Origin of the sequence: Shinella sp., from assembly GCF_035998705.1 — a bacterium.
Classification (GTDB): domain Bacteria; phylum Pseudomonadota; class Alphaproteobacteria; order Rhizobiales; family Rhizobiaceae; genus Shinella.
On sequence record NZ_DASYHH010000019.1, the window covers coordinates 1 to 55,411 of the forward strand.

At 61.3% G+C, this 55,411-nt stretch carries 56 protein-coding genes, 1 tRNA gene and 1 riboswitch; of the genes, 33 read left to right on the plus strand and 24 right to left on the minus strand.

Annotated elements, in window-relative coordinates; genetic code table 11:
* The first annotated feature begins 278 nt into the window (after positions 1–278).
* From VGN93_RS14400 to VGN93_RS14425, 6 genes are all read left to right on the plus strand, one after another.
* Positions 279–938 (plus strand): thiamine diphosphokinase, encoded by a 660-nt coding sequence (locus VGN93_RS14400; protein ID WP_327508133.1) that lies wholly within the window; start codon positions 279–281, stop codon positions 936–938.
* Positions 939–941: 3 nt separating this feature from the next.
* Positions 942–2,762 (plus strand): ABC-F family ATP-binding cassette domain-containing protein, encoded by a 1,821-nt coding sequence (locus VGN93_RS14405; protein WP_327507989.1) that lies wholly within the window; start codon positions 942–944, stop codon positions 2,760–2,762.
* A gap of 108 nt (positions 2,763–2,870) precedes the next feature.
* Positions 2,871–3,119, plus strand: a complete 249-nt coding sequence (locus VGN93_RS14410) for a hypothetical protein (protein WP_327507990.1) — start codon at positions 2,871–2,873, stop codon at positions 3,117–3,119.
* Between the two features lie 99 nt (positions 3,120–3,218).
* Positions 3,219–3,296: riboswitch (SAM riboswitch) on the plus strand.
* 59 nt (positions 3,297–3,355) lie between these two features.
* Entirely contained in the window at positions 3,356–4,279 is a 924-nt protein-coding gene (gene metA, locus VGN93_RS14415) for a homoserine O-acetyltransferase MetA (RefSeq protein ID WP_327507991.1), read from the plus strand.
* A 2-nt stretch (positions 4,280–4,281) separates the two neighbouring features.
* Positions 4,282–4,734, plus strand: a complete 453-nt coding sequence (locus tag VGN93_RS14420) for a GNAT family N-acetyltransferase (protein ID WP_327507992.1) — start codon at positions 4,282–4,284, stop codon at positions 4,732–4,734.
* 94 nt (positions 4,735–4,828) lie between these two features.
* Positions 4,829–5,845 (plus strand): aldose epimerase family protein, encoded by a 1,017-nt coding sequence (locus VGN93_RS14425; protein ID WP_327507993.1) that lies wholly within the window; start codon positions 4,829–4,831, stop codon positions 5,843–5,845.
* Between the two features lie 14 nt (positions 5,846–5,859).
* Here the strand turns inward: VGN93_RS14425 and VGN93_RS14430 are convergent, their stop codons facing one another.
* The 8 genes from VGN93_RS14430 to VGN93_RS14465 all read right to left on the minus strand — a co-directional run bounded on the left by VGN93_RS14430 (position 5,860) and on the right by VGN93_RS14465 (position 14,538).
* Entirely contained in the window at positions 5,860–7,164 is a 1,305-nt protein-coding gene (locus VGN93_RS14430) for an MFS transporter (RefSeq protein ID WP_327507994.1), read from the minus strand.
* Between the two features lie 57 nt (positions 7,165–7,221).
* On the minus strand, positions 7,222–7,623 hold the full coding sequence (locus VGN93_RS14435; RefSeq protein ID WP_327508134.1) for a MarR family winged helix-turn-helix transcriptional regulator: 402 nt from the start codon (positions 7,621–7,623) through the stop codon (positions 7,222–7,224).
* A 434-nt stretch (positions 7,624–8,057) separates the two neighbouring features.
* The gene (locus VGN93_RS14440) at positions 8,058–9,236 is read right to left on the minus strand and encodes a hypothetical protein (protein WP_327507995.1); all 1,179 of its coding nucleotides are present in this window, start codon (positions 9,234–9,236) and stop codon (positions 8,058–8,060) included.
* Between the two features lie 3 nt (positions 9,237–9,239).
* Positions 9,240–10,418: a hypothetical protein gene (locus VGN93_RS14445; protein ID WP_327507996.1), complete on the minus strand. Its 1,179-nt coding sequence runs from the start codon at positions 10,416–10,418 to the stop codon at positions 9,240–9,242.
* Positions 10,419–10,603: 185 nt separating this feature from the next.
* Positions 10,604–11,047 (minus strand): very short patch repair endonuclease, encoded by a 444-nt coding sequence (locus VGN93_RS14450; protein WP_327507997.1) that lies wholly within the window; start codon positions 11,045–11,047, stop codon positions 10,604–10,606.
* Between the two features lie 29 nt (positions 11,048–11,076).
* A complete protein-coding gene (locus tag VGN93_RS14455) occupies positions 11,077–12,189 on the minus strand; it encodes a hypothetical protein (protein WP_327507998.1) in 1,113 nt (370 codons plus the stop codon).
* A 4-nt stretch (positions 12,190–12,193) separates the two neighbouring features.
* On the minus strand, positions 12,194–13,567 hold the full coding sequence (locus tag VGN93_RS14460; protein WP_327507999.1) for a DNA cytosine methyltransferase: 1,374 nt from the start codon (positions 13,565–13,567) through the stop codon (positions 12,194–12,196).
* 305 nt (positions 13,568–13,872) lie between these two features.
* Positions 13,873–14,538 (minus strand): hypothetical protein, encoded by a 666-nt coding sequence (locus VGN93_RS14465; RefSeq protein ID WP_327508000.1) that lies wholly within the window; start codon positions 14,536–14,538, stop codon positions 13,873–13,875.
* A 413-nt stretch (positions 14,539–14,951) separates the two neighbouring features.
* Between VGN93_RS14465 and VGN93_RS14470 the strand changes: the two genes are divergently transcribed.
* The gene (locus VGN93_RS14470; RefSeq protein WP_327508001.1) at positions 14,952–16,670 is read left to right on the plus strand and encodes a DUF6119 family protein; all 1,719 of its coding nucleotides are present in this window, start codon (positions 14,952–14,954) and stop codon (positions 16,668–16,670) included.
* A 251-nt stretch (positions 16,671–16,921) separates the two neighbouring features.
* Here VGN93_RS14470 and VGN93_RS14475 read toward each other — a convergent pair whose 3' ends face one another.
* Positions 16,922–17,494: a hypothetical protein gene (locus VGN93_RS14475; RefSeq protein WP_327508002.1), complete on the minus strand. Its 573-nt coding sequence runs from the start codon at positions 17,492–17,494 to the stop codon at positions 16,922–16,924.
* A gap of 45 nt (positions 17,495–17,539) precedes the next feature.
* Here VGN93_RS14475 and VGN93_RS14480 point away from each other — a divergent pair, with 45 nt between their 5' ends.
* From VGN93_RS14480 to VGN93_RS14500, 5 genes are all read left to right on the plus strand, one after another.
* The gene (locus tag VGN93_RS14480; RefSeq protein WP_327508003.1) at positions 17,540–17,749 is read left to right on the plus strand and encodes an excisionase family DNA-binding protein; all 210 of its coding nucleotides are present in this window, start codon (positions 17,540–17,542) and stop codon (positions 17,747–17,749) included.
* A 192-nt stretch (positions 17,750–17,941) separates the two neighbouring features.
* Entirely contained in the window at positions 17,942–18,469 is a 528-nt protein-coding gene (locus VGN93_RS14485; RefSeq protein ID WP_327508004.1) for a bifunctional DNA primase/polymerase, read from the plus strand.
* 1 nt (position 18,470) lies between these two features.
* On the plus strand, positions 18,471–20,210 hold the full coding sequence (locus VGN93_RS14490; protein ID WP_327508005.1) for a hypothetical protein: 1,740 nt from the start codon (positions 18,471–18,473) through the stop codon (positions 20,208–20,210).
* Between the two features lie 452 nt (positions 20,211–20,662).
* Entirely contained in the window at positions 20,663–21,928 is a 1,266-nt protein-coding gene (locus tag VGN93_RS14495) for a site-specific integrase (RefSeq protein WP_327508006.1), read from the plus strand.
* A gap of 149 nt (positions 21,929–22,077) precedes the next feature.
* Positions 22,078–22,266, plus strand: a complete 189-nt coding sequence (locus VGN93_RS14500) for a hypothetical protein (protein WP_327508007.1) — start codon at positions 22,078–22,080, stop codon at positions 22,264–22,266.
* 179 nt (positions 22,267–22,445) lie between these two features.
* Here VGN93_RS14500 and VGN93_RS14505 read toward each other — a convergent pair whose 3' ends face one another.
* Together VGN93_RS14505 and VGN93_RS14510 are read right to left on the minus strand one after the other, a co-directional pair.
* Positions 22,446–23,000 (minus strand): hypothetical protein, encoded by a 555-nt coding sequence (locus VGN93_RS14505; RefSeq protein WP_327508008.1) that lies wholly within the window; start codon positions 22,998–23,000, stop codon positions 22,446–22,448.
* 60 nt (positions 23,001–23,060) lie between these two features.
* Positions 23,061–23,789, minus strand: coding sequence for a hypothetical protein (locus VGN93_RS14510; RefSeq protein WP_327508009.1), 729 nt, complete (start codon positions 23,787–23,789; stop codon positions 23,061–23,063).
* An 80-nt stretch (positions 23,790–23,869) separates the two neighbouring features.
* Here VGN93_RS14510 and VGN93_RS14515 point away from each other — a divergent pair, with 80 nt between their 5' ends.
* A complete protein-coding gene (locus tag VGN93_RS14515; RefSeq protein ID WP_327508010.1) occupies positions 23,870–24,136 on the plus strand; it encodes a helix-turn-helix transcriptional regulator in 267 nt (88 codons plus the stop codon).
* Between the two features lie 44 nt (positions 24,137–24,180).
* On the opposite strand, the gene VGN93_RS14520 is transcribed toward VGN93_RS14515, so the two are convergent.
* The 4 genes from VGN93_RS14520 to VGN93_RS14530 all read right to left on the minus strand — a co-directional run bounded on the left by VGN93_RS14520 (position 24,181) and on the right by VGN93_RS14530 (position 26,961).
* Positions 24,181–25,101 (minus strand): Kiwa anti-phage protein KwaB-like domain-containing protein, encoded by a 921-nt coding sequence (locus VGN93_RS14520; protein ID WP_327508011.1) that lies wholly within the window; start codon positions 25,099–25,101, stop codon positions 24,181–24,183.
* Positions 25,088–25,426, minus strand: coding sequence for a hypothetical protein (locus VGN93_RS14525; protein WP_327508012.1), 339 nt, complete (start codon positions 25,424–25,426; stop codon positions 25,088–25,090). The genes VGN93_RS14520 and VGN93_RS14525 overlap by 14 nt, the downstream gene beginning before the upstream one ends.
* Before the next feature lie 561 nt (positions 25,427–25,987).
* Positions 25,988–26,743, minus strand: a complete 756-nt coding sequence (locus tag VGN93_RS31320) for an endonuclease/exonuclease/phosphatase family protein (protein WP_414714094.1) — start codon at positions 26,741–26,743, stop codon at positions 25,988–25,990.
* A gap of 143 nt (positions 26,744–26,886) precedes the next feature.
* Positions 26,887–26,961: transfer RNA gene (locus VGN93_RS14530), tRNA-Gly, on the minus strand.
* A gap of 217 nt (positions 26,962–27,178) precedes the next feature.
* Here VGN93_RS14530 and VGN93_RS14535 point away from each other — a divergent pair.
* The 4 genes from VGN93_RS14535 to VGN93_RS14550 all read left to right on the plus strand — a co-directional run bounded on the left by VGN93_RS14535 (position 27,179) and on the right by VGN93_RS14550 (position 29,768).
* Positions 27,179–27,688, plus strand: a complete 510-nt coding sequence (locus VGN93_RS14535; RefSeq protein WP_327508013.1) for a prolyl-tRNA synthetase associated domain-containing protein — start codon at positions 27,179–27,181, stop codon at positions 27,686–27,688.
* Positions 27,689–27,782: 94 nt separating this feature from the next.
* A complete protein-coding gene (trxA, locus tag VGN93_RS14540; RefSeq protein WP_327508014.1) occupies positions 27,783–28,751 on the plus strand; it encodes a thioredoxin in 969 nt (322 codons plus the stop codon).
* A gap of 137 nt (positions 28,752–28,888) precedes the next feature.
* The gene (locus tag VGN93_RS14545) at positions 28,889–29,569 is read left to right on the plus strand and encodes an LON peptidase substrate-binding domain-containing protein (RefSeq protein ID WP_319324780.1); all 681 of its coding nucleotides are present in this window, start codon (positions 28,889–28,891) and stop codon (positions 29,567–29,569) included.
* Between the two features lie 10 nt (positions 29,570–29,579).
* Entirely contained in the window at positions 29,580–29,768 is a 189-nt protein-coding gene (locus VGN93_RS14550; protein WP_319324742.1) for a Trm112 family protein, read from the plus strand.
* 143 nt (positions 29,769–29,911) lie between these two features.
* Here VGN93_RS14550 and VGN93_RS14555 read toward each other — a convergent pair whose 3' ends face one another.
* Positions 29,912–31,132, minus strand: coding sequence for a ubiquinone biosynthesis hydroxylase (locus VGN93_RS14555; RefSeq protein WP_414714095.1), 1,221 nt, complete (start codon positions 31,130–31,132; stop codon positions 29,912–29,914).
* A gap of 100 nt (positions 31,133–31,232) precedes the next feature.
* Here VGN93_RS14555 and tesB point away from each other — a divergent pair, with 100 nt between their 5' ends.
* The 3 genes from tesB to VGN93_RS14570 all read left to right on the plus strand — a co-directional run bounded on the left by tesB (position 31,233) and on the right by VGN93_RS14570 (position 34,081).
* Positions 31,233–32,120 carry an acyl-CoA thioesterase II gene (gene tesB, locus VGN93_RS14560; RefSeq protein WP_327508015.1) on the plus strand — a complete coding sequence of 296 codons (888 nt, stop codon included), beginning with the start codon at positions 31,233–31,235 and terminating at the stop codon, positions 32,118–32,120.
* 217 nt (positions 32,121–32,337) lie between these two features.
* Positions 32,338–32,688, plus strand: coding sequence for a P-II family nitrogen regulator (locus VGN93_RS14565; protein ID WP_327508016.1), 351 nt, complete (start codon positions 32,338–32,340; stop codon positions 32,686–32,688).
* Between the two features lie 31 nt (positions 32,689–32,719).
* The gene (locus tag VGN93_RS14570) at positions 32,720–34,081 is read left to right on the plus strand and encodes an ammonium transporter (protein ID WP_319324746.1); all 1,362 of its coding nucleotides are present in this window, start codon (positions 32,720–32,722) and stop codon (positions 34,079–34,081) included.
* Positions 34,082–34,194: 113 nt separating this feature from the next.
* On the opposite strand, the gene VGN93_RS14575 is transcribed toward VGN93_RS14570, so the two are convergent.
* A complete protein-coding gene (locus tag VGN93_RS14575) occupies positions 34,195–35,595 on the minus strand; it encodes an MFS transporter (protein ID WP_327508017.1) in 1,401 nt (466 codons plus the stop codon).
* A gap of 129 nt (positions 35,596–35,724) precedes the next feature.
* Here VGN93_RS14575 and VGN93_RS14580 point away from each other — a divergent pair, with 129 nt between their 5' ends.
* The 6 genes from VGN93_RS14580 to VGN93_RS14605 all read left to right on the plus strand — a co-directional run bounded on the left by VGN93_RS14580 (position 35,725) and on the right by VGN93_RS14605 (position 41,552).
* On the plus strand, positions 35,725–36,627 hold the full coding sequence (locus VGN93_RS14580) for a LysR family transcriptional regulator (RefSeq protein WP_327508018.1): 903 nt from the start codon (positions 35,725–35,727) through the stop codon (positions 36,625–36,627).
* A 151-nt stretch (positions 36,628–36,778) separates the two neighbouring features.
* Entirely contained in the window at positions 36,779–38,017 is a 1,239-nt protein-coding gene (gene rlmN / locus VGN93_RS14585) for a 23S rRNA (adenine(2503)-C(2))-methyltransferase RlmN (protein WP_327508019.1), read from the plus strand.
* Between the two features lie 117 nt (positions 38,018–38,134).
* A complete protein-coding gene (locus VGN93_RS14590; RefSeq protein ID WP_327508020.1) occupies positions 38,135–39,088 on the plus strand; it encodes an ABC transporter substrate-binding protein in 954 nt (317 codons plus the stop codon).
* Positions 39,089–39,214: 126 nt separating this feature from the next.
* A complete protein-coding gene (locus VGN93_RS14595; protein ID WP_319324753.1) occupies positions 39,215–40,093 on the plus strand; it encodes an ABC transporter permease in 879 nt (292 codons plus the stop codon).
* Positions 40,093–40,887, plus strand: coding sequence for an ABC transporter ATP-binding protein (locus VGN93_RS14600; RefSeq protein WP_327508021.1), 795 nt, complete (start codon positions 40,093–40,095; stop codon positions 40,885–40,887). The genes VGN93_RS14595 and VGN93_RS14600 overlap by 1 nt, the downstream gene beginning before the upstream one ends.
* 59 nt (positions 40,888–40,946) lie before the next feature.
* A complete protein-coding gene (locus VGN93_RS14605; protein ID WP_327508022.1) occupies positions 40,947–41,552 on the plus strand; it encodes a DUF1287 domain-containing protein in 606 nt (201 codons plus the stop codon).
* Positions 41,553–41,558: 6 nt separating this feature from the next.
* Here VGN93_RS14605 and VGN93_RS14610 read toward each other — a convergent pair whose 3' ends face one another.
* Together VGN93_RS14610 and VGN93_RS14615 are read right to left on the minus strand one after the other, a co-directional pair.
* Positions 41,559–42,200: a LysE family translocator gene (locus VGN93_RS14610; RefSeq protein ID WP_327508023.1), complete on the minus strand. Its 642-nt coding sequence runs from the start codon at positions 42,198–42,200 to the stop codon at positions 41,559–41,561.
* Between the two features lie 85 nt (positions 42,201–42,285).
* Positions 42,286–43,137, minus strand: coding sequence for an SDR family NAD(P)-dependent oxidoreductase (locus tag VGN93_RS14615; protein WP_327508024.1), 852 nt, complete (start codon positions 43,135–43,137; stop codon positions 42,286–42,288).
* Positions 43,138–43,320: 183 nt separating this feature from the next.
* On the opposite strand from VGN93_RS14615, the gene VGN93_RS14620 reads away from it, so the two are divergent.
* Entirely contained in the window at positions 43,321–44,544 is a 1,224-nt protein-coding gene (locus tag VGN93_RS14620; protein ID WP_327508025.1) for an argininosuccinate synthase, read from the plus strand.
* 196 nt (positions 44,545–44,740) lie between these two features.
* Here the strand turns inward: VGN93_RS14620 and VGN93_RS14625 are convergent, their stop codons facing one another.
* Both VGN93_RS14625 and VGN93_RS14630 read right to left on the minus strand, forming a co-directional pair.
* Complete coding sequence (locus VGN93_RS14625) at positions 44,741–45,943, minus strand: multidrug effflux MFS transporter (protein ID WP_327508135.1); 1,203 nt, start codon at positions 45,941–45,943, stop codon at positions 44,741–44,743.
* A gap of 11 nt (positions 45,944–45,954) precedes the next feature.
* Positions 45,955–46,440 carry a MarR family winged helix-turn-helix transcriptional regulator gene (locus VGN93_RS14630; RefSeq protein ID WP_319324762.1) on the minus strand — a complete coding sequence of 162 codons (486 nt, stop codon included), beginning with the start codon at positions 46,438–46,440 and terminating at the stop codon, positions 45,955–45,957.
* A gap of 174 nt (positions 46,441–46,614) precedes the next feature.
* Between VGN93_RS14630 and VGN93_RS14635 the strand changes: the two genes are divergently transcribed.
* Positions 46,615–47,256 (plus strand): LysE family translocator, encoded by a 642-nt coding sequence (locus tag VGN93_RS14635; protein ID WP_327508026.1) that lies wholly within the window; start codon positions 46,615–46,617, stop codon positions 47,254–47,256.
* Here the strand turns inward: VGN93_RS14635 and VGN93_RS14640 are convergent.
* Positions 47,253–48,644, minus strand: a complete 1,392-nt coding sequence (locus VGN93_RS14640) for a sensor histidine kinase (protein ID WP_327508027.1) — start codon at positions 48,642–48,644, stop codon at positions 47,253–47,255. The genes VGN93_RS14635 and VGN93_RS14640 overlap by 4 nt on opposite strands.
* Positions 48,641–49,315: a response regulator transcription factor gene (locus tag VGN93_RS14645; RefSeq protein ID WP_319324769.1), complete on the minus strand. Its 675-nt coding sequence runs from the start codon at positions 49,313–49,315 to the stop codon at positions 48,641–48,643. The genes VGN93_RS14640 and VGN93_RS14645 overlap by 4 nt, the downstream gene beginning before the upstream one ends.
* A gap of 78 nt (positions 49,316–49,393) precedes the next feature.
* Here VGN93_RS14645 and VGN93_RS14650 point away from each other — a divergent pair, with 78 nt between their 5' ends.
* The 5 genes from VGN93_RS14650 (at position 49,394) to VGN93_RS14670 (ending at position 53,969) form a co-directional block, all read left to right on the plus strand.
* Positions 49,394–50,461: an ABC transporter substrate-binding protein gene (locus VGN93_RS14650; RefSeq protein WP_327508028.1), complete on the plus strand. Its 1,068-nt coding sequence runs from the start codon at positions 49,394–49,396 to the stop codon at positions 50,459–50,461.
* A gap of 231 nt (positions 50,462–50,692) precedes the next feature.
* Entirely contained in the window at positions 50,693–51,637 is a 945-nt protein-coding gene (locus tag VGN93_RS14655) for a tripartite tricarboxylate transporter substrate binding protein (RefSeq protein WP_319324773.1), read from the plus strand.
* Entirely contained in the window at positions 51,634–52,122 is a 489-nt protein-coding gene (locus tag VGN93_RS14660) for a tripartite tricarboxylate transporter TctB family protein (RefSeq protein WP_327508029.1), read from the plus strand. Before VGN93_RS14655 ends, VGN93_RS14660 begins: the two co-directional genes overlap by 4 nt.
* 10 nt (positions 52,123–52,132) lie before the next feature.
* Positions 52,133–53,650 (plus strand): tripartite tricarboxylate transporter permease, encoded by a 1,518-nt coding sequence (locus tag VGN93_RS14665; RefSeq protein WP_327508030.1) that lies wholly within the window; start codon positions 52,133–52,135, stop codon positions 53,648–53,650.
* A gap of 154 nt (positions 53,651–53,804) precedes the next feature.
* Positions 53,805–53,969, plus strand: a complete 165-nt coding sequence (locus VGN93_RS14670) for a hypothetical protein (protein WP_171902425.1) — start codon at positions 53,805–53,807, stop codon at positions 53,967–53,969.
* A 121-nt stretch (positions 53,970–54,090) separates the two neighbouring features.
* Here VGN93_RS14670 and VGN93_RS14675 read toward each other — a convergent pair whose 3' ends face one another.
* Positions 54,091–55,209, minus strand: coding sequence for a DUF475 domain-containing protein (locus VGN93_RS14675; protein WP_327508031.1), 1,119 nt, complete (start codon positions 55,207–55,209; stop codon positions 54,091–54,093).
* Between the last annotated feature and the right edge of the window lie 202 nt (positions 55,210–55,411).

The window sequence follows — 55,411 nt, forward strand, 5'->3', positions numbered from 1 at the left end:
CGCCGCCATCTCTTTTGCCGCCCCGTCGCAGGCCGGCTATTACAGCTACGGCTACAAGCCGCACTGCTTCATCAAGAAGGTGAAGTCCTACGACTACTACGGCAACGTCATCATCAAGAAGATCAAGGTCTGCAAGTAAGCTTTCTCACCCCACTGACCTCCCAGAAGGCCCGGATGTCCCCTGCATCCGGGTCCTTTGCCGTTTGCGGTTACGCCCGGCGTTCCGCCAAAATCTTTCCCTTTCTGGAGAACATGCGCTAAGGGCATCAGCCATGACCATGCCCGCACCGACAGACCCGTTCTTCGTCGTCCTCCTGGGAGGCGCGCTCCAGGCGACGCCGCGCCTTGCCGCGGATGTCGCGGGCGCGCGGTTCGTGGCGGCCGATGGCGGCATGCGCCATGCGGCGGCGCTCGGCGTGAGACCCGAAATCTGGGTCGGCGATTTCGATTCCACCCCGCCGGAACTGCTCGACGCCTGGCCGGACATTGAGCGCCAGCCCTATCCCGTCGCCAAGAACGAGACGGACGGCGCCATCGCCGTCTCCGTCGCCATCGAACGCGGTGCCAGGAAGATCGTGCTGGCCGGCGCGCTCGGCGGCGAGCGCTCCGACCATGCACTTATGCATCTCATCCACGCCGTCTCGCTGGAAGAGCAGGGTTTTGCCGTCAAACTCACCTCCGGCATGGAGGAGGCCTGGCCGCTGCTGTCCGGCACGCGCGAGATCGACCTGCCGAAGGGCAGCCTGTTTTCCGTGCTCGGCCTCTCGCCGCTTGCCGGCCTCGACATCGGCAACGTGCGCTATCCGCTGAAGGACTTTTCCTTGCCCTTCGGCTCGTCGCGCACCATTTCCAACGTCGCGGAAGGCCCGGTTCGCCTTTCGCTCGCCTCCGGCCGCGCGATCTTCATCGCCCGGCCCTATGACCTTTCAGGAGCCTGACCCTTGGCACCGCCCATCCTCAAACTCGACGATATCTTCCTGAGCTTCGGCGGCACGCCGCTGCTTGCCGGCGCCAGCCTGCAAGTGGAACCCGGCGACCGCATCTCCCTTGTCGGCCGCAACGGCTCGGGCAAGTCGACGCTGATGAAGATCGCCGCCGGCCTGGCGGAAGCGCAGTCCGGCGAAGTGTTCCGCCACCCGTCCGCCACCATCCGCTACCTGCACCAGGCGCCGGATTTCGACGGTTACGAGACGGTCGCCGCCTATGCCGAAGCCGGCCTCGGCCCGAGCGACGATCCCTACCGCGTCACCTACCTGCTCGAACATCTGGGCCTGACCGGCGCCGAGCACCCGTCTTCGCTTTCGGGCGGCGAGGCACGCCGCGCCGCACTCGCCCGCGTCATGGCGCCGGAGCCGGATATCCTGCTGCTCGACGAGCCGACCAACCATCTGGATCTGCCGACCATCGAATGGCTGGAAGGCGAGCTGCAAACGACCCGCTCGGCCCTCGTCGTCATCTCGCACGACCGCCGTTTCCTCGAAAAGGTCTCCAACGCCACCGTCTGGCTCGACCGCGGCCAGTCGCGGCGGCTGAACCGCGGTTTCGGCCATTTCGAAGCCTGGCGTGACGAGGTGCTGGAGGCCGAGGAACTCGAACAGCACAAGCTCGGCAAGGCCATCGAGCGCGAGGAACACTGGCTGCGCTACGGCGTGACGGCGCGCCGCAAGCGCAACATGCGCCGCCTCGGCGCGCTGCACGATCTGCGCTCGCGCTACCGCGGCCACAAAGGCCCGCAGGGCAGCGTGCAGGCGAGCGCCTCCGACGCGCAGGAATCCGGCAAGCTGGTGATCGAGGCGGAGAAGATCACCAAGGCCTACGGCGAGCGCACCATCGTCGCGCCCTTCTCGATCCGCGTGCATCGTGGCGATTGCATCGGCCTCGTCGGCCCGAACGGCGCTGGAAAGACGACGCTGCTGAAGATGCTGACCGGCCAGCTTTCGCCCGACAGCGGCACCGTCAAGCTCGGCACCAACCTGGAAATCGCCACCCTCGACCAGCGCCGCGAGGACCTGAACCTCGACGATACGCTGGCGCACTACCTCACCGACGGCCGCGGCGAGACGCTTCTCGTCAATGGCGAGCAGCGCCATGTCACCGGCTACATGAAGGAATTCCTGTTCCAGCCCGAACAGTCCCGCACGCCGATCCGCAACCTGTCCGGCGGCGAGCGCGCGCGCCTCATGCTGGCGCGCATCCTGTCGCGCCCGACCAACCTGTTGATCCTCGACGAACCCACCAACGACCTCGACATCGAGACGCTCGACCTGTTGCAGGAGATCGTCGCGGGTTTCGCCGGCACCGTGCTGCTCGTCAGCCACGACCGTGATTTCCTCGACCGCACCGTGACCTCGACAATCGCCCCCGCCGATCCGGAAAACCCGGATGGCCGCTGGATCGAATATGCCGGCGGTTATTCCGACATGATGGCGCAGCGCCGCGGCGCGATCGAGGAGAAGCGCCGGGCGGACAAGGCCGAGAAGGCGAAGACGGTCGACACCGCGGCGCCTGCGGAAGCCAAGGGCAAGGCGAAGCTCTCCTACAAGCAGAAATTCGCGCTCGAAAACCTGCCGAAAGAGATGGAGAAGGCGGAAAAGGAGATCGCCGCCCGCGAGGCGAAGATGGCCGATCCCGCGCTCTTCACCAAGGATCCCGCCACCTTCAACAAGCTTGCCGCCGAGATGGAAAAGCTGCGCGCATCCCTCACCAAGATGGAAGAGGAATGGCTGGAACTGGAGATGCTGCGCGAGGAGCTGGAGGGCTGAAATAGGCCTGTTCCATGCGAAACAGCGCAGATAAGGGCGATGTGGGAAAGTCTGATCACTGGACGAGAGGAGCTCATCCGGTAACCCGAAAGAGATCAGGAGAGTCCCATGCGCAAGTTCATCATGTCTGCAGTCGTCGCCGTCGTCGCCGCTGTTTCCTTCGCCGCCCCGTCCGAGGCCGGCTACTACGGTTACGGTCACAAGAGCTACGGCTGGAAGAGCCACGGCTACGGCCACCATGGCTACAACCGGCACTACCGCGTCAAGCGTCATTACGGCGGCTACTACGGCCACCGTTGGGGCGGCCACTGGGGCGGCAAGGTCTACTACAAGAAGCGCCACTACGATTACTACTAAGCGCTCGACGCTTTGAAGGAGCAAGGTCCGGATGCTTCCCGCATCCGGGCCTTGCCCGTTTCCGGGGATGGATTGATTCGCACGGAAACTAGCGCTATCTAAAGCGCTCGTGGTGATTTGGCCGGCCGGCTTGCAGCCACGTTAAACAAGTTGCTAAAGGGCCGCGCGAGGAAGACCTTACGTGGACCGGTTGCAACACTGTTGCGGCCGGTTTTTGTTTTTCGATCGAGTGACCCATGCCCATCAAGATTCCCGATACGCTTCCCGCCTTCGAAACCCTCGTCAACGAGGGCGTGCGGGTGATGACCGAGACGGTGGCGATCCGCCAGGATATCCGCCCCTTGCAGATCGGGCTGCTTAACCTCATGCCGAACAAGATCAAGACCGAGGTGCAGATGGCGCGCCTCGTCGGCGCCTCGCCGCTCCAGGTCGAGCTGTCGCTGGTGCGCGTCGGCGGCCACCGCGCCAAGAACACTTCGGAAGACCACCTGCTCGCCTTCTACGATACGTGGGAAGAGGTGCGGCACCGCAAGTTCGACGGCTTCATCATCACCGGCGCGCCGGTGGAGACGCTCGACTACGAGGACGTCACCTATTGGGACGAGATGAAGCGCATCCTCGACTGGACCGAGACCAACGTGCATTCGACCCTCAACGTCTGCTGGGGCGCCATGGCGGCAATCTACCATTTCCACGGCGTGCCCAAGCACACGCTGGAGGAAAAGGCCTTTGGCGTGTACCGCCATCACAATCGCAAGCCGTCGTCGGTCTATCTCAACGGCTTCTCCGACAATTTCGAGGTGCCGGTCTCGCGCTGGACGGAGGTCCGCATCGAGGACATCCATGCGGTGCCGGGGCTCAACATCCTGCTCGATTCCGACGAGACGGGCGTGTGTTTCGTGCAGGAGAAGGCCGGAAACCGGCTCTACATCTTCAACCACGTGGAATATGATTCGACCTCGCTTGCCGACGAATATTTCCGCGACGTCTCGGCCGGCGTGCCGATCAAGCTGCCGAAGAACTATTTTCCGCACAACGACCCGTCGCTGCCGCCGCAGAACCGCTGGCGCGGCCATGCGCACCTGCTCTTCGGCAACTGGATCAATGAAATCTACCAGACCACGCCCTATGATCTGGAAAACATCGGAACAGGAGCCTGACCATGAGCCGTGTCGTCATTCGCCCCCTGCACACCGACGATGAAGGCGAATGGCGGCGCCTGTGGACCGCCTATCTCGCCTTCTACGAGACGGTGCTGCCGGAAGAGATTTTCGCCACCACCTTCGCCCGGCTGACGGGCGAGACGGGCGACGGCGAGTTCCGCGGCCTCATCGCCACGCTCGACGGCAAGCCGGTCGGCCTGGCCCATTACCTCTTCCACCGCTCCTGCTGGACGCTCAGCAATGTCTGCTATCTCCAGGATCTCTATGCCGACCCGGAGGTGCGCGGCTCCGGCATCGGCCGGGCGCTGATCGAAGGCGTCTATGCCAAGGCGAAGGAGGCGGGTTCGCCGGAAGTCTACTGGATGACGCAGGAATTCAACGCAACGGCGCGTCAACTCTACGACCGCATCGCCGACAAGACGCCCTTCATCATCTACCAGAAGTCCTTCTGAAGGCGCTCGCCGAAAAGTATGATTTTTCGGTTGCGGGCGACGGAGAATTGCAGCAGGTTGCCGCGCGTTGAAAGCCGGCGGAGGAGAGGCAAGCGTGGGTTCAGGCAATGAAATCTTCGGCCGCCTGGAAAATGGCGAGGCGGTCGAGCGCATCACGATCAAAGGCGGCGGGCTCACCGCCCATGTTCTCACCTGGGGCGCGGTCATCCAGGACCTCCGGCTCGAAGGCCACGACGCGCCGCTCGTCCTCGGCTTCGAAGACCTCGCCGCCTACCGCGAGCACTCCCCATATTTCGGCGCGACGCCCGGGCGCTGCGTCAACCGCATCGCCGGCGGCCGGTTCTCGCTCGACGGCCAGGATTTCCAGCTCGAACGCAACGAGCGCGGCGTCACGCACCTGCATGGCGGCAGCGACGGCACCGGCCGGCAGAACTGGCACGTCGAACACCAGGGCGCCGAATTCGTCACGCTAACACTGACCGATCCCGCCGGCCGCGCGGGTTATCCCGGCACCTGCGCCCTCATCTGCACCTACCGGCTCGCGGGCGATGGCATGCTCTCCGTCACCTACGAAGCGACGACGGATGCGCCGACCCCGGTCAACCTCTGCCAGCACAGCTATTTCATCCTCGACGCCAGCACCGACGCGCTGGGCCACGAGATCCGCCTCCAGGCCGAACACTACCTGCCCGTCGACGAAAACCTGATCCCGACCGGCGAGATCCATGCTGTCGCCGGCACACCCTTTGACCTGCGCGACTGGACGCCGCTCCGCCGGCAGAGCGAAGAAGGCGGCGTGGCCTTCGACCACAATTTCTGCCTCTCGACCGCGCGGCAGGCAAAACGCCCGGTAGCCGAGGTCCGCAGCCCCCTCTCCGGCATCACGCTTTCAGTGCTGACCACCGAGCCCGGCGTGCAGCTCTATACCGGCGCGAAGGTCGCGCCGCCCGTACCCGGCCTCGACGGCCGCCGCTACGGCCCCTTCGCCGGCTTCTGCCTGGAAACCCAGACCTGGCCCGACGCCATTAACCACGCCGGTTTCCCCAACGCCGTGCTCAGGCCCGGCGAGACGCTGTGGCAGGAGACGGACTACGTGTTCCGCAAGGGCTGAAGCGCGCTTTCTGCTCAAGCAGGCTGCGGCTGCGCTTTCGGCACTTTCGGCTCGCGGATCGTCACCACGGCGAGCGCGCCGACGAGGCAGAGCAGGCCGGCGATGAAGAAGGCCGGCAGGTAGGTCTCGTAGGCCGTCCGGGTGAAGCCCGCGCCCCAGGCGGCGAAGGCGGCGCCGAGTTGGTGGCCTGCAAAAACCCAGCCGAAGACGATGGGCGCCCGCGACCCGAAGCGGTCGATGGTGAGCTTGATGGTGGGCGGCACGGTCGCCACCCAATCCAGCCCGTAGAACACCGCGAAGATCGACAGTTCAAAGAAGCTGAAATCGGTGAACGGCAGGTAGACCAGCGACAGTCCGCGCAGGCCATAATACCAGAACAGCAGGGTTCGGCTGTCGTAGCGGTCGGAAAGCCAGCCGGAGCCGATCGTGCCGGCGATGTCGAAAATGCCGATGATCGCCAGCATGCCGGCCGCCGCCACCGCCGCGATGCCGAAATCGCTGCACAGCGAGATGAAATGCGTCTGCACCAGGCCGTTCGTGCTGGCGCCGCAGATGAAGAACGTGCCGAACAGCACCCAGAAGGTGCGCGTCTGCGCCGCCTCCATTAGCGCGGTGACGGGAGAGGCCAGCATCGCCGAAAACGTCTGGCGCGGCGGCGGCGCTGTCGGCAGCCCGCCCGTCGCGCCATAGGGCGCAAGGCCGACATCGGCCGGATAGTCGCGCATGAACACGAGCACCGCGACCATCGCCACGACCAGCATCGCCAGAATGACCGTCAGCGCCTCCCGCCAGCCGATGCTTTCCGTCAGCGACGCCATCAGCGGCAGGAACACCAGCTGTCCCGTCGCCGTGCTCGCCGTCAAAAGGCCGACGACAAGGCCGCGACGGGTGGCAAACCAGCGCGTCGCGATCGTCGCGCCGAGAACCAGCGCCGTCAGTCCCGTGCCGAACCCGACGACGATCCCCCACAGAAGCATGAGCTGCCAAAGCTCCGTCATGACGAAGGATCCGAGAATGCCCGCGCCGATCAGAAGAAGTGCTGCGCTCGCCACCTGCCGAACCCCGAACCGGTTGATGAAGGCCGCCGCAAACGGTCCCATCAGGCCGAACAGCACGAGCCGGACGGCAAGCGCGGAGGAAATCTCCGACGTGCTCCAGCCGAATTCCCGCTGCAGCGGACCGATCAGCACGCCCGGCGTGCCGACCGCGCCTGCCGTCACCAGCATCGTCAGGAAGGTGACCGCCGCAACCACCCAGCCATAGTGGATGCCGCGCCGGGCACAGAAGCGCGAGAGCGCCGTCGTCCCGGCGAAAGACATGTCGTTTTGCATGAAACACCCAATCTGCGGGTAGATACCCGCTTCACACCGAAAAAATCACAGCAAGCTATTCAATTCCGTCAGAAGCGCCAGCTTCTCCGGCCCGAGACGCGCCGCCACATCGTCCTGGCAGCCCTGCCATAGCGGCACCGCGGCCCGAAGCGTCTCCACCCCATGCTCGCTCATCAGCACGAGCGCCTCGCGATGATCGTCTCCCTGCCCGAACCGGACCAGCCCCATCCGCTCCAAAACCCGGACATTACGCCCCAGTGTCGAGCGATCCAGCTCCAGATGCCGCCCCAACTCCGTCAAACTCACCGGCTGCCGCCGCGCGACATTCCGCAGCAGCGAAAACTGCGCAATATTGATCCCCATCGGCTCAAGCGCATCATCATAGAGCGCACTCAACTTCCGATTGGCCATCCTCAAACGATTGCAATAACACGGTGCCGACATGATGCGGGTATATGCCCGAAATAACTTGGAAGTCAAGTGAGTTGCCCCAACGGCAGCGGCGCCGAGGCCAAAAACAAAAAGCCCCGGCGAACCGAGGCTTGCGACGTCTTGGAAGAATGGAGCGGGTGAGGCGATTCGAACGCCCGACCCCAACCTTGGCAAGCAAAGAATTGCGATGTTCGCGCACTGCGTGTCTCTATCGCATAGTTCACTGGAGTGCGCAAGAGTGCGCGTTTCGACGGGCGCTGTAGGCGCGGGGAAATTTGAAGAGGACGATAATCCCGGGAAATGATGAAGAATACGGTGTAATGGCGAGACGGTGACCACGCGGTAACCCACATTGAAATAGGGAAACAACGATGAAAAAGCCCTTCGGTTTGGACTGTTTGCTTATCTAAGAAGCAGCTTCCATTCCTCCACCAATATTAAACATCACGTCATTTTTCGGACGTAACCCTCTTTTGTGCTATTTCGCTGATTAACACGCCCATTGGCAGGAGCATCTCTTCACCGAACACTCTCTCGAGCCTTCGAGAGACCGAGACTTCCTTTGAATTAATGCTCCAGGAGGCTGTGCACACGGCTGAATACATCTCATCATATTCAGCGAATGCGCTTGTTTGAGTAAAAACGACATTATTGGAAAACACCTGTGAACCTCTTTCGGCCTTTAGCACATAAAGGTCTTTGATATTGGTATTATTTCTGAAATCCGCGAGTTCTTGGTCGTCTTCTGGCGCGAGTGAAATCCAATGACCTCGCGCAAGTCCTTCTACAGGTGCGCGGATCTGGTAGCGTTCCTTAAACGTATCTTCATTGAAATCAAAATTTACATAAGACATCTTATTTATAGGAAGTTCTTCATTCTTGGCAATAATCTTTCCGACACCCACATCAGAAAGGACTGTAACACCCTCATTTAGCATAATGTCATTAACGCATGCGTTATATAAAGCCTCCCGAACCGGTATTCCCTCGAACTGATAGCGATCGAGAGTAATATTCCATCGGATTAAATCACCAACATATTTGATATCAAAAGTATCGTCTGGGCCTGTTTTCAATACGTTTTGTAACAGGTCACCCGGAAGAGCAGTACCTAGCGCAGTAGTAAGTTGCTGTATTGCAGCCACGCCCTCAGCAAAACGTCCCTTATCAAGGTCATTGTATGGCGAGTGAAAACCGAGACGCGCACCGGGCTCGATAGCTCTCGATATCATTCGGTCGCCCATATACTGGGTATAGTTTCCCGCCAGAAAAATGAATGCGCACGCAGATATGCAGTCGCCGCTCCCCTCTACCAAGGTTGAGAAGCCGCGATGCCATACCATTTCCGCAATCTTCACCCCCTCAAAAAAATCGCCGCCGCCGCTATTGAGAATCAACAGGACAGGAGAGTCCGTAGAAGGCGCTGGATCTGGTCTATACGGATCAGTCAATGCTTTCAGTTTGTCGTAGTCGCCCGGCAAAATAGTTCCAGATAAATACACTATGGTGGTGCCGTCCGCGCCGTTATCGCCACTAAGTGTCACCTCAATAGTCGCTGCAGTCGCGGGCGCGATATGCGCAACCGCCCAGCATACTAACGCAATAACGGGGCGTAGATAGTAAGGCATGGGCTAGCGCAGCAGTGAGTTAGTGAGCGCAAAAACGCGCGCGCGCAGTCGCTGTCCATACCCTCTCCCGCCTAAACTATTGCCAAAATGAATAATCGACCCGCGACCTGTGCCGTTTACAACATCAGGGTCCGACGAAAGCCAATAGTTGCTCTGCTCAGCATGCTTCCAAACTGCATAAGTCAATAACTCTCGAGAATCGTCCTTAAAAACTGCGTCCCAATCGTCGTTGCTACTCGCAGTTAACGAATCGTCAATACTCATCGACACGTATTTATCGCGCATATTTTGGATTGCAGGAGAATCTCCCTCATATCCTACTATGTACTCCATCAGAGCTGCATAGTTTGCTCGCCATGTCGTCTGAATGATACCCCGACCGCGAAACTTAAAGAAGTCACACTCTAGGATGGCCCCACTATCTTGAGCGCTCGGCGAGACAGGATATTGATTCTTGGGATAGGCTGCACTCGACCAAACAGTATCTTTCGTGCCGAATAGCTCCTTTCCGAACTTTAAGTGGCTAAAAGCCTTCGTGAAGACTGGGTCATTGAAGCAATCAAGACAGGTTTTATTCGGCTTCTTGTTATATGACTGCTTAGTCCATGTCCCTAAAGTGGATTTTATAGTTAGTGCGTCGAATAAATATGAGATACCAGGCGAAGTCTTATGCCTCACACTATTAATTACTTCGGATCGATGCTCAAGATTACCCTCTACCTCATTGAGAAAAATGGCCATGTGGGTGAAAACATCGAGAAGGTTCATGTTCCTTCTGAGGAGGAAAGCCTTCCAAAAGGCCTCAAAGTTGGCGTGTGCCCTGTCAGCACTAATGCGCTTCGTTTCCCAGTACTTTCGTCCAGAAACGACCGAATTGAACCAATCGATGAAGTTCGAATTTCGAACACGGGCTCTAGCGCTTATATATTGGTGGACGGCAGAAGGATCTGGAACTGCAATAGAGGATAACTCGGCTATGTATTTATCCGGAATCTTCGGTGAGACGAAGCTTGCGAGCACCATCCCATCATCTTCTCGTTGCCAAGCACCCGCAAAATCTGCTCTCTCAGAAACGAAAGGAACATCAACCGTGTCATCCTCTTGTGCTAAAACTAACCGAGTTCCAGCAAGAGATAGTACTTGTGTGGTTGTAAGACCCAAAATGAATGATCGTCTATTCATTGCTATCCTCCCCTGATCTAACAGCAGGCGGTCAAGGAAATCACACGGTGAACAAATTTGCTATAGTTGATTTATGTTTTACGGGGCCTTTAGCATCACTTCTCAGCGGGCGACTTGATGAACGTGGCCTCCGATCCCCATACCCAGTACGAAAATTCTTGGGGTACTAGAGGTGCATATAGGGCTCAATTCTCTGAAGAGGAGTGCGTTTCATGGCCAAGACGGCTGTTCATAAAACTGATTAATTTTGACACCAGATCGCTCGAACGCGTTTCGCAATCCCATACGATCAGAACATCCCATCCCCTACTTGCCAGTTCTTGTTGGTGCCTCGCATCTCTCGCCTGATTGCCACTTATCTTTGGTAGCCAGTAGCCCTGCCGTGATTTAGGTCGCCGATTACCTTCACGGCAATCATGCCCGTGCCAGAAACACCCATGGACAAAGATTGCCTTTTTGCGGCCAATAAAGGTAATATCGGGCCGTCCGGGTAAATCTTTGCGGTGCAGGCGATAGCCGCTTAAACCAACCGCTCTAAGCGTCTTACGCACGATTAGCTCTGGCTTCGTATCTTTGGAACGAATCGCACGCATGTTCGCGCTACGCCGGCTCGGTGTTATTTTATCCATCAAAACCTAATCAAGTGATCGAAGCTGATTCACTGGCCGGATAACGCGGTGAGCCATTGCTCCAAGCTAATAAGGCGGCCACGCTCGATATGTTCGATTACGCGGCGGCGAGAATTACCTGAGTTGTCACGCGCTCGCGAGAGGTCGCCATAGGTGGCGCGTACTGCATCTGTATTGATATGAACGACGTAATCGAACATCAAGCTGTTGCGGTGGAGATTCTCGCAGGCGCGCATTAACCTTGCAGGATCAAACTCGTTTGTCACGAAAACATACTGAAACTTTCGGTTTTCCGATTCCGCGTTGATGTATTCATCATACTCAGTCGGGAATTGCTTTTCACGGTCGGCCCGTACACTCCATTTCGCGGTGACCAGTGTACGCATTGAAGGCCGGATGATTGCAAGATCGACCTTGTTTTCCTTTCCGCCTTGCCGCGCACGATTGAAGCCAGGAATCTCATAAAGCAGGCTTCGCGTACGGACGGAAGCTTCTGCCAAGCCACAGGCTCGCCGAACCACTTGCGCAAGAACATCCTCAAACCCCTCGCCGACCAAATTCTTGCGCTTGTTCTGCACGGCGAGAAATTGGCGCGCCTTCTGAGTAACCGCCCGCCAAATGTCTTCCTCAGGTTCCCTCGCGAAGTAAGGTCCAAGTGTATCGTAAATAATCGCTGCAAGTTCTGGATCCGCCCCTGGCTCCGGAAATCCGCGGTTCCGATAGGGAAGACGCTGTTGGGCTGCGACCTCCGCTAGCCGGGCTTCGCGGCGAAGCATAGCTTCGGCGAGATCAGCACAAGCTTTGATGAATAACCAGTCAATTTCATGGCCCAAGGCGCCGGGTTCGGCACCAAGCTTTGCACAGATCCATTCGTGAAAAGCTAGCGAGCGCGAATACCATGGCTTGCCTGGCTGCGACTTGTCGCTTTCGTAACAATGCGCGAGACCAGTCGTTGGATCGGACCACAACAGCAAACGGTACACGTGCTGCCACGCATTTTTTGTCGTTACCCCTTCGCTTGTGGATGTTCCGAAGTAGCGGTCGATGAGCCTATTCCGGTTTTCCGCTCCAAACGCTCTTTCGACTGCCTCCTTTTCCGCTGTAGCGACCTGTTCCGACAGGAGGATTTCCTCCTCTTCCATTCACTCACCCTGCCTTCGCGCGAATCTTTTCCTGTTTGAGAGAGGCATTAAGCGCAATTATCAGGCTTCGCGCTACACTTTTTGCAAGCAACGGCGGCACTGCGTTACCTACTTGTCGGTAACGCGAATGAGCCGGCCCCCCATCGTGGCGTCCCTCCAGCATTCCCCGTCGTGGATCAGTTACGAAGATGAATCGGTCTGGGAAGGATTGTAAGCGCGCCATTTCACGCACGGAAAGCGCTCGCGGAATATCATAGTGATAGACGCAATCTGCCTTAGTGTTCAATGTCCATGCCCACAATACAGGATGAAGACGCCGGTAGGCGTAGAAGTGCTTCCTCGAAAGTTTGCCACTGCCGTTGTCTTGTCCCCAACGCTGCCCCGTGAGATAGCGACCGAGCAATTCTTCCTGGAGATCACGGTGATTGCCGCCTTGTGGAATGCCGCAAAGTCGCAGTTCGGTATCCTTGTTGATACGGGGAACCTGCAAATTGAATGCACTTTCACGCGGGTCAGCACGCATCAGCCGTTGATATGCACTGCTAGGTTCTGACAAATCGCTCCATTTCAAATCGTCGTCCCTATTTCCGACAGGAAGATCAGCCAAGTCCGAAATTGCCTGCGCCGCGGTAACTGCGGTTAGGTCGTCGCTATCGGCCAAGGCTTCAGCGAGACGCATACTCAACAAATTCTGCTGAACCACTAGCTGGTAACGTGGTCTGCGATCTCCAGTAAATCTAGCCAAAACTACAGAATCGGTTGCACCTGAACCCTTAAGGAGCGGCGCTGTCATGCCAGATTCACGGCGTACACCCATGAAGAGCAGACGTTTGCGGGTTTGCGGAACGCCAAAATCTGCGGCATCCACGACTTGTGCTTGCACCTGATATTCTCCGTCAAGCGAGAGGTCGGAAAGAATCTGTTCGCGGACACCCATCTGGTCCATGCCAGTCACGTTCTCCATGACAAAGGCTGGCGGCAAGGCAGTGCGCAGCGTGCCGACGAATTCACGATATAGGGCGTTGCGCGGATCATCTATCATGCGGGTATGATTACGCATCTGCGAAAATGCTTGGCAGGGAGGCCCCCCGACGAGCACGGTCGCCTGCCGCGCTGCGTCTACGATTCGTTCCTTAATCGCATCCTGACGAATATCACCCAGCACCGTCCGAGCTTCAGGAAAATTGGTCGCGAAGGTTGCCAACGCATCTGGATCGTTGTCGCTTCCTGCAAGTACATTGAAGCCAGCTTGCCGGAAGCCTTCGGAAAAGCCACCCGCGCCGCAGAACAAATCTACCACCGACAGGTTTGCCCTGCTAATCCTCGGTTTACGCTGCCCATCGCAGATAGCAATATTGTTTCCGCTGTTCCGGCTCATGCGCCTGATCCCCCAATTGCCACGATTAACGCATGTTCTTATTATGTTCCGAATCGCGCGCCAAGTCATTTTTCATGTCGACGCGCGGATACGCAAGGGTACTGGGCGGGAAGGCATGTGAACAGTTGCGTATTTCTGCGTGATGGCAGTTGACGGATACACGCTGCAGCCAATTCCGAGCGAATAGCGCTATCGGTATGTGTAATGCTTTTGCGAAATTGAGAGACGAGAATCGTGTGGAAAAAGGCGTTATCGATGTGACTGAGAACGACGAAGGCTCTGCTTGGCTCGCAAGCCACCTACCCTCACTCACGTTTCAAGCGCTCCCATTCGCCGATCAGTGATCGATATCTTTCACGAAACACCAGCTCTTCATCACCCTGCAACGGTGTGGTTTGCGGGGAAAAGAAGGTCTTCCGCAGTGGGTCAATGATACGCATATCATTCGCATCCAGTTTTATCAGCGCATTTTGCATCACCCACAGGCCCAATCGTCCGCCTTCTTCGGAGAGGGCAGGTTTCTCGCTAAAGTACGGATATACAACACGAGTATATTCGCCCCTGACTCGCGCATGTAGGGCATCACGTATTCGGATTGTGCCCCCAAAATCATCAATTCGAAGGTTGCCGTGCACGCTTTGTGGGATGATTTCAACCGGCTCGTTTGACCAACGCAACTTTGCACTAAGCAGTTCGAGAACACCCTCTCTCAGTAGTGGATACAGTCGCTTATAGTTTCGGTTAGACTTTATGCGGTCATCGAGCCGCTGCGCTAGATCACCATCGCCCGAGATGTGCTTCTTCACATCTGACCAAAAGGGGGCATGGAAATCTCCCCCTTGGCTCCGGTTGCCGCCAACGTCTTTCTTGCGGTCAAGACGAATATCATCTTTCAAAATTGATCGCCGCAAGGGGGGCGATGCATAGAACAACTGCAGCACTTTTCGGAGAGGAGCATCCAGAACAGACATGTCGCATACATTCCTTAGATGGAGCTACAACCATCAATACAATATTTCTGGCGATGCACGAGGGTGATCCAGTTCACCAACTCATAACCTCGTGGCAAACACCGAAATTTTAGGGAGAATTAGCAGCTTATACGCAATTTGGCGATGCACTTAACCAGCTCGCCCGCACCTACTAGGCATCACCAATATTATCGCGGATAAGAATTCTCGTCCGTCGAACTATGGGCAACAAAATTAGTTGAAAAGAAATCGAAAGCACACGCCAGTCAACGTCAACGCGAAGCATCCAATAGAGCAATTTCGTCGAACTATTATTTTGTCACTGCAAAATTGACCACCATCTTGTGGGTAGGCGATTGAAATTAAATTTCTGTGTGATTTGATGTATAAGTAGTCGCTCGGGGGTGGATATTATGTCGGACATGAAGCGAATCACACTTTTCCGGATTAAGGATGATAAGAATTTCGAGGGTTTTTTGAAGGGTGGTCTGGCAACCTATACACACATCGAGCCGAACGAAGAATTCGAGGGGTACATCAAATATGACCCTGCGGGAGGCGGTCAGAAGACGGAGGATCACATCCCTTGGCTTCGTTTTCTCAATTCCGGCTTCGCAGAGAAGAAATATACCTATCAGGCTTCCAACAAATATCCGCGCGCCCTAATGGCACTTCGGGTGATCGGTAAGGATGGCGCGGATGATGTGTTCTACGCGGCCGCCTTTGGCCAGCATGGCGACAGCTTCCTTGATAAGGAACAAATCATCTATGACTTCGGTATTAAGGTTGGAATGAACATATGCGACGCCGAGAAGCTGCGGCGGATCCAGACGTCCGCGCATGAGGCGATCAGCCGGCAGACCGAGCGGCAGGCTAGCACCGGGGCAAGCCTCGGCGTGTTTGGCGTCAATACTGAGTCCGAATTCCTCCGCACGATCTCTGGCCATGTGAAAACGGAATACAAGGAGTTGGTCGACTCCTTCCGCGGTAAAGACAGCATCCTCATTAAGTTCCCGAAGGATCAGGACGTAACCTGGACTTATCTGGCGCAGCTCTGTCGAAAACTCGAAGAGCGATATGTCTCAGACGACTACACCAAAACCGACCTCAAAGTGTACGATATCCTTCGGCACGAGAGCGACCCGGGCGTAATTGCGGAGCTAAACCGCCTGCTCTGCGGGGCCATTGAAGCTAAAAATTTTAATGCAATTCATCTCGCACCGCCAGAATTTCTCGTCGGCGACAACAGTTCGTTCACCTATGTCGAGAAGGACGGTGACGAAGAGATCGAGACGTTCGACGACCTACGCATCGCCGACTTGATCGCCGTGAAGCGTCGCCGGCTGAAGGATCTCGACGAGACCCGCATCAAAGGGTGGAAGATATTTGAATACAATCCCGAGCTCGATCGCACCTTCGTGCGCTGGGATGCCTACCGATGCCTGGTAGCGGAGGTCGAATGGAAAGGGCGGACCTTTGTTCTCTCGTCGGGGCAATGGCGGGAAGTGTCCGAGGATTTGAAAGCGTCCGTCGAACGGTATTTCGACGAACATGATCTCCTGCTTGACCCGGCGTACCTCCCGCAAGGAATCAACATCTACAAGGCCGATCGCAAGGAGAATCGCGAGGAGGTTTTCAACGTTCGTGCGGCGGAAGACTGTGCAGACCTCTATCTCCTCGACAAGGCCAAGCTCGATATCGCCGGGCAGCGTCGATACGAAGTGTGCGACCTGCTGCATGCCGATCGCTCGATCATTCACGTCAAACGCTACTCCTCAGGCGCCGCGTCGATTAGCCACCTATTCACGCAGGGCAGGTTCTACGCCCACGCCTTTTCGACCGATACCGCCTGCCGCACCGGGATCGCCGCATGGATCCATGCCGACGTAAATCCCGTCAATGCTGCAAAGGAGAAGGCCGGCTTCCTTGCACTGATCCCGGAGAAGAAGGCGGACCTCAACGAAAAGGACTATTCGGTCGTGTTTTGCGTGCTCCACGATAATGACGATTTCTCGCTTAAGAAGCTACCGTTCATGTCGCGATACGAGCTTATGCAGAGCCACCGCTTTTTGACTGAGGATCGCAGCTTCAACATGGGAATCGTGTTCCGGAAAGTCATTCTAGGCCCTTGAGCCAACTACCCTGATTTCGGCCGGTGACGTCCACTGTCGCGCCGCTTTCTTCAAAAGCTGCCGATCCGACAATGGCCGCATATCTGTCACGAACCTCCGTACCTCGTGTCCGCCATGCCTCACCAACGCCCATACCCCAGTTTTTCGTGGTAGCGCAGCTACGCGGGCGCGCGACTACCCCGCAGAAGCCCTCCCCAGACGCTGTCCTACACGGTGAGCGCAGCTATAAGCACAGGCGACCAGCGGCGCCGTCACCGTCCAATGTTGCTTAGCTCCATCGACACGCCGTCTTTCAACAGAGCTTTCTGGACTGCTTCGAGAAGATTGATATCGAGCGCCTCAGGCACATCGTCATGATACATAGCTACGTCCAACCACTTTTGACGAGCAGTTCTCCACTTCTTTTTCAACCTGTCGTGGGCGTTTTCAGGCAGGTGGAAGTGTTTGATCGCCGCCTCAATAAGCTTTCGGTCTGAGCGACCTTTTGGCACCGTCTGGTTCATGATCTTCGCCATGTCATGTCGAGCGCGATCGCGATAGTGCTGGTTGCCAATCCATCTTAGGATGGCTTCGTCTGAGGCTGGCGGGCGTCCTTCCGGGTTTGATTGGCCAAGCAACGCGACGCGCGCTTCCCTCAGGCGATCACTTCGACGTCTTTGGGCAGCCACGTCTGAGGCCGCAGGCTCCGTGTTGGCGTCGATGATAGCGAGCAACAGTTTGTCGAGGACACCGCGACCGACGGTCTCTCCGCAATCAAGCGCCTCATCGTCATTCGGCACGGCATCAACAATATCTGTCGAGTTTTTCCCCATACGCGCGGCCATCTTCCGTATATCTACACAGACCTCCTCATAACCTATGGAGGTCACATGGAGAAACAAAACGGTTTGTCGGGCCCGGAAAAACCGATCACTATCCGAGAAGCTGCTGAAGAAGTAGGAGCCAAATACTGGCATATCCAGCGCCTCGTTAAGCGTGGCCGTATTCCCCACTACCTGCCCTACAATTCGCGCCGCCTCGTGAAGCTGTCTGAGGTCGTCGCCTACATCGACTCCAGTCGTCAGGAAGGGGTCGAATAATGCGTAAGCCTTACTCTTCGCCGAACTTCGATGACCCTGTCGAATATTTGGCTCGGCCGCTCTTCGGCCACGCCGCGCCGAGCGAAAATGCAGGCAATCCGGCTAAGTCGGCGCCGGCATTGACAATAACGGTGATCGTTAACCTGGGGCGAACGGGTCCAATCTCTGAGGAGAATCGCCTGGAGGATCACTATGGTTGATCCGACGACGGTCTTTGGAGTGCTTGCCCCGCTCTATCGCGCCAAAAACTATTGGCCGAGGCCGATCAATCCCGGCACGAAAGCCTGCCGCATAAAGAAGTGGGAAACTCCGGACCCCGAGCGCAAGCTCGGGGAACTGGACAATTGGCTCGAAGCTTACAGCCGTTGGGGGATCGGCCTGTTGCTCGGTTCCCCGTTCCCCGATGGCACGCGCCTTGCGGCGGTTGATATCGATCGCGATGACTATATTCGCGCTGCCCAAGCTTTGCTTCGCAATCCACCCTCTGGGCGAATCGGCGCTAAGGGCATTGCCTATTTCGTCCGGCTGAGGGGCGATGGAAAATACCGCCCCTTCAAAACAAAAGGCGAACACGGCGTCAAGGTCGGCGAATTCCTCGCCGACAAGCGACTGCTTGTCCTCCCGCCCACTGTCCATCCCGACACCGAAGAACCCTACCGCTGGGTAGGCCGGCCGCTCCTTGAGGTCGACTATCGCGAACTTCCGATCATTGAGGCATGACATGAGAGAAAATACTACAGTCGTCCCCGTCGCCATGATGGAAGCAGTGCTCAACTCCAACCACGCGGCCGAGCTCATCCCCGGCCGCGATACGCATATGCCGGCCTTTCATTTCGTCGGTGAAATCGTGCCGCACACCCAGGAAGTAGGGTGGATCAGGGATATCGTCGCCAGCTTCCTTCCGCCAGACTACAAAGGTAATACGCTCGAAGAAATCCCGAAGATGGTCGCGGATAGTATCAAGAACGGCTATGTGACGCAGAAGTCCGGTAACAAACAGCCCTCCGCTGCGGAAACAGGCCTAAGCCTCGTTCGTGGGCCGGAAATTACGCTGTTCCACACGGAGCAGAATGTCGGCTTCATGGCCGTGACGTCGCCGGAACACGGTACGATCTGCCATCCGATTCGTTCCGGGGCAACGAGAGGCCTCATCCTCCTTCGCTACTACCGCAAAACTGGCAAAACGCTCAGCAAAGAAGCCGTCTCCGAGATCATAGACCTTATGGAGGCAGAGGCCGTTTACGATTCTCCCGAAGAAAAAGTGCACGTCCGCATCGCGGGTACGGCTGATGCGGTCTATTACGACCTTGGCCAACTAGACGGCACCGTCGTGAAGATTGCGAGCACGGGCTGGACGCTTGTCCAGAATCTACCCGTTTACTTCTACCGTCCTGATGGCTTCGCTGTTCAGGCAGTACCCAAACGCAATGGAAAACTTGTCGAGCTCCGCGATCTGCTCAACCTTGATGAAAGAAACTGGGTCCTTCTTCTGGCATTCCTGATCGTATCGCTGAAGCCCACACATCCCTATATGGCGCTTTTGGTCAGTGGCGCATACGGCAGCGGGAAAAGTAAAGTCAGCGAGATCATCAAGCGTATCATCGACCCGAACGCGATCGAAAAACAGCGCCTGCCCAAGGACGAGCATACCTTGGCGATCCAGGCGGCTATGTCGAGGCTGCTCGTCTACGACAACGCCTCTTCCGTGCGCTGGGACCTTTCGGATTTCCTCTGCGCCATGTTGACGGGTGGCGGCTTCAGCACCCGCAAATACTACACCGACGACGAACAGCGTATGTTCAAGAATTCCGTGCCGATCATCATCAACGGCATTGGCGAGTTCGCCAGTCAGCATGACCTACTCGACCGCTCGATTGTTCTGAACCTCCCGGCCATCCCCGAAAGCGTGCGTCAAACCGAAAAGGCCATCAACACACGTTTTGAGGAAATCCTGCCGGGTATTCTCGGCTGCCTGTTCAACATCGTCAGCGTGGCAATGCGCCGCTTTGACGAGGTGGAACCTCCGACGACAGTCCGAATGGCGGACTCCGCGCAATGGCTTATTGCCGCAGAGCCGGAGACTGGTCTTCCGGCCGGCACGTTCCTCCGAGCGCTTGAGGCGAGCGTCAAGGAAGCAAAGATCGAGAACACGATCAACCACCCGCTCGTCCGCAAGATTATTGGCATTCTGGATCTCAGCGGACCCGAGCGCTCCTATGAAGGCACGGTGGGGGAGCTACATGACAAGCTGCGAGACGACTACAAGCGAATCGAGCAGTTTCTGCCGCAGACGCCGTCGCACCTTTCCAACGCTCTCCAGCGCCTTGCGCCGGGTATGGCGGCAATTGGCATCATGGTTGAACTTCAGCCACGAACCAACCGGGCGCGGCCGCTGCGCATCTGGATTGAGGAGACGGAATACACGCCGGAACAAGACGCCATATTGAAGAGGATGAGTTAGGCCGACGTGAGTGTAGCTGGTGGTGCCAGTGGCGCTGCCCCGCCACCCCTAGGGGGTAAGGTGTGTCCGTGGCAGCAGCGCAGCGGCGGGCATACTGGCCCCGCCCGTAGCCGCAGGGTGGCCACACCAGCGCCACCAGCCACACTTGCAGTGCTTCAAAACCAGCCTTCCGGCGGTGCCGGGTGGTGGTCGGGCGTCCGCACCGCGCGGCCACCTGGGAATATACCGCGTGTCGTTCACACTGCGATTTCAACCCGGATGACCGGGGAATCCGCACCATTTTGAGGCCCCGTCTCGTCGGGGCCTCGCCCTTCCAATCCATGGCAAGGTTACGCGGCTGGTTACAAATCCGGGCCGCAGAGGGGCCTTTCGGGCGCAACTGACGATTCATTGTGCCGGTTACCGTCGCCGTGTTTTCCTCGCCATTTTTTACGTTAAACAGCGAGAATCCCATGAACAACACCACCAACGTTTCCATCACCACAGCGACCCGCCGTCGCAAGCTGGCAAGCGGGACCGTGGCCTCATACCCGCAATATTACGCCGAGTATCGCGACCCAAAGACCGGCAAGCGCCGCCGCCGCGCCTTCAACAAGAAGAAGGATGCAGAGGCCTTCCGGAATGCGTTGCTCGTCCAAGTCGCCGGGGGCAGCTACGTAGACGAGCGGACGGCTCCGACCATCTCCAAGGCTCTAGACCACTGGCTCGCCAACAAGGAAGGGCAGGTCAAGGCCTCTACGCTGAAGGGGTACAAGGTCGTGGCGAATGGCGCAATCCGTGGCCCGTTGCTGATGGGGACCCGGCAAGAACGCGCCGACTACACCGAAAGCGGCGTCGCGCCGAAGGGCGCGCGCTTCCTCAAGCTTTTGGGCGACATCAAGCTCACCGACCTCACCACGGCGGTTATTCGCGTTTGGCATCGAACCATTGTCGACCAGTGCGGCAATTACACCGCCAACCGGGCAAAGTCGCACCTCAAGTCCATCCTGGGGTTGGCCGAAGAGGACTTCGGTGTTCGCGCGCCGTCCATGCCCACCGGCCTCACGCGGGCTCGACACAAGCCGAAGAAAGCCATCCTGACATCCGAGGACATCGCCAAGCTCATCGCCTCGGCCAAACTCGATGCTGAACACGGCATCTACTATGCCTTCGCCTTCCTTGCCGGTACACGCCCGTCCGAGCAGCTCGGTCTGCTGTGGAGTGAGGTCGACTTCGATAAAAACGTCCTTCGCATCCGCCGCATCCAGGAGCGGGACGGCTCGCTGACGGAAATGACCAAGACGGAGGCCGGGACGCGCGACATCCCCATGGGTACGACGCTACGCGAGATGCTACTGGAGTGGCGGCTTCGCTGCCCGAGGAAGGGCAAGGAGCTGCACCGCGTTTTCCCAGGCCCCGGTCGCCTTCAGGAATGGCCGAAGCTGCGCGTCGGTGGCGGGGGGCCGCTGCTCTACCAAAACTTTCGCAAGCGCTATTGGGAACCGGCATTCAAGAAGCTCCGCCTTCCCTACGTAACGCCGCACAGCGCCCGACATTCCTTCATCTCGACCCTTCAGGCGCAGGGCATTGAGGTTGGCCTCGTCGCGCAGATCGCCGGCCATGCCAATCCGACCGTGACGCTTGGACACTACACCCAGGCGGTGCGTGGTGGCGCCGCCGCCGTGGCCGCCCTGGAGCGGGCCTACGTGCCACAGGGTGCCGTACGCCAGCAGGCCTAGCGCCGCCTGCCTGCCTACGGCCTAGCCTACACCCTACGGCCTCCGGTGGCGCTGCTGCCGGAGGCCGTTCCGTATGTGGCTGTAATTATGCGATAAATTGTGCCGGGAATTTCGGCGTGTTTTACTTCCCCCAAAGCGGGAGACTTTGCATGGACTACCTTCTGGTCATCGACAACGCGACGGGTGAAGGTCGGATCATGAAACTGGCTGAAGCCGCAGCGTTCACGTGCGTTGAAGCTGCCGACATCGAGCAGTCCATCCGCGCGTTCGGCATCTGCCAGTCCATGGACTTTGCCATCGTGGACACCGAAACGGCGGACGACGTTATCACCGCTTGACCCTTATATATTGAGCCCGTTTTCCGCTTCCAACGTTCGGACCCGGTGGGCCGAACCCTCCCCCCTATCAGGCTGTTTGGGCAGTGTCGGGGGGCCCCAAGCGACACCGCAATGTTCTGACGGCCTGTACGCTCATACGCGGCGAGCCCCCTGGGCGAACCGCCGCGCAACAGAGCGGACTATTCCACTACGTATTTGAGGGCATTCGCTGACACGCTGACAACGCGCAGCGTCCGGCCTTGGATTGTGACGCTCTGGCCGTTTCCGAGCGTAATGGCGATTGGCCGCTGCGCCGTGGCGTATTGCGACGAGCCACGCGGCGGAATGTATTGGTAGGAGGTCGAGCGGGCTGTTCCATACACGTCGGTCCGGCCGACGGTGCCCTGCACCGTGGTCGTCGTGGACTGCGGAATGATCATTGGGCTCTCGCTCATCGTCGTGGCGTTGCTTTCAACGGTGACGTCCATCCGCTCGAACACAGCCCGCGAGCCTTGCGTGCCGACGAAGCGAACCGTCGTGCCTCCAGCATTCGTGGTGCGGCCGAATATGTCTGCGCCACCAACGACATTGGGCAGCGCTTTGCGGGACTGGAACGACATGACCACGTCGCCCGGACCGGCCGAACGGATTTGGGTTCCGACAGGCGTCATCAAACTGGTCTTGGTCTCCACGGGAGCACAGCTGGCAATGAACGGCAGAGCAAGCAGTGCGGCGGCGAGGGCAGTCTTCTTCATCTGAGCTATCCTATTGAAACGAAAAACTTTCCAAAAAACATGGTCGAAAAGCGCCGTCAATTATGGGGTCTGCGGTTCGATACCTAGGAACCGTCCGGATATGAACTCCGGCGCCCAGCGCATGCAGGCAGCATCGGCGGCGGAATGCACGCGGGCAGGGCTGGCCGGGTGCAGTAGCAGGAGGAAGACGACGTGGGCGGTGGTGAATGCCCATAGAGAAGCACCGGGCGCAACGGAACGCAATCGCTCAGCACAGCGGGCAAGGAACACCGATCGCTCGACTCTGGGGAAGTGCTGATAGATCAGCAGGGACTTTCCCGACGCATAGAAGGCTGCCACCTCGTCGAAATACAGATACTTGGACGAGTTCTTCCGGCCCTTCGGCAGCGACGATACCTCCAAGCCGTTGTCGGGATCAAAAAAGATCAGGTCAACGTCGCGGAAGGCGTATGCGCAGCGGCCCATGAAGGTATGGCGGGCGGCAAGCTCATCGGGCAGCAGGTCGTTTTGGTAGAGGGCGCCGGGAATGGCACCGCTATTCTCTATGGTCGCCAAGCGGCGGCGCTCCGGTGTGGCGGCGGCATGCGCCAAGATATCGAACAGCTCCGGATCGACGTCGCGATGACGGTTAGGCTGCTGAAGGTAGGCGAGCTTGCCGCCGTCCATCCCGCCGTCCGACGGCGTCAGCATCCAGCAGACGCCGATGCGATTCTCGCCGCCTGACGACAGCGCCCGTAGCAGCGCATATTTCCGATAATCGTTGATGTCCCCGACGTACTGGTCCTTCACGCGCGCCTCCGAATCGTGTCGCGCGTGCAGTATTATCGAATACCCTAATTTGGGGTACTCCAAAATCGGGTCTTATTGAAGTGCTGGTCCTCGCACTGGCGCTTCCTTTGTCTTCGATACGTTCAGATTTTTACCACCGAATAATTGATCTCCTTGTCCAAGCCCGCAAAGCTGCGAGTTTGACGCAGGCGGAGTTAGGAATGCGTATCGGGCAGCGCCAGACCTTTGTCTCGAAAGTCGAACTAAGAGAACGACGACTTGATGTGGCGGAGTTCATTTTGATTTGTCGCGCACTGGAAGCCGATCCGCAGCAAATAATTCAGGTCGCGGAAAACGAAGAGCATTGATCGTCATCATTCCGTGATTCTGTGCAAAGTACACGCAAACCAAATTATGAGACCGGAGTTGCGTCCTGAACGTCGTAAATATTACCCGAGAATCCAGAAATCAGCCTATGATCAAGCAGGGCAGAGATAATCTCCCGGCAATTCTCCGGGGTTGGCACAAAGCGGCCATCTTTATCAAACGCAATATCTAGATTAAACCTCTTGTAGTTTTTTCGAAGATTATCCATGAAAGATTTGTTCTTATAGAACTTCTTTTGTCGTATGGCTGACATTCTTCGAAGGTTTATCTTATTTGTTCCGACAAATTCGGTCATAACAGTTACGTCGGAGAAAACTTCAAGAAATTCTTTCTCTTCTATCATTTCGGCATAGTCTTTTTCATGCGCCTCCTTGTAATTCAGTATAGATTCGAAATTACTTTTTTCGCTCACTAGCACCTCTTCGTTCATCCAGAAAAAGTCCAGACTTTTATGAATTTTAAAATCTTCATCAGAGACTACATCGAGGTGCTTTTCATTGAATATAGCAGTGATAGTATTGAACGCGGACTTCGTCCTCCAAGAAGAATCTGTCTTTTTTGCGCAATATAAAACGCTTTCTCCGTTCGTTAGTTTTATTACATAAAATGAGCAGTTCCTAAGTGTCTTAACATCTTTAACTTTCCTTTTGTAAATTTCCCCGACTATTTCATCTTCGATCAAGCCCGCATGGGTTTCTTCCAGCGTGATGCGCAAAACGCTCGATTCGTTATTCTCAGCTAAGAGCCCATACTCCCTCTCTTCTAGGGTGTCCCTAAGCTGGCGGGCTACGATTCCTCGGAGTTCGGAATCCATTTCGTCCGTTGTGGCCACCCAATGACCATTGAACTGAGGCGGCTCCCCCTTCGGAGACTGTTTCTTAAAAGTCCAGAGTGCAACATCCGAGTCCGCAATACCAAACGCTCTAATATCATCAAGTGCCGTCATTCGGTCCCCTTCCTCCGCTTTTCATAAGCTTAGCGCGCACGATCATAATTTCTTGAATGTATTCGTGCTGTGCAAGGCCACCCTCATCCAGCTCACCCTGAATAAGCGCCGACGCTTTCAATATGTTTTTCCCACCAATATGGGAATAATCTATTTCATAGAGTCGCCAACCGAAGACAGGAAGTATAGGATTCAATATTATTTGACCAGACTTGTATGTTATCCAAAACATCCAAGCTAAGAATATTATTATGCCTACGAATTTACCGGTTTCGTTGTACCCTACACCCATAAAGGAAACGACATATGGTAGTGTATAGTTCATCAGCTCTGATGGTATATGGGTACGGCTAAGGATTTTAATTGGGCGCTTAACTTGCACAGCTCGCAAGACGAATACCGTAAACAGTAGGCATGTAAAGCAAACTGCAAATATAGATATTGAGAGCGCAGGATGAGCAAATGGCAATGTGCATCGACTCCCTTGCGACCAGAAATCTATACAAATCTTTGATCCTAGAGCCTGATAGTCGAAATCTTGCGCGAGCAGAATCAACGACAGAGGAAGATAGGACCCTATAAAAATGAAGACTGCGGCCCAGACGCGTAATTTCATCCCCATCCTCCATGTTTCCAATAAAGCACGTGAAGATTTGGCTTGCCAGAAAATTCGTACTTTGGGTTGTTTCCCAATTGAAGTGCGCAACGTGGCCGTTTGGCCAGCCGCGTGTTGGTTGTGACCCTGCGGTAACCACGCCTCTCCCTGCCGTTTCCGCGCATCGCGGCTTCAACCGCGCCCAAACGCACAAAAGCACGGCGACCCGAGGCTTTGAAAGCTAGAGAGGCTAAGCCGACCAAACCACTTTTCGGCTCGCCTCTTAAAACCCTACGTGAGCGACGACACACCAACCGTTACAGATACCCCATCGTGGTCGCTAAGTGGCTTGCCAGAGCTCTGCCGTGTATATCCTTTAAGTGACGTTGCTCGAAAACGATGGTTGCCTCCGATGTGGCAGACAGGCTGATGCTCAAGGCCGGGAAGAGAACCTTGTGTCCAGATATCAAATCCAGCCAAGGCGCCCTCTAGTTCCTGAAACACTGTTTCGAGCGAGCGACGACGCGGGATACGCTGATTGAGGTCTCCGACTATCAATGCGGGGTGTGGAGAGTTTTCGATTCTCTGAACTCGCCTAAGACCGCGCAGGTACGTGACGTGATCCTCCCAAGGCGCCCGATTCCTGTAACCTGTCTTAACGTGGGCTCTTTCCCAAGGTACGCACACTCCCACCACTCTGACGCGACCAAGGCTGGTGTCGGTTAGGCCTGCAACATATCTGCCTGATGGCAGTTCAGCAGATCCAAAATCATCGATCTCGTGCCAGGGATTCTTGCTCCAGAGCGCCACCTTCCGTCTGCCGAGCTTGATTGGGTAGCCGTAGTCGGCCTGGCTGAAAATGCCATGCCACCCGGTTCCCAGAAAGTCGGTGTACGACTCAGGGCAACAGATGATCTCTGGTTCGTCCGCCAGAAGCCGCTCAATAATCCGTTGACCCGCCCATGACGTGCGGCGGTGCCATTCGACATTCCAGCAGGAGATTCGCATCGATATATCCGTGGTGCCAATGAATTTGTCCGACGCCATGATTGCATATCGAGTCGAAGCCGCGAACCTGTAACCGTGCGGTAACCGTGGCCAAAGAGGGCGTTTTCAGCCCTTCCGGCATCAACCGTGCCAAAACGCACAAAAGCCCCGGCGAACCGAGGCTTTGAGCATCTTAGGAAGAATGGAGCGGGTGAAGCGATTCGAACGCTCGACCCCAACCTTGGCAAGGTTGTGCTCTACCCCTGAGCTACACCCGCTCATCGTCTACGGCCTGGGGTAGTCGGTGGCCGAAGGTCGCTGCGTTGCGGCGACGGGCGCTATATCGCTCAAGCCCTTTCCAAATGCAACAGGGAAATGTCAGTTTTTGCAGAAAAAATCGCGACGACTTTCAAAGTCGCGGATTTTCAGGCGGTTGCGCGCGGGCGGCGGACGTCCTATCAGCGGGCAGGACCAAATTACGCCGGGACGAGCCAAATGACCGACAAGCAGCCGAAGACCGACAAGGATCTTTTTCAGTTTCTCGATGGGCTCGGCATCGCCCACAGCACCAGGGAACACGCGCCGGTCTTCACCGTCGCCGAATCGGTGGCGCTGCGCGACGAGATCCCCGGCGGCCATACAAAGAACCTCTTCGTGAAGGACAAGAAGGACAACTACTTCCTGATGACCGTCGAGGAACATGCCACGGTCGACCTGAAGACGGTGCACACGATCATCGGCGCGTCGAGCCGCGTTTCCTTCGGCAGGCCGGAAAAACTGATGGAATATCTCGGCGTCATTCCGGGCGCCGTCACCGCCTTCGGCGTGATCAACGATGCGGGACGCCAGGTGAAGATCATCATCGACGCGGACCTGATGGCCTACGATACGATCAACGGCCACCCGCTGCGCAACGACGCGACGACCTCGATCGGTTCGAAGGATCTTCTGCGCTTCATCGAGGCGACGGGACACGAGCCGCTTGTCTTGAAAGTCACGTCCTGACATACGATTTGAGGGGCGGTACTTTCCGGGCCGGATACGAGGATCGCCGGACACGAGGATCGAAGGCGCGACGCGCGCGCCACAGGAGCAGACCATGAGTGCAAGCGACAACCCCTACGCATCGTCCTATGGCGGGCAGATGAACGTTTCGGCGAGCTATGGCGGCGGCGCGGCACCGGCGGCGGATGACAGCGTCAAGGACACGACGACGGCGAATTTTTCGCGTGACGTTCTGGAGGCCTCGCGCCAGCAGCCCGTGCTCGTCGATTTCTGGGCGCCCTGGTGCGGCCCGTGCAAGCAGCTCCAGCCGATCATCGAAAAGGTCGTGCGCGAGAGTGCCGGCCGGGTGAAGCTCGTCAAGCTCAACATCGACGACCATCCCTCCATTCCCGGCCAGCTCGGCATCCAGTCCATCCCCGCCGTCATCGCCTTCGTCGGCGGCCGACCGGTCGATGGCTTCATGGGCGCCGTGCCGGAAAGCCAGGTGCGCGAATTCATCGACAAGGTCGCCGGCCCCGCGGGCGCCGACGAAAAGGCAGAGATCGAGGCGCTGCTCGCCGAAGCGAAAACCCTTTTTGACGCGGGCGATCTCGCGGGTGCGGCCGATCTCTATGGCGCGCTCTTGCAGGCCGATCCGGAGAACCCGCTGGCGCTGGCCGGCATCGCCGAATGCATGATCGCCGCCGGCCAGCCGGAAAATGCCCGCCAGATCCTCGGCAACGCGCCGGAAGCGGTCACCGCCGATCCCGCCGTCGCGGCGGTCCTCAAGAAGCTCGACCAGATCGAGGAGGCCCGCAAGCTCGGCGATCCGGCGGCGCTCGAACAGGCGCTGGCGCTGAATGCGGACGACCATGCGGCACGGCTGAAGCTTGCCAAGATCCGCAATGTCGAGGGCGACCGCCAGGCGGCGGCCGATCACCTGCTCTACATCATGAAACACGACCGCGCCTTCGACGACGACGGCGGGCGCCGCGAGCTGCTGCAATTCTTCGAGGTCTGGGGCCCCAAGGATCCGGCGACGATCGCCGCCCGGCGCAAGCTGTCGTCGATCCTGTTTTCCTGAGGCTTTTTTGCCGCGGAATGGCACGGCGTCCCTTGAGAAACGCCGCGCCTACCCCACATTCCGGGGAGGCGCCATGGCGAAGGGCGGGAGATGGTTCGCCGTGCTGCGGAATGGCCGCGGAATGGGAAGGCAATGCCATGCATGTGGGAAATGCGCGTTATCTGAAGCCGGCGGACCTGCCTGAGGCCATCCCCGTCTTTCCGCTGACGGGTGCCCTGCTGCTGCCCGGCGGGCAGCTGCCGCTCAACGTCTTCGAGCCGCGCTACCTCTCGATGTTCGACGACGCGCTCGCCTCCCACCGGCTGATCGGCATGGTGCAGCCCGTCTTCGGCGCCGACAAGGTGGACGATGCCTCGAGCGACACGCCGGCGCTCTGCCAGGTCGGCTGCATCGGCCGCATCACCTCCTTTGCCGAAACGGGCGACGGGCGCTACATCGTCTCGCTCACCGGCGTGTGCCGCTACCGGCTGCTGGAAGAGCGGCGCGACGACAAATCCTATCGCAGCTTCCACATCGCCCCCTTCATCACCGATCTGACCGCAAGCGACGACGAACAGAGCGTCGACCGCGACGCGCTGCTCGCCGCCTTCAAGGCCTATCTCGACGCCAACAAGCTGGAAGCCGACTGGGAGAGCGTGGAGCGCGCCAGCAACATGACCCTCGTCAATTCCATGGCGATGATGTCGCCCTACGGCCCGGCGGAAAAGCAGGCGCTGCTGGAAGCGCCCGACCTCAAGACACGCGCGGAAACCCTGATCGCCATCACCGAGATCGTGCTGGCGCGCGAATACGGCGACGTCGACACGATGCTGCAATAGAGTGCCCGCGATGAATGCCAGCACCAGCCGGGTCGATCCCAAACTGCTCGAACTTCTCGTCTGCCCGTTGACCAAGGGCCGGCTGAGCTACGATGCCGAGACCGGCGAACTCATCTCCGAAAAAGCAAAACTTGCCTATCCGATCCGCGACGGCATTCCGATCATGCTGATTTCCGAGGCGCGTGAAATCAAGGACTGAGTGCCGGGTGCCGGCAAAAGCCTGGCTACCTCTCTTCCGTCATCCTCGGGCTTGCCCCGACCATCCATGTCGCGAGTGCCGTCTGGGTCCTCGGGTCGAGCCCGAGGATGACGGCGCGGGGCGGATTGGCAATAAGCCGCCAATCAGATCGGCTGGCCGACCAGCATGCGCGGATGTCCGCTGCCGGAGGTGCCTTCGGCCTGGCGGATGAAGAAGGATTTGAGGCCCGGCAGGCGATCCACCATGCCGAGGCCGACATCGCGCAGCACGCGCAGCGGCGTCACGTCGTTGGAGAACAGCCGGTTCAGCACATCGGTGGTGATGCCCATGCGCACAGTATCGAAGCGGCGCCAGGTCTCGTAACGCTCCAGCACCGACGTCGCGCCGATATCGAGGCCGAGGCGGTCGGCCTCGACGATGGTTTCGGCGAGCGCCGCCACATCCTTGAAGCCGAGATTGAGGCCCTGGCCGGAAATCGGGTGAATGCCATGCGCGGCGTCACCGGCAAGCGCGAAACGTGGGCCGACGAAGGCACGCGCAAGCGTCAGGCCGAGCGGGAAGGCGCGGCGGCCGCCGGCGACCTTGAGGGGGCCCAGCTTGTGGCCGAAGCGGCGCTCCAGTTCTTCCTCGAAGACCAGGTCGTCGCTCTCGACGAGGCGGCGGGCATCCTCCGTCCGTTCGGTCCAGACCAGCGAGGAGCGGTTGCCGGTGAGCGGCAGGGTGGCGAAGGGGCCGGCGGGCAGGAAATGTTCTTCCGCCGTGCCGTCATGCGGGCGCTCATGCTCGACCGTGGTGACGATGCCGGACTGGCCGTAGTCGAAATGCACGGTCTTGATGCCGGCCATGTCGCGCAGCTTCGAGCGCACGCCGTCGCAGGCGACGAGCAGGCGGGTCTGGCGTTCGGAGCCGTCGGAGAGGCGCACGGTGGTCGTGTGCAGGCCGGTCGCAAAACCCTCCGCGGAGGTCCCCCAGCGCACCGCAACGCCGAGAGTTTCGGCCTGGCGCAGCAGGCTGCCGGTGATAGTGCGGTTCGGCACCATATGGGCGAAGGGCTGGCCGTCGTCGCCGGAGCCGGTGCCTTCGAACGTGAGGAAGACGGGGCGCACGGGATCGGCCGTGCGCGAATCGGTGATGACCATGCGGCGGATCGGCTCCGCCTCCGGCGCGATCTCGGTCCACACGCCGAGCACGTCGAGCAGGTTGCGCGCGGCCGCCACGATCGCCGAGGCACGTTCGTCCTTCTGCCAGACATGGTCCGGCGCGCCGTCGACGACTTCGACGGCGAGATGCGGCGCGGCTTTCTTGATGGCGACGGCGAGCGACAGGCCGACATAACCGCCGCCGGCGACAAGCACGTCGAGCATGGTGCCTTCAGACATGGTCTTCTCCTGGCCGCTTGAGGTCTCCTGCCCCTCTATATAGAGGAGGAAGAACCGCATTCCTACCTTGGGGAGCAATGTCCAAATGTCGCGCCAGCTCGCAAAAAACCCCGCCATGGACCTCCTGCTGGAGACGCTCGACCTGGAACGGCTGGAAACCCGGCTGTTTCGCGGCAAGAGCCCGCAGGTCGGCTGGCAGCGGGTGTTCGGCGGGCAGGTGATCGGCCAGGCGCTGGTCGCGGCGACCCGCACGGTGGAGAAGGAAGGCCGCTTCGTGCATTCGCTGCACGCCTATTTCGTGCGGCCGGGCGATCCCTCCGTGCCGATCATCTACGACGTGGAAAACATCCGCGACGGCGGCTCCTTCGCCACGCGCCGGGTCGTCGCCATCCAGCACGACAAGCCGATCTACTTCATGACCGCCTCGTTCCAGGACGACGAGGACGGTTTCGAGCATCAGGCGCCGATGCCGGACGTGCCGCAGCCGGAAAACCTGCTCGGCGAGGCGGACCTCAAGGAACGCTTCATGACCGAGGCGCCGGACCATATCCGCGCCTATTGGCAGCGCCCGCGGCCGATCGAGCTGCGCCCCGTCTCGCTCGACCATTATTTTTCGCGGGAGAAGCTGGAGCCGCGCCAGAACATCTGGGTGCGCACGACAGGTCCCGTGCCCGCCGAACGCCACCTGCAAGCCGCCGTGCTCGCCTATCTCTCCGACATGACGCTGCTCGACACCTCGCTCTTCGCGCATGGCACCTCGGTGCTCGACCGCACGCTGCAAGTGGCGAGCCTCGACCACGCCATGTGGTTCCACCGCCCGCCGGTGCTGGACGACTGGCTGCTCTACAGCCAGGACAGCCCCTCGGCCTTCGGCGGGCGCGGCATGATCCGTGGCGCAATTTTCACCCGCACCGGCACCCTCATTGCCTCCGTCGCCCAGGAAGGGCTGATTCGGAAAAAGGCAACTGACTAAATTTTGCCCAATATTCCAATAACGCCTATTTTTTGATCATATGCGCTGGTGAAATTTTGCGCCGCAACATCTCCGGCATTTTTATCGATTTGATTTCAGAAGCTTAGCCGGTCCATTCGAATCTGGCACGCCCCTTGAATGTGTAGCTTCCAGTCGTGGTGATGAACGTTGCCAACGGCGAGGAGAGATGGCCCCGGCTGGGGGACAAGCACGAAGGATGGGAAACCAGATGAAAATTGTGATGGCCATTATCAAGCCGTTCAAACTCGATGAGGTGCGCGAGGCCCTCACCACCGTTGGCATCCAGGGCCTGACCGTGACGGAAGTGAAGGGTTACGGGCGCCAGAAGGGACATACGGAAATCTACCGCGGCACCGAATATGCCGTGAGCTTCCTGCCGAAACTGAAGATCGAGATCGCCGTGCCTGGCGACCTCGTCGACAAGGCGGTCGAGGCGATCGCGTCTGCCGCCAAGACCGGCCAGATCGGCGACGGCAAGATCTTTGTCTACTCCATCGACCATGCCGTGCGCATCCGCACGGGCGAAACCGATTCCGAAGCGCTGTAAGCAACCGGCATATTCAGGGAGCATTTTTAAAATGTCGTCATTCAAGCTTTCCCATACCCTCGCCCGCGTGGCCGCTGCCACGACGGCCGTTCTTGCGCCGGTTGTCGCTTTCGCGCAGGAAACCGCACCGGCCGCCACCGAGGCCGTCGCAGCCGCGCCCGTTCCGGACAAGGCGGACACCGCCTTCATGTATCTTGCCACCATCCTCGTTCTGTTCATGCTCATTCCGGGCCTCGGCCTGTTCTACGGCGGCCTGGTGCGCGCCAAGAACATGCTGTCCGTGCTGATGCAGTGCACGGTCATCGGTGCCGTCATGATGATCGTCTGGGTCGTCTACGGTTATTCGTTCGCCTTCGGCGGCTCGACGAGCGCCTATTTCGGCGGCTTCGGAAAGCTGTTTTTGTCCGGCGTGACGGCTGACAGCACGGCTGCCACCTTCACCGACGGCGTCGTGATCTACGAATATGCCTTCATCGCCTTCCAGATGACGTTTGCCGCGATCACCCCGGCGCTGATCATCGGCGCGTTTGCCGAGCGCATCAAGTTCTCGGCCGCCGTGCTCTTCACCGTGCTCTGGGCCACCTTCGTCTACTTCCCGATCGCGCACATGGTCTGGGATGCCAACGGCCTGATCTTCGGCATGGGCGCCCTCGACTTCGCCGGCGGCACCGTCGTGCACATCAATGCCGGTGTTGCGGGCCTGGTCGGCGCGATCATGGTCGGCAAGCGTACCGGCTTCGGCAAGGACATGATGGCGCCGCACTCCATGACGCTCACCCTCGTCGGTGCCGCCATGCTGTGGTTCGGCTGGTTCGGCTTCAACGCCGGCTCCAACCTGGAAGCTTCGGGCGGTGCGGTTCTCGCAACCATCAACACCTTCCTTGCAACGGCCGGCGCGATCGTCGCCTGGTCGCTGGTCGAAACCTTCACCCGCGGCAAGGCTTCCATGCTCGGCGCCGCGTCCGGCATGATCGCCGGTCTCGTCGCCGTCACCCCGGCTGCCGGCTCCATCGGCCCGATGGGCGCCATCGTACTCGGCCTCATCGCTTCGCCGGTCTGCTACTTCTTCGTCGCGACCGTGAAGAACAAGTTCGGCTACGACGACACGGCGGACGTCTTCGGCGTCCACGGCATCGGCGGCATCATCGGCGCTGTCGGCACCGGCATCCTGACCGCGCCGTCGCTCGGCGGCACCGGCGCCGCCGACTTCTCGATCGCGTCGCAGACCACGACCCAGATCATCGCGGTTCTCATCACGATCGTCTGGTGCGCCGTCGTCTCGGCGATCCTCTACAAGATCGTCGACATGGTCGTCGGCCTGCGCGTCTCCGTCGAAGCCGAGCGCGAAGGCCTCGACCTCTCCTCGCACGGCGAAGCGGCCTACCACTCCTAAGGGCTTCGCGGCGGCTCCAGCGGCCGCCGCAAAACGTCCCGTCGCGGCCATAGGAAACTATGCCGCCCTTGGCCCGGCCCCAAAAGGTCCGGGCCTTTTTGTTTGTGCGGCCGTCAGGCGGCGGCGCGCTTCAGGCCGGGTGCGGCGAGTGCCAGCGCCGCGAGCAGCAGGGCGGCGGCCACTGCGAAGGTGACGTGCATGCCCGTCTCCACGGCCGGGGCGCCGGCGCCCGCGACGTCCTTCGTGCCGACGGCCAGCGTGAAGACCGTGCCCATCAGCGAGGCGCCGGTGATCAGGCCGAGATTGCGCGACAGGTTGAGCAGGCCCGAGATGACGCCGCGCTCGTCCGCGGCAATGTCCGTCATGACGGCGGCGTTGTTGGCGGCCTGGAAGAGCTGGTAGCCGGGCGTCAGCACGACGATCGCCGCGATATAGCCGGGTAGGCCGACGAGCGCGGAAAACACCGGCATGGCCACGGCGCCCGTCGCCATCGTGGCGAGCCCGGCGGCAACCATGGGGGCGGCACCGAAACGGTCGACGAGGCGGCCGGCGAGAAAGCCGGTCAACACGGAAACCACGGGGCCGATCGCCAGCACGAAGCCGACCTCCGCCGGGCCGAGGCCGAGCGTGCGCGACAGGTAGAACGGTCCCACGACCAGCGTCACCATGATCACCGTCGCGACGAGCACGTTGGCCGCGAGGCTCGCGGGGAAACCCGGGCGTCGAAAGGCGGCCGGCCGGATCAGCGGAAAGGTGGCATGCCGCTGCCGTAGGACGAAGAGCATGGCGCCGATGGCGGAGGCTGCGATGAGGGCGGCGTTCACGCCGCCGGGCCGGCCCTGGCCCGCCGTCATCGCCAGCGCATAGGCCGAGAGGGTGGCGGCCAGCAGGCCGGTGCCGAGGAGGTCGAAACGGCCGGCTGCGGCCGCGCCGCGGTCGGCGGGCAGGAAGTGCTGGACCAGCAAGAGAGCGAGAAGGCCGAGGGGCACGGCGACGAGGAAGATGGCCGGCCAGCCGAAGCCGCTGATCAGCAGTCCGCCCAGCGAGGGGCCAAGCGCCGTGCCGACGGCGGACATGGTGCCGAGCAGGCCCATCACGCTGCCGATACGCTCCTTCGGCACCGTCTCGCTGACGAAGGCCATGGCGAGCGCCATCATGGCGGCGGCGCCAAGCCCCTGGGCGGCGCGCGCGGCGATCAGCAGCGGCAGCGAGGGCGCGAAGCCGCAGAGCGCCGAGGCGGCGGAAAACAGTGCGAGGCCCGCGAGCAGCAGCCGGCGGCGGCCGAGGAGATCGCCGAGGCGGCCGATGCTGGCGATCAGCACGGTGCTTGCCAGGAGGTAGGCGAGCACCACCCACTGGACCTGCTGGAACGAGGCGGAAAACACCTCCGCCAGCGTCGGCAGGGCGACATTGGCGATGCTGGTGCCGAGCGAGGACAAAAGGATGCAGAGCGAGAGGCCGGCGAGCGCGCCCGCCCTGTTCCGGTTTGCCGTTGGGGTTTGCGTGTCGTTCATCGTCTGCTCCTTGCGGTTTCTTGAGAAGCAGATAGGCCGTCGCCAGAGATGGCGGAACGCGCATCATTTGCATTCTATTCGTGCGTTTGACGCCATGTCATCTTCTCGCGGGCGTGTTAGGATCCCGCCATGTCGCGACCCGATCTCAACCTTCTCGTCACGCTCGACGTGCTGCTGGCCGAGGGCAATGTCGCGCGCGCGGCGCAGCGCCTGCGGCTCAGCCCCTCGGCGATGAGCCGTGCGCTGGCGCGGCTGCGGGACGTGACCGGCGATCCGCTGCTCGTGCGCGCCGGGCGCGGCCTCGTGCCGACGCCGCGGGCACTGGAGCTGCGCGACGCGGTCGGCCGGGTCGTCGCGGAGGCCGAGATGCTGCTGCGGCCGGCCAAAATCCTCGACCTCGGGCGCCTCGAGCGCACCTTCACGCTGCGCAACCGCGAGGGTTTCGTCGATACGTTCGGGCCGGCGCTGCTGGCGCGCGTCTTGCGGGAGGCGCCCGGGGTCAAGCTCCGCTTCGTGCCGAAACCCGACAAGGAGAGCACGCCGCTGCGCGACGGTCTGGTGGACATCGAAACCGGCGTGATCGGCGGCACGACGGGACCGGAGGTCCGGGCGCAGGCGCTTCTACGCGACCGTTTCATCGGCGTCGTGCGGAAAGGGCACCCGCTGCTCGACGGCCCCATGACGCCGGAACGCTTTGCGCAGGGCGACCATATCGTGGTGTCGCGGGGACGGCGCGAGCGTGGCCCGGTGGACGAGGCGCTGGAGCGCATCGGCCTCAAGCGCACCATCGCGGTCACCGTCGCGAGCTTTTCCGAAGCCGTGGCGCTTGCCAGAAGCTCGGACCTGATCGCGCAGGTGTCGGACCGCTCGACGACGCGGTTTCGCGAGGGCATGGCAAGCTTCGCCCTGCCGGTCGACTTGCCGGAATTCACCGTCTCCATGCTCTGGCATCCGCGCATGGACGCCGACCCGGCGCACCGCTGGCTGCGGGCCTGCCTGCGCGAGGTCTGCGCCGACCGGCAAGGCAGGTGACTTTCTGTCGGAACAATGCTAAAGGGCCGGCAACTGGGCTTCGCGCTGCATCGAGCGGCGCTGAGCGGCCCGCAATGAACTTCTTGTCGAGCATGAACCGTTTGCGACGCAAAAGCCTGCGCCGGCGTTTCCTGTTCCTGAGGATGAGCCGATGGCAAGCATGGATTTTCTGAACACGGCCGAGCCGGTCAAGGCGCCGGTGGTCCGCACCCTTCCGGCCACTGAGACGCCGTCGCTGATCGGCCTTTCGCGCGAGGATATGGGCCGGGCGCTCGCTGAGAAGGGCATTCCCGAGCGGCAGGTGAAGATGCGTGTCAGCCAGCTCTGGCACTGGCTCTATGTGCGCGGCGTTTCCGATTTCGACGATATGGCCAATATCTCCAAGGACATGCGCGAAATGCTGAAGAAGCATTTCACGATCGCCCGTCCGGAAATCGTCGAGGAGCAGGTTTCGGCCGACGGCACGCGCAAGTGGCTGCTGCGCTTCCCGCCGCGCGGCGCCGGCCGTCCGGTCGAGATCGAGACCGTCTACATTCCGGAAGAGGGCCGCGGCACGCTGTGCATTTCCAGCCAGGTCGGCTGCACGCTTACCTGCTCCTTCTGTCACACCGGCACGCAGAAGCTGGTTCGCAACCTGACGGCCGAGGAAATCCTCGCGCAGCTGCTGCTCGCGCGCGACCGGCTCGGCGATTTTCCGGACCGCGACACGCCGGCCGGCATGATCGCGCCCGCCGAAGGCCGCAAGGTCTCCAATATCGTGATGATGGGCATGGGCGAGCCGCTCTACAATTTCGAGAGCGTCAAGACGGCCCTGCTGATCGCCACCGACGGCGACGGCCTGTCGCTCTCCCGGCGTCGCGTGACGCTGTCGACCTCGGGCATTGTGCCGGAAATTTATCGTACGGGCTCCGAGATCGGGGTGATGCTGGCGATCTCGCTGCATGCGGTGCGCGACGACCTGCGCGACATGCTGGTGCCGATCAACAAGAAGTACCCGCTGAAGGACCTGCTGGACGCCTGCCGCGCCTATCCGAGCCTGTCGAATGCGCGGCGCATCACCTTCGAATATGTGATGCTGAAGGACGTCAACGATTCGCTGGAAGACGCCAAGCTGCTCATCCAGCTGCTGAAGGGCATTCCGGCGAAGATCAACCTGATCCCCTTCAACCCCTGGCCGGGCACCAACTACCAGTGTTCGGACTGGGAGCAGATCGAGCGTTTCGCCGATTTCATCAACCAGGCCGGCTATGCCTCGCCGATCCGTACCCCGCGCGGCCGCGACATCCTGGCCGCCTGCGGCCAGTTGAAATCGGAATCCGAGCGCATGCGCAAGGTCGACCGCATGGCCTTCGAAGCGATGATGATCGTCGGCCACGGCGAGGACGACTGAGGCCGTTTTGCCGCAGCTTCCTATCAGAAATTGTGATCGAACAAGCGGATTCCGAGAATTGATTTGAAGGCCCGTTTTGCCTAGAAACTGGCCAAAATCATTCTAGGGAGATCCTCCATGCGCCAACTTCTGCTTGCTTTCGCGGCAACGCTCGCGATTTCGCTGCCTGCGAAGGCCGAAGACGTCACGGTTGCCGTGACCGCCATCGTCGAACATCCGGCGCTTGACGCCGCCCGGGACGGCGTCAAGGAAGCGCTGGAAGCGGCCGGTTACAAGGAAGGCGAGAACCTGACCTTCCTCTACGAATCGGCGCAGGGCAATCCCGCGACGGCCGCCCAGATCGCCCGCCAGTTCGCCGGCGAAGAGCCGAACGTCATCGTGCCCATTTCCACCCCGTCGGCGCAGGCCGTCGTCTCCTCGACGCGCGACATCCCGGTCGTCTTCACGGCCGTGTCCGATCCGCTCGGCGCGCAGCTCGTCAAGGACATGGACAAGCCGGGCGGCAATGTCACGGGCCTCTCCGACATGTCGCCGGTCGCCGAACACCTGGCGCTGATCAAGGAAATCCTGCCCAACGCCAAGACGATCGGCTACCTCTACAATTCCGGTGAGGCGAATTCCGTATCGCTGCTCGCCGTGCTGAAGGCCGAAGCCGAAAAGGCCGGCCTGACGGTCGTCGAATCCGCTGCCACGAAGTCGGCCGAAGTGCAGGGTGCCGCCCGCGCGCTGATCGGCCGTGCCGATGCGATCTACATCCCGACGGACAACACGATCATCTCGGCGCTCGAAGGTGCCGTCGCCGTCGCCGAGGAAGCGAAACTCCCGCTGTTCACCGCCGATACGGATTCCGTCTCGCGCGGCGCCATCGCGGCGCTCGGCTTCAACTACAAGGATGTCGGCCGCCAGACGGGCGAGATCGTCGTGCGTATCCTCAAGGGTGAAAACCCGGGCGACATCGCCGTGAAGGTTGCGGCCGGCACAGACCTCGTCGTCAACAAGTCTGCCGCCACCAAGATGGGCGTGACGCTGCCCGAAGCCGTCGTCGGCCGCGCGACCCGCGTCATCGAATAATCCGCCGGTCCGCCGGACAGCCGAAATCGCAGCCAACCGCTGCCGGGTCGCCCGGCAGCGGTTGATCTGTTAAAAAGACCCCTCCCGCGCCAAGGCGCGGAACGGTTGAAAAGAGAGAGCCGAGCCGTGAGCCTGATTGCCTTCTGGGGTGCCGTTGAACTGGGGCTGGTCTATGCCTTCGTGGCGATCGGCGTCTACCTTGCCTTCCGCGTGCTGGATTTTCCGGACCTCACCGTGGACGGGTCCTTTCCGCTTGGTGCGGCCGTTACGGCGGTGCTGATCATCGCGGGCGTCAATCCCTGGCTTTCCGCTTTGGTCGCCATGGTGGCCGGTGCGGGCGCCGGCCTGGTAACGGCGATGCTGAACGTGCGCTTCCGCATCCTTAACCTGCTCGCCTCGATCCTCACCATGATCGCGCTGTTCTCGGTCAACCTGCGCGTCATGGGCAAGCCGAACGTCGCGCTGATCAATGCCGATACGATGATCAGCCCGTTCTTCGGCCTGGGCTTGCGTGATTTTTACGTTCGCCCGCTGTTCGTCGGCATCCTCGTTCTCGTCGCCGTCGTGGTGGTCTGGCGCTTCCTGGAAAGCGATGCCGGCCTGTCGATGCGCGCGACCGGGGCGAACGCCCGCATGGCCCGTGCGCAGGGCGTCGATACCAACCGGCAGATCTATTTCGGCATCGCGCTGTCCAATGCGCTGGTGGCGCTGGGCGGCGCGCTCTTTGCCCAGACGAACGGTTTTGCCGATGTCACCTCCGGCGTCGGCACCATCGTCGTCGGCCTTGCCGCCGTCATCATCGGCGAGACGCTGTTTGGCGCGCGGGGCATTCTGATAGCGCTGATCGGCTGCGTGCTGGGGTCGATCCTCTATCGCATCGCCATCCAGCTTGCGCTCTCTTCGGACATCCTCGGCCTCCAGGCCTCCGACCTCAATTTCGTGACGGCGCTGCTTGTCACCGTGGCGCTCGTGCTGCCGCGCCTTCGTCGCGGGGGAGCCGCCTGATGATCTCCGTTTCCGATATCAAGGTCACCTTCGGCAAGGGCACGCCGTTGCAGAAGCAGGCGCTGAACGGCGTCAGCCTGACCATCGAAGAAGGCCAGTTCGTCACCGTCATCGGTTCGAACGGCGCCGGCAAGTCGACGCTGCTCGGTGTCTTGGCCGGCGACGTCATCGCCACCGAAGGCCAGGTGAAGATCGGGACAGTGGACGTCACCCGCCAGGGCACGGCCGCCCGCGCCGGCCGCGTCGCCCGCGTCTTCCAGGATCCGCTGACGGGAAGCTGCGGCGCGCTGTCCATCGAGGAAAATCTGGCGCTTGCGGCCCGCCGCGGCGAACGGCGCGGGCTTTCCTCGGCGCTTGGCCCGCAGCGCCGCGCGCATTTTCGCGAGCGCATCGCCGAACTGAATCTCGGCCTCGAAAACCGCATGCGCGACCGCATGGACCTGCTCTCGGGCGGCCAGCGGCAGGCCGTCTCGCTGGTCATGGCGACGCTTGCCGGTTCCGATGTGCTGCTGCTTGATGAGCATACCGCCGCACTCGATCCGGGCATGGCGGAGTTCATCATGACCCTCACGCAGAAGATCGTTTCGGAGCGCAAGTTGACCACCCTCATGGTGACGCATTCGATGCGCCAGGCGCTCGATTACGGCCACCGCACGGTCATGCTGCATGGCGGCGAGATCGTGCTCGACGTTTCGGGCGACAGCCGCAAGACGTTGCAGGTCGAGGACCTGATCGCGATGTTCCGCAAGATGCGCGGCCAGACGCTCGACGACGATGCGCTGCTGATCGGCTGACGCCCACAAAGCGCCCGAATCCGGCAGCAGCTTTCCTCTGTCGATTTTAGGGGATGTTCATGCTGTTTCGCCGTACGCTGCTGGCCGGTGGCCTGTCTTCCGGGTTCGTGCTCGCGCTGCCGGCACTCTTGCGGGCGGAAACGGGGGCGGCGGATCGGCTCGTCGCCGCTGCACGAAAACAGGTCGGCGTGACGCTGACCTATGATGCGGCCTATTCCCGGCTCGATTATCCCGGCGGCGACGTGCCGCGGGAGCGGGGCGTGTGCACCGATGTGCTCGTTCGCGCCTATCGCGACGGGCTCGGCATTGACCTCCAGGTGCTGGTGCACGAGGACATGAGGCGGGCCTTCTCCGCCTATCCGGCGCTCTGGGGCCTGAAGAAGACGGATCGCAACATCGATCATCGCCGGGTGCCGAACCTCCAGGCGTTTTTCAAGCGGGCTGGCGCGGCACTGGCGGTGAGCGAGAACGGCGCGGATTATCTGCCGGGCGATATCGTCTCGCAGATGTTGCCCGGCAACCTGCCGCATATCGGCATCGTGGCGGACGAGCATGCGTCCGATGGCGCCCGGCCGCTCGTCGTGCACAATATCGGCGCGGGTGCGCGTCTGGAGGACGTGCTTTTTGCCTACAAGATCACCGGGCACTACCGCTACGGGGTCTGACCGCCGCTACTTCGCCTGCGTGAAAAAAATCTTCATCGCAAATACCGAAAAGACGCCGGCGAAGGTGTAGTCGATGCCGCGCAGCACCTTCGGGTTCCGCTGGAGCCAGGTCGAAAGCCGGTCGGCGGCGAAGATGACGAGGATGTTGATCGGTATGCCGACGACGATGAAGAACAGGCCGAGGAAGATCAGCTTGCCGGTGACATCCGGATCGCCGGCCGAGATGAACTGCGGCAGGAAGGTCATGAAGAAGATGATGACCTTCGGGTTGAGCAGGTTGACCCAGAAGCCGCTGGAAATGTTCGAGAACGCCGTGCCGCGCGGGCCGGCGGCCGTCTTGACCGAAAAATTCGAGCCGTAGCGGATCGCCTGGATGGCAAGCCAGAGCAGGTAGGCCGCGCCGCCGGTCTTCAGGATCATGAAGGCGGTCGGCGAAGCGGTGATCAGCGCCGAAATGCCGAAGGCGACGAGCAGCGTGTGCACGACGATGCCGAGGCTGGTGCCGGCCACCACGAAGAGCGCCGGGCCGCGGCCCTGCGAGAGCGCCCGGCTGATCGACAGCGTCATGTCCGGGCCGGGGGTGGCGGCGAGCAGCAGGCTTGCGGCCGTGAAGGCGAGAAGTGTCGGAAGGGTGGGCAGGACATCCATGGTGTTGCGTCTCGAAAGCCGGAAGGGACTGTGAAATCCCTAGTCCGGCTTCCGGCAAAATACCAATCAAGCTTTGTGATGGGCGTTATTCGCCCTCGACGAAGGCCCTGAACGCTTCTGCATAGTCCTTGTGCCAGCGCGAGAGCGGTGGACGGTTTTCGATGACGTCGCCGATCGCCCAGGCCATGCGCCGTTCGTCGAGGGCGCGGGGAACATCATTGTCCGGGCAGAGAATGTAGAAATCGCCGCGCGCCAGGCTGTCCAGCATGAAATCGACGGTCTGGGCCGATGTCCAGGCGGCATCCGGCTTTTCCGTACGGGCGCCTTTGGTGAGACCGGTGAAGACGAAGCCGGGGATCAGCAGGTGCGCCGAAATTTTCGCGCCCTCGGTGTTGCGCAGCTCGTGCTGGAGCGCCTCGGTGAAGACTTTCACGCCGGCCTTGGAGACATTGTAGGCGGGGTTGCCGGGCGGCGTGGTGATGCCCTGCTTGGAGCCGGTATTGATGATGAGGCCGGGTTCGCCATGGGCCAGCATGTTCGGGCCGAACGTCTGGGTGCCGTTGATGACGCCCATCAGGTTGACGCCGAGGATATGGTTCCAGTTTGCTTCAGCGCTGAAAATGGAGGTTTCCGGCTGGATGCCGGCATTGTTCATCAGCACATGCACGCGGCCGAAACGCTGGAGCACGGCGCGTTCCAGCGCCTCCAGCTGCTCCTTGCCGGAGACGTCGGTCTCCACGGCCATGATGTTTTCCTCGCCGGCAATGGCCTCCAGTTCGGCGCGGGCCTCGCCCAGCCTATCGACGTTGCGATCGGCGATCGCGATGCACATGCCGGCCTCGGCGAAGCGCCGGGCAGCGGCAAGCCCGATGCCGGACGCACCGCCGGTGATGACGGCGACATTGCTTGGCTTGATGATGTCTTGAATGTTCGTCATGGGTCACCCCTTCCATGGTTCACTGAGGCGAATATGGGTTGCGATGGCGCGCTGTCAAACCTGGCCTGCGTCACGAGGCGTCGGGCGCCACCCTTGCGTCACGCGCCAATCTCGCTAAAAGTGCCGCGACAGCGGGCCGTGCGGGTTTGCCGCGGTCTTTTTCATGCAACGGACCTCATCATCATGGCATCATACAAAGACGTGAAGAAAGTCGTGCTCGCCTATTCGGGCGGCCTCGATACCTCGATCATCCTGAAGTGGCTTCAGACCGAACTCAACGCGGAAGTCGTGACGTTTACGGCCGACCTCGGCCAGGGCGAAGAGCTGGAGCCGGCGCGCAAGAAGGCCGAGATGCTCGGCATCAAGGAGATCTTCATCGAGGACGTGCGCGAGGAATTCGTGCGCGATTTCGTCTTCCCGATGTTCCGTGCCAATGCGGTCTACGAGGGCGTCTACCTGCTCGGCACCTCGATCGCCCGTCCGCTGATCTCCAAGCACCTGATCGAGATCGCCGCCAAGACCGGTGCCGATGCCATCGCGCATGGCGCCACCGGCAAGGGCAACGACCAGGTCCGCTTCGAGCTTTCGGCCTATGCGCTGAACCCGGATATCAAGATCATCGCGCCGTGGCGCGACTGGTCGTTCAAGAGCCGCACGCACCTGCTCGAATTCGCCGAGCAGCACCAGATCCCGGTCGCCAAGGACAAGAAGGGCGAAGCGCCGTTCTCGGTCGACGCGAACCTGCTGCATTCCTCCTCCGAGGGCAAGGTGCTGGAAGACCCGGCCGTCGAGGCGCCGGAATATGTGCATATGCGCACCATTTCGCCGGAAGCGGCACCCGACAAGGCGACCACCATCAAGGTCGGCTTCGAGCGCGGCGATGCCGTCTCGATCAACGGTGTGCGCATGTCGCCGGCCACCCTGCTCGCGACACTCAACACTTACGGCCGCGACAATGGCATCGGCCGCCTCGACCTCGTGGAAAACCGCTTCGTCGGCATGAAGTCGCGCGGCGTCTACGAGACGCCCGGCGGCACGATCCTGCTGGCCGCCCACCGCGCGATTGAAAGCATCACGCTCGACCGGGGTGCCGCCCATCTCAAGGACGACCTGATGCCGCGTTATGCGGAGCTCATCTATTACGGCTTCTGGTTCTCGCCGGAGCGCGAAATGCTCCAGGCGCTGATCGACCGGAGCCAGGAGCATGTCGAGGGCGAAGTGACGCTGAAGCTCTACAAGGGCAATGTCATGGTCACCGGCCGTGAATCGCCGAAGTCGCTCTATTCCGACAAGCTCGTCACCTTCGAGGACGACCAGGGCGCCTACGACCAGAAGGACGCCGCCGGCTTCATCAAGCTGAACGCCCTGCGCCTGCGCACGCTGGCCGCCCGCAACCGCCGCGGCTGATCGGACGAGCAATCAAGAAAAGGGTGCGTCGTTCTCCTACCTCCCCCTTGAGGGGGGAGGTCGCCGCGAAGCGGCGGGTGGGGGTGATCCGCATCCGCACCGGCGTGCCTCGTGGAGAGGTTGCGTCACCCCGCCCCGGGCCTTCGGCCCGACCCTCCCCCTCAAGGGGAGGGTCGGTGTCCCACGGTGAGAAAGCCTATTCAGCCGGTTCCGTCGCGAGCTGGCCGTCGCGCAGGCAGACGGCGCGGTACCAGGCGTAGGCGAGAAGGGCCATGAGTCCCATGACCGGGATGATGGTGCCGAAGGCGAAGAGGGGGAGGCCGATGACGGCGGCGACGAGGCCGGCGATGAAACCGGCGCCCATCTGGATGAACCCCATGGCGGCCGAGGCCGAGCCGGCGATATGCGGGAAGGGCTCCATGGCGGCGGTCATCATGTAGGGCATGACGAAGGCGATGCCGAAAGCGTAGATGCCGACCGGTCCCATGACGCTGAGGAAGGTCGGCGCCATCAGGTGCGAGGTGCCGGCGATCAGGATGCTGGCAATGCCGATGAAGCAGAGGCCGGGGAAGACGAGGCGGGCCGGCGCCGTGCTGCGCATCAGAAAGCGCACGCAGATCGTGCCGGCGAAGAAGAAGCCCGACTGCATCAGCATGCCGACGCCGAACTGGGTGGGCGTCAGGCCGACCTTGCCGATCAGCACGAAGGGCAGCATGGTGGCCTGGCCGTAGAGCGCGCCGACGGCCCCGGCCATGACGAGCGTGGCGGAGACGAAGCGGCTGCTCGTCGCAAGCTCCCGATAGCCGCGCAGGATAGGGCCGACATGGCCTTTTGTCCGGTCCGGCACGGTGGTTTCGGCCATGAAGCCGTAGACCGCGCCGCAGGCGATGAGCGCGAAACCGACCATCAGGAAGAAGATCGACTGCCAGCCGAACAGGCCGAGCGCCAGGCCGCCGAGCGTCGGCGAGACGGCGGGGCCGATGGCGAGCATCATGCCGACCATGTTCATGATGCGGGCGGCCTCGGTGCCGGTGAACTGGTCGCGCACGATGGCGCGCGCGACGGTCATGCCGACGGAGGCGCCGATGCCCTGGATGAGGCGACCGGCCAGCAGCACATCGACGCTGGGCGCGAAGGCGGCCATCAGGCTGCCGGCGAGGTAGATGACCATGAAGATCAGCGTCGTCTTCCGCCGGCCGAGCACGTCCGACATGGTGCCGGAGACGAGCTGCGACAGCGCGAAGCCGGCGAAATAGAGCGAAAGCGTCAGCTTGATCGCCGATTCCGTCGAGGAAAAGGCGTGCACCAGTTCCGGCATGGCCGGCGTGTAGAGCGCCATGGAGACGGGCCCGAGCGCCACGAGGAAGGCGGCGATGATGCTCGTGCGCCGCTCGCTCATGCGCGGCGCGGTCACAGGATCGCTTCCTTGACGAGCGCCAGCGCCGAACTGTCTTCCTCCAGCGCCACCAGATTGGCCCGAAGCCGCTTCAGCTGGCCGCGCATGATCTCCAGGTCCGCCTCGCCTATGCCGCTCGTCACATGCTGCATCAGCTCGATCTGCTCGATGCGGATATTGGTGATCAGGTCGCCGGCGGCCGGCGTGGTGAAGATCAGCTTGGCGCGGCGATCGGCCGGGTCCGGGCGGCGCTCGATCAGGCCGAGGCTCTGCAACCGGTCGAGATAGGTGGAGAGTGTCATCGGCTCGATGCCCATGCGCTGGGCGATGTCGAGCTGGCGACTGCCCTCCAGTGTCGCGATGCGCACCAGGGTGCGCGCCTCTCCGGGCGTGAGGCCGAGACCGGCGGTGGCGATGCGGCGCTCGAAAGCACTGCGCAACATGCGGGCAACGTCGATAAGGACGAAACCGAGGGCGTCGGGATCGGGGCGAGGGGACATGATCGCTTTCTGGCTATTGTAAGTTTAACTTACTATGCATTGCCGCGGCGGACAACGGCCCAGCCCCGGCCGCAATGCATGGCTGCCTTGCGAAATGACAAATTCCTGGGCAGTCGGTCTTGACGAAAGCGGCGGCGCAGACTGAAGTGCCCGGAGATTCAAGGGGATTTTCGCATGACCGGTTCGATGCTGTTCGGCGCTTTCATGGCTGCCCTGCTTTACGTGCTCATCCCCGGACCGGCCTTCCTCGCCCTTCTCGGCATCGGCGCCGGGCAGGGGCGCAGGGCGGGCGCGCTTTTCATGGGCGGGCATCTTGTCGGCGATCTCATCTGGTCGTCGCTGGCGCTGGTCGCGATCGTCGGCGCCAAGACGATCGGCACGATGGTGTTCGACGTGCTGGGGCTGCTCTGCGGCGTCTACCTCGCCTGGATCGGCTGGTCGGCGCTCAGGGCAAGGCCGCGGAGCGACGGCGCCGCGGTGATGACGGTCGATCGGCCGCTGCGTCGCGGGCTGATCTTCGGCCTCACCAATCCCAAGGGCTATCCGGTAGCGCTCGCGACCTTCACGGCGCTGCTCGCCAGTTCCTCGAATGCGCTCGACTTCGATGCCCTGCCGGCCCTGCTCGCCGTCTCGTTCTTCGGCTTCGTGCTGGCCGATATCATCATGGTCGCGATCATCGGCGCCGGCCTGGTGCGCCGCTTCTACCGCCGCCATGAACTGGCGATCGTGCGCATGTCCGGCCTGCTCTTCATGGGGTTTGCCGTGCAGGCGGTGTGGCATGCGGCGCCCGGCCTGCTCGGCTGGCGCAAGCCTTAAACGTCGGCGGCAGGAAAGCGGATCGTCACCCTGAGGCCCCGCCCGTCCGCGCCGTCGTCGAGCGCCATCGACGCATCGAACAGGGTTGCGATCTCCTCGACGATCGGCAGGCCGAGGCCCATGCCGGGTGCATCGCGATGTTCGCCGCGGGAAAAGCGCTGGCGCACGAGGCCGCGGCGCTCGGGCGCAATGCCGGGTCCGTTGTCTTCGACGGTGAGCAGCACGGCATCCGCGACCTCGCGCACGCTGACCGTCACCTCCGCGCCGCGGCCGGCATAGGTCATGGCGTTCTCCACCAGATTGCGCAGGAGTTCGCCGAAAAGCAGCGGCTCGGCGCGCGCCAGAACCGGCCCTTCGCCTTCGTAGCCGAGGTCGATGCCGGCCTCGGCGGCAGAAGGCACGCGGTCGGCGGTGAGCTGCTGGGCGAGGGCTGCAATGTCGATCGGCGGCGGTTTCCGCGGCTCGTTCGAACCGGCGGCGTCGATTTTTGCCATCAGCAGAAGCTGGGCGAGGATGTGTTCGGCATGCGCCACGGCGGCGTCGCCCTTGCGCGCGGCCTCCTGTGCCTCCTCCAGCGTCGCGGCCCGGCTGGCGAGCGCGAGCTGGGTGCGGATGATGGCGAGCGGCGTTCTGAGCTGGTGGCTGGCGTTGCCGGAAAAGTGCCGCAGGGCGTCGAGCGCCGATTGCAGGCGCACCATGAAGGAATTGACCGTATCGACGACGCCCTGCACCTCGCTCGGCACGCGCTGCTCGATCGGGTGCAGGTCGTTGGGGTTGCGCTCGGAAATGGCGTCGCTGAGGCGATAGAGCGGGCGCAGCGACACGGTGACGGCGATCCAGACGATGGTGGCGGCGCCCGCGATCATGAAGGCGAGGCGCAGCGCCGAGCGCAGCAGGATGGCCTGGGCCAGCTGCCGGCGCGCAATGGTGGTTTCCGCCACCGTCACGGCGAAGGGCACGGAGTTGATCCCGGTCGAGGCCGAGCGTTGCAAGACGGCGATGCGGATCGGTTCGCCGCGGAAGGTCGCATCCTCGAAGCCGATCGACCGGCCCTGCATGTCCGGGATGGTCGGCAGGGTCTGGTAACCGGTGATGAACTGGCCGGGCGGCCCGTCGACCCGGTAGAAGACGCGGTCCTGCGCGGCAGACGTCAGCATTTCCAGCGCGACATAGGGAATGTCGACCTCCAGGCTGCCGTTCTCCGTCACCACGACGCGTTCGGCAATGGCGAGTGCGGAGCCGGCGAGCACGCGGTCGGAGACGGTGTTGGCGGTCTTCACCGCCTCGCGATAGGTATCGACGAGCGCGATTATGCCGATCACCGCCGTCGAGACGAGCAGCCATAGGAGCAGGCGCCGGCGGAGCGAGGAGGCCGGGAAGAGGGTCAAGCGGCGCTCGCCTTGTCGAGGTAATAGCCGATGCCGCGGGCGGTGCGCACGGTGAGGCCGTGCGGCGCGAGGCGTTTTCTTAGCCGGCTCACATATTGTTCTATGGCATTGGCCGAGAGATCGTCGTCGAAGGCGGCGAGCGATTGCATGATCGCCTCCTTGGCCACCACCTTGCCGGCACGCATGAAGAGGATTTCGAGCAGGCCAAGTTCGCGCGCGGGAATATCCAGCGGCGTGCCCTCGGCGGAAAAGGTGCGGGAATTGAGGTCGAGCGCCACGCCGCCATAGGTGATCGCCGAGGAGCGCAGGCCGGCCTGGCGGCGCAGTAACATGCGCACGCGTGCCTCGAATTCGGAAATGTCGAAGGGTTTGATCATGTAGTCGTCGGCCCCGAGATCGAGGCCGCGCACCCGCTCTTCCGGGGCGCCGCGGGCCGTCAGGATCAGCACCGATGCCGTGCTCTTGCGGGCGCGCATGGCGCGCAGCACGTCGAGCCCGTCCATTTCCGGCAGCGTCAAGTCGAGGATGACGAGATCGAAATTTTCCGATGCGATTGCCGCGTCCGCCGACGCGCCGTCGCGCACCACGTCCACGGCATGGCCGGTGCCCTTGAGGATGGCGGACAGGCCGTCCGCGAGCGCTTCGTTGTCCTCGACCAGTAGAATGCGCACTTGATTTGTCCTCCGCGGGCAAGTCTAGCGGCGGCTGGTGCACTTGTGAACGGGCGTCCGCTTTGGCAAGGTCATCTCATGCGTCTTGTCCTCACCCTTCTTGCGCTCATCGCGGCCCCCATTTCCGCCCGTGCCGAACCGACCTTCTTTCCGGCGCACGACGGCAATGCGGATGCGCCGGTGCTCGTCGTCTATTCCTCGCTCGATGAACCGCTCGCCCGGCCGATGATCGAGGGATTCCAGGAGGCCAATCCCGACGTCGCGGTGCGCTATGACGAGATGCTGACCGGCGAGGTGCACGACCGCATCGTGCGCGAGACGGATGCCGGCCAGAAGACCGCCGACTTCGCCTTCTCCTCGGCGATGGACCTGCAGGTCAAGCTCAGCAATGACGGTTATGCGCAGCGCAGCGACCTGCCGATGAGCGATCGCTGGCCGCAATGGGCGAACTGGCGCAACACCGCCTATGCGTTGACCTTCGAGCCCGCCGTCTTCGTCTACCACAAGCCGAGCTTCAGGCATGAGAAACCGCCGGCCTCGCGCGCCGAATTCGTGGAATACCTGAAGCGGCAGGGCGAGAAGGTCTATGGCCGCATCGGCACCTACGACATCGAGCGCTCCGGCGTCGGCTTCCTCTTCATGGCGCGCGACCAGGAGCAGTTCGGCGATATCTGGACGGTGATCCAGGCGATGGGCGCGGCGGGCGTAAAGCTCTATTCGACAAGTTCGGCCATCCTCGAGCGGGTCGCCGACGGGCGTTTCGTGCTCGGCTACAACATTCTCGGCTCCTATGCGGCGGACTGGGCGTCGCGCCATCCGGATGTCGGCCTCGTGCTGCCGAAGGATTATACCGTCGTCATGTCGCGCATCGGCCTCGTGCCGCAGGCGGCGGCCTCGCCGGAACTCGGCCGGCGCTACCTCGCCTTCTTCATGTCGAAGGAGGGCCAGACGATCATGGCGCGCGAATTGCAGATCGCCGCCGTCAGCCCGGAAGTCTCCGGCTCCAACACGGCGCGCACGATGAGCGCGCTGCTCGGCGCGCAGTTGAAGCCCGTGCCGGTGAGCCCGGGCCTCATGGTCTATCTCGACCAGGTGAAGCGTGCGCGGCTGATTGCGCGCTGGAACGAGGTTCTGCGCAGCCAATAATGGTCTTGGCGCTCGACAATGCCCGTTCGTGCGCTACCATGTCAGGTAGATGTCAGCTTCGTGTGCTGGTTTAGGGCTCTTATCGTCCGTGGAGGCGGACGGAGGACCTGGGAGGAGACTTCAGCCGAAATCGCGCCCGCGAAGCCTGTTCGCGTTGCCCGCGGCCGATCCGTTCCTCCCCCATAAGCAACGACACGCGGAATTCAGCCGCGCTTGATGGAGGACACACTCTTGAAACATTTCTTCCTGGCATCCCTTATCGCCGGCGCCATGGCGCTGCCGGCCTTCGCCGCAGATTATTCGATCATCGCACCGGCCGGCCCCGGCGGCGGCTGGGACCAGACGGCCCGTTCGCTGCAGACGGTTCTGCAGGATGAGAAGATTTCCGGCAGCGTCCAGGTGATCAACGTTCCGGGCGCCGGCGGCACGATCGGTCTTGCCCAGTTCGCCAGCCAGAATTCCGGCAATGCCAACGCCCTCATCGTCGGCGGCTACGTCATGGTCGGCGCAATCCTCACCAACCAGTCGCCGGTCACTCTCAAGGACGTCACGCCGATCGCGCGCCTCACCGGCGAATACGAAGCGATCGTCGTTCCGGCCGCTTCGCCGATCCAGAACATGCAGGACCTCGTCACCGCGCTCAAGGCGGATCCGGGTGCCGTATCCTGGGCTGGCGGCTCGGCTGGCGGCACGGACCACATCGCGGTCGGCCTGATCGCCAAGGCGGCCGGCGTCGACCCGACCAAGATCAACTATATTGCCTATGCGGGCGGTGGCGAAGCGCTCGCCGCGATCCTCGGCAACCAGGTGACGGCCGGCATTTCCGGCTACGGCGAGTTCGAAGCCCAGGTGAAGGCCGGTACGCTGCGCCTGATCGCCATCTCCAGCGCCGAGCGTGTCGAAGGCATCGACGCCCCGACCATCAAGGAAGGCGGCCTCGACGTCGTCGTCGAAAACTGGCGCATGGTTGCCGCCGCTCCCGGTCTCTCTGCCGAACAAGTGGCTGCGATCAACGCCGACATCGAAAAGGCGGTCAATTCCGACGCCTGGAAGGAAATCCTGAAGACCAAGGGCTGGCAGAACACCTATCTCGCCGGCGACGCCTTCAAGGCACAGCTCGACAAGGATGTCGCCGCCACAGGAGCCATCCTCAAGGATATCGGGCTCGTCAAATGAGCGAGGTCCCGTCCTCACACGCAAAGCGCCGCCCTGATCGGGCGGCGCTGGTCATCGCACCGGTCCTTTTCATCCTCGCCGCCGTGATCTGGTGGGATGCCGGGCGGCTCGCGGAAATGAGCAATTATTCCCGCATCGGCCCCGCCACCGTGCCGCATGTCGTGGCCATCGGCCTGGCGCTGCTCGCCATCTGGACGGGCTTCGAAGCCTGGCGCGGCGATTTTCCCGAGCGCGAGCCCATCGAGGTGCAGCCGGTCGTCTTCATCGTCGCGGGCCTAGCCGGGCAGATGCTGCTGCTCAAGACCGCGGGTTTCTCGATTGCGACGGGCGTGCTCTTCGCGCTGACGGCCTTCGGCTTCGGCCGGCGCAAGCTGTGGATCTCGCTGCCGATCGGCATTGCGCTGAGCTTCGTCGTCTTCATCATCTTCGGCCGCTTCCTGCAACTCTCGCTGCCCGCCGGGCCGCTCGAGCACCTGTTCTTCTGAGGGCCTGACAATGGGTACTTTCGACTTCCTGTTGCAGGGCATCGCCATCGCCGCCCAGCCGATGAACCTGCTCTATGCGCTGATCGGCGTCACGCTCGGCACCGCGGTCGGCGTTCTGCCCGGCATCGGCCCGGCGCTCACCGTGGCGCTGCTTCTGCCCGTCACCTACAAGCTCGATCCCGCCGGCTCCCTCATCATGTTCGCCGGCATCTATTACGGCGGCATGTATGGCGGCTCGACCACGTCGATCCTGCTCAACACGCCGGGCGAAAGCGCCTCCGTCGTCACCGCGCTGGAAGGCAACAAGATGGCGCGCGCCGGGCGCGGCGGACCGGCGCTCGCGACGGCGGCGATCGGTTCCTTCGTCGCCGGCCTCATCGCGACGCTCGGCCTCGCCTTCATCGCGCCCTTCGTGGTGAAGTTCGCGCTCTCTTTCGGCCCGCGCGAATATTTCGCGCTGATGGTGCTCGCCTTCGTGACCGTGTCGGCCGCTTTCGGCGATTCGACTCTGCGCGGCCTCACCGCTCTTTTTGTCGGCCTCGGCCTTGCCGTCATCGGCATCGACCAGCAGACCGGCCAGGCGCGGCTTTCCTTCGGCATTCCGGACCTGCTCGACGGCATCGAGGTGACGACGCTTGCCGTCGCCATGTTCGCCATCGGCGAGACGCTCTACGTCGCCTGTCAGGGCGACCGCATCCCCGAGAAGGTGGAGGCGGTCAAGGGCTCGGTCTGGATGAGCGCGCAGGATTGGGCGCGTTCGTGGAAACCCTGGCTGCGCGGCACCTTCATCGGCTTCCCGATCGGCGCCATGCCGGCGGGCGGTGCCGACATCGCGAGCTTCCTCTCCTACTCGGCGGAAAAGCAGTTCTCCAAGCACAAGGACGAATTCGGCAAGGGCGCCATCGAAGGCGTTGCCGGTCCGGAAGCGGCGAACAATGCGTCCGCCGCCGGCACGCTCGTGCCGCTGCTCTCGCTCGGCCTGCCGACGACGGCGACGGCGGCGATCATGCTCGCCGGCTTCCAGCAATACGGGCTGCAACCCGGCCCGCTCTTGTTTGCGACCAATCCGCAGCTCGTCTGGGGCCTCATCGCCAGCCTGCTGATCGCCAATTTCATGTTGCTGGTGCTGAACCTGCCGCTGATCGGCCTCTGGGTGAAGCTGCTGACGATCCCGAAGCCCTGGCTCTATGCCGGCATCCTGCTGTTTGCGACGCTCGGCACGATCGGCGCCAACCCCTCGGTGTTCGAGCTCGGCATGCTGCTGGTCTTCGGCCTGCTCGGCTTTGCCATGCGCATCTTCGGTTATCCGATCGCGCCCGTCGTCGTCGGCCTCATCCTCGGGCCGATGGCGGAGCAGCAGCTGCGCCGCGCACTGGCGATCAGCCAGGGCGACGTGACGACGCTCTTCATGTCGCCGATTGCCGCCGTGCTCTTCGCGGTCGCGGTTCTCGCCGTCGTCGTGCCGCTCATCCTGCGCGCGCGCGGCAAGGGCGAAGTTCTCTCGCAGTTTGCGGCGAACGAAGACTGACGTTGTTCTTTGACGACCGAAAACAATGCAGGCCGGAAACTCCGTTTCCGGCCTGCATTGTTTGCATGGCTGGCCTGACAATCCGTCTGTTGTTCTTTCGGGCCTGAAGCATCATCTTCTGCTCGTAAGCTAAAACAGAAAGCGAGCAATCCAAATGACCACCCTCCGCAACTCCTTCGCCCAGGGCTTCTTCGGCCGGGCCTTCGCCGTACTGAGCGCTGCCAATGCAGCCGCCGCGGCAGTCGAAGGGCACCGCCGCCCGAAGGAACGCGATCTGAAGACCCTCGGCATCAACCCCGCCGATTTCCCGCGCGTCTAACGCGGGTCAGCGAATTCTCCCAATGAAAGGCCCGCTGGTCGCAAGACCAGCGGGCCTTCTGTATTTTGGGTTGCTTCTTCCCGTAAGAAGAAGCCGGCCGTCGAAGCGGCCGGCCTTGTCGTCAGGCCTTCTCGCCCAGCTGGTTCGCCACGCGGTCGGAGCCGTGCGGGGCATCGTGATGCTCCAGCGCGCGCTCCCGCCTGTTGTAGCGGATCGACGACCAGAGCGAGATGCCGATCAGCGTCGCGCCGCCAAGCCCGGTGATGACCTCCGGGATATGCACCAGCGTCTGGCAGTACATGACCACGGAGAGGATCAGGATCGCGTAGAACGCGCCGTGCTCCAGGTAGCGGTATTCGGCCAGCGTGCCCTTCTCCACCAGCATGATGGTCATCGAGCGCACATACATGGCGCCGATGCCAAGGCCGATGGCGATGACGAAGAGGTTCTGGGTCAGCGCGAAGGCGCCGATGACGCCGTCGAAGGAGAAGCTGGCGTCGAGCACTTCCAGATAGATGAAGGCGCCGAGGCCGCCCTTGGCCGCTTCCGACATCGCCTTCTGCGAGGCATCGAGCAGGCCGCCGATCACTTCTACTGCAAGGAAGGTGAGGAGGCCGTAGACTGCCGCATGCACGAAGGTGTTGGCCTCTGCCGGTTCCAGAAGCTTCGAGAAGCCGATGATGAGCGCGAGAACGAAGGCGATCTCGATGCCCTTGACGGTCGCCGAGCGTGCCATGTGCTTCTCGATGAAGCCGATCCAGTGCACGTCCTTCTCATGGTTGAAGAAGTAGGTGAGGCCGACCATCATCAGGAAGGTGCCGCCGAAAGCGGCGATGGGCAGATGGGCGTCGTTCATGATGCGCGCATATTCCGCCGGCTCGCGGGCGGCGAGGATGAGCGCATCGATCGGGCCGATACCGGCGGCGATGACGACGATCAACAGCGGGAAGACGATGCGCATGCCGAAGACGGCAATCAGAATGCCCCAGGTCAGGAACCGGCGTTGCCAGACCGGCGTCATGTCCTTGAGCTTGTTGGCATTCACGATGGCATTATCGAAGGAGAGCGAAATCTCCAGCACCGCGAGAACGGCGCAGATGAAGAAGACGGTCGCCATGCCGGAGATCGTTCCGGTCGTCTGCCAGCCGAGCCAGGCACCGAGTGCCAGGCCGATGATGGTCGAGATGAATGCCCATTTGAGGTAGGAGAGGGTGGTCTTGCCTTCGCCGTTGCCGATCATGACAGCGCCTCCATGCTGGAAGCCACGGTGAGGGAAGAAACGAGTTTGCGCATACCACTACGGGCATGCGGGTAAGGCATGGTCAGGATGTTCATGTGCGTATGAATCCGCCGGCTAATTGCTGGCGGTACCGACATCACGAGAGCGCCGTAAAAACTCTCGCCAGAGGGGCCCGGCACCAGGGTTCCCGCGGCAACCCAAG

What these genes read in the sequence shown, in the direction of transcription:
- VGN93_RS14400 (WP_327508133.1), top strand. Translation starts at nt 279, where the DNA reads ATGCCCGCACCGACAGACCCGTTCTTCGTCGTCCTCCTGGGAGGCGCG.
- VGN93_RS14410 (WP_327507990.1), top strand. Translation starts at nt 2,871, where the DNA reads ATGCGCAAGTTCATCATGTCTGCAGTCGTCGCCGTCGTCGCCGCTGTT.
- metA (WP_327507991.1), top strand. Translation starts at nt 3,356, where the DNA reads ATGCCCATCAAGATTCCCGATACGCTTCCCGCCTTCGAAACCCTCGTC.
- VGN93_RS14420 (WP_327507992.1), top strand. Translation starts at nt 4,282, where the DNA reads ATGAGCCGTGTCGTCATTCGCCCCCTGCACACCGACGATGAAGGCGAA.
- VGN93_RS14430 (WP_327507994.1), bottom strand. Translation starts at nt 7,164, where the DNA reads ATGTCTTTCGCCGGGACGACGGCGCTCTCGCGCTTCTGTGCCCGGCGC.
- VGN93_RS14440 (WP_327507995.1), bottom strand. Translation starts at nt 9,236, where the DNA reads ATGCCTTACTATCTACGCCCCGTTATTGCGTTAGTATGCTGGGCGGTT.
- VGN93_RS14445 (WP_327507996.1), bottom strand. Translation starts at nt 10,418, where the DNA reads ATGAATAGACGATCATTCATTTTGGGTCTTACAACCACACAAGTACTA.
- VGN93_RS14450 (WP_327507997.1), bottom strand. Translation starts at nt 11,047, where the DNA reads ATGGATAAAATAACACCGAGCCGGCGTAGCGCGAACATGCGTGCGATT.
- VGN93_RS14455 (WP_327507998.1), bottom strand. Translation starts at nt 12,189, where the DNA reads ATGGAAGAGGAGGAAATCCTCCTGTCGGAACAGGTCGCTACAGCGGAA.
- VGN93_RS14460 (WP_327507999.1), bottom strand. Translation starts at nt 13,567, where the DNA reads ATGAGCCGGAACAGCGGAAACAATATTGCTATCTGCGATGGGCAGCGT.
- VGN93_RS14465 (WP_327508000.1), bottom strand. Translation starts at nt 14,538, where the DNA reads ATGTCTGTTCTGGATGCTCCTCTCCGAAAAGTGCTGCAGTTGTTCTAT.
- VGN93_RS14470 (WP_327508001.1), top strand. Translation starts at nt 14,952, where the DNA reads ATGTCGGACATGAAGCGAATCACACTTTTCCGGATTAAGGATGATAAG.
- VGN93_RS14475 (WP_327508002.1), bottom strand. Translation starts at nt 17,494, where the DNA reads ATGGCCGCGCGTATGGGGAAAAACTCGACAGATATTGTTGATGCCGTG.
- VGN93_RS14480 (WP_327508003.1), top strand. Translation starts at nt 17,540, where the DNA reads ATGGAGAAACAAAACGGTTTGTCGGGCCCGGAAAAACCGATCACTATC.
- VGN93_RS14485 (WP_327508004.1), top strand. Translation starts at nt 17,942, where the DNA reads ATGGTTGATCCGACGACGGTCTTTGGAGTGCTTGCCCCGCTCTATCGC.
- VGN93_RS14490 (WP_327508005.1), top strand. Translation starts at nt 18,471, where the DNA reads ATGAGAGAAAATACTACAGTCGTCCCCGTCGCCATGATGGAAGCAGTG.
- VGN93_RS14495 (WP_327508006.1), top strand. Translation starts at nt 20,663, where the DNA reads ATGAACAACACCACCAACGTTTCCATCACCACAGCGACCCGCCGTCGC.
- VGN93_RS14500 (WP_327508007.1), top strand. Translation starts at nt 22,078, where the DNA reads ATGGACTACCTTCTGGTCATCGACAACGCGACGGGTGAAGGTCGGATC.
- VGN93_RS14505 (WP_327508008.1), bottom strand. Translation starts at nt 23,000, where the DNA reads ATGAAGAAGACTGCCCTCGCCGCCGCACTGCTTGCTCTGCCGTTCATT.
- VGN93_RS14520 (WP_327508011.1), bottom strand. Translation starts at nt 25,101, where the DNA reads ATGACGGCACTTGATGATATTAGAGCGTTTGGTATTGCGGACTCGGAT.
- VGN93_RS14525 (WP_327508012.1), bottom strand. Translation starts at nt 25,426, where the DNA reads ATGAACTATACACTACCATATGTCGTTTCCTTTATGGGTGTAGGGTAC.
- VGN93_RS31320 (WP_414714094.1), bottom strand. Translation starts at nt 26,743, where the DNA reads ATGGCGTCGGACAAATTCATTGGCACCACGGATATATCGATGCGAATC.
- VGN93_RS14535 (WP_327508013.1), top strand. Translation starts at nt 27,179, where the DNA reads ATGACCGACAAGCAGCCGAAGACCGACAAGGATCTTTTTCAGTTTCTC.
- trxA (WP_327508014.1), top strand. Translation starts at nt 27,783, where the DNA reads ATGAGTGCAAGCGACAACCCCTACGCATCGTCCTATGGCGGGCAGATG.
- VGN93_RS14545 (WP_319324780.1), top strand. Translation starts at nt 28,889, where the DNA reads ATGCATGTGGGAAATGCGCGTTATCTGAAGCCGGCGGACCTGCCTGAG.
- VGN93_RS14550 (WP_319324742.1), top strand. Translation starts at nt 29,580, where the DNA reads ATGAATGCCAGCACCAGCCGGGTCGATCCCAAACTGCTCGAACTTCTC.
- VGN93_RS14555 (WP_414714095.1), bottom strand. Translation starts at nt 31,132, where the DNA reads ATGCTCGACGTGCTTGTCGCCGGCGGCGGTTATGTCGGCCTGTCGCTC.
- tesB (WP_327508015.1), top strand. Translation starts at nt 31,233, where the DNA reads ATGTCGCGCCAGCTCGCAAAAAACCCCGCCATGGACCTCCTGCTGGAG.
- VGN93_RS14565 (WP_327508016.1), top strand. Translation starts at nt 32,338, where the DNA reads ATGGGAAACCAGATGAAAATTGTGATGGCCATTATCAAGCCGTTCAAA.
- VGN93_RS14570 (WP_319324746.1), top strand. Translation starts at nt 32,720, where the DNA reads ATGTCGTCATTCAAGCTTTCCCATACCCTCGCCCGCGTGGCCGCTGCC.
- VGN93_RS14575 (WP_327508017.1), bottom strand. Translation starts at nt 35,595, where the DNA reads ATGAACGACACGCAAACCCCAACGGCAAACCGGAACAGGGCGGGCGCG.
- VGN93_RS14580 (WP_327508018.1), top strand. Translation starts at nt 35,725, where the DNA reads ATGTCGCGACCCGATCTCAACCTTCTCGTCACGCTCGACGTGCTGCTG.
- rlmN (WP_327508019.1), top strand. Translation starts at nt 36,779, where the DNA reads ATGGCAAGCATGGATTTTCTGAACACGGCCGAGCCGGTCAAGGCGCCG.
- VGN93_RS14590 (WP_327508020.1), top strand. Translation starts at nt 38,135, where the DNA reads ATGCGCCAACTTCTGCTTGCTTTCGCGGCAACGCTCGCGATTTCGCTG.
- VGN93_RS14600 (WP_327508021.1), top strand. Translation starts at nt 40,093, where the DNA reads ATGATCTCCGTTTCCGATATCAAGGTCACCTTCGGCAAGGGCACGCCG.
- VGN93_RS14605 (WP_327508022.1), top strand. Translation starts at nt 40,947, where the DNA reads ATGCTGTTTCGCCGTACGCTGCTGGCCGGTGGCCTGTCTTCCGGGTTC.
- VGN93_RS14610 (WP_327508023.1), bottom strand. Translation starts at nt 42,200, where the DNA reads ATGGATGTCCTGCCCACCCTTCCGACACTTCTCGCCTTCACGGCCGCA.
- VGN93_RS14615 (WP_327508024.1), bottom strand. Translation starts at nt 43,137, where the DNA reads ATGACGAACATTCAAGACATCATCAAGCCAAGCAATGTCGCCGTCATC.
- VGN93_RS14620 (WP_327508025.1), top strand. Translation starts at nt 43,321, where the DNA reads ATGGCATCATACAAAGACGTGAAGAAAGTCGTGCTCGCCTATTCGGGC.
- VGN93_RS14625 (WP_327508135.1), bottom strand. Translation starts at nt 45,943, where the DNA reads ATGAGCGAGCGGCGCACGAGCATCATCGCCGCCTTCCTCGTGGCGCTC.
- VGN93_RS14630 (WP_319324762.1), bottom strand. Translation starts at nt 46,440, where the DNA reads ATGTCCCCTCGCCCCGATCCCGACGCCCTCGGTTTCGTCCTTATCGAC.
- VGN93_RS14635 (WP_327508026.1), top strand. Translation starts at nt 46,615, where the DNA reads ATGACCGGTTCGATGCTGTTCGGCGCTTTCATGGCTGCCCTGCTTTAC.
- VGN93_RS14650 (WP_327508028.1), top strand. Translation starts at nt 49,394, where the DNA reads ATGCGTCTTGTCCTCACCCTTCTTGCGCTCATCGCGGCCCCCATTTCC.
- VGN93_RS14660 (WP_327508029.1), top strand. Translation starts at nt 51,634, where the DNA reads ATGAGCGAGGTCCCGTCCTCACACGCAAAGCGCCGCCCTGATCGGGCG.
- VGN93_RS14665 (WP_327508030.1), top strand. Translation starts at nt 52,133, where the DNA reads ATGGGTACTTTCGACTTCCTGTTGCAGGGCATCGCCATCGCCGCCCAG.
- VGN93_RS14670 (WP_171902425.1), top strand. Translation starts at nt 53,805, where the DNA reads ATGACCACCCTCCGCAACTCCTTCGCCCAGGGCTTCTTCGGCCGGGCC.
- VGN93_RS14675 (WP_327508031.1), bottom strand. Translation starts at nt 55,209, where the DNA reads ATGATCGGCAACGGCGAAGGCAAGACCACCCTCTCCTACCTCAAATGG.